Annotated in this window: 45 protein-coding genes and 1 pseudogene; 25 read left to right on the top strand and 21 right to left on the bottom strand. The window is 62.3% G+C overall.

The window, feature by feature from the left end:
* Positions 1-156 precede the first annotated feature (156 nt).
* Positions 157-1,517, bottom strand: a protein-coding gene (locus ACEK02_RS24430; protein WP_145206737.1) for an IS3 family transposase whose coding sequence is annotated in 2 segments (ribosomal slippage) — positions 157-1,170 and positions 1,173-1,517 — 1,359 coding nt in all. Because the reading frame shifts where the segments join, the coding sequence is not laid out codon by codon here.
* 338 nt (positions 1,518-1,855) lie between these two features.
* Between ACEK02_RS24430 and ACEK02_RS24425 the strand changes: the two genes are divergently transcribed.
* On the top strand, positions 1,856-2,206 hold the full coding sequence (locus ACEK02_RS24425; RefSeq protein ID WP_371424088.1) for a hypothetical protein: 351 nt from the start codon (positions 1,856-1,858) through the stop codon (positions 2,204-2,206).
* Positions 2,207-2,734: 528 nt separating this feature from the next.
* Here ACEK02_RS24425 and ACEK02_RS24420 read toward each other — a convergent pair.
* The gene (locus ACEK02_RS24420; protein WP_371424087.1) at positions 2,735-2,989 is read right to left on the bottom strand and encodes a hypothetical protein; all 255 of its coding nucleotides are present in this window, start codon (positions 2,987-2,989) and stop codon (positions 2,735-2,737) included.
* Positions 2,990-3,569: 580 nt separating this feature from the next.
* Between ACEK02_RS24420 and ACEK02_RS24415 the strand changes: the two genes are divergently transcribed.
* Entirely contained in the window at positions 3,570-3,698 is a 129-nt protein-coding gene (locus ACEK02_RS24415; protein WP_371424086.1) for a hypothetical protein, read from the top strand.
* Between the two features lie 665 nt (positions 3,699-4,363).
* Here the strand turns inward: ACEK02_RS24415 and corA are convergent.
* On the bottom strand, positions 4,364-5,332 hold the full coding sequence (gene corA, locus ACEK02_RS24410; protein WP_371424085.1) for a magnesium/cobalt transporter CorA: 969 nt from the start codon (positions 5,330-5,332) through the stop codon (positions 4,364-4,366).
* A gap of 437 nt (positions 5,333-5,769) precedes the next feature.
* Between corA and ACEK02_RS24405 the strand changes: the two genes are divergently transcribed.
* The 5 genes from ACEK02_RS24405 to ACEK02_RS24385 all read left to right on the top strand — a co-directional run bounded on the left by ACEK02_RS24405 (position 5,770) and on the right by ACEK02_RS24385 (position 10,031).
* Positions 5,770-6,369: a hypothetical protein gene (locus ACEK02_RS24405; RefSeq protein ID WP_371424084.1), complete on the top strand. Its 600-nt coding sequence runs from the start codon at positions 5,770-5,772 to the stop codon at positions 6,367-6,369.
* 71 nt (positions 6,370-6,440) lie between these two features.
* Positions 6,441-7,850: a dihydrolipoyl dehydrogenase gene (gene lpdA / locus ACEK02_RS24400; RefSeq protein ID WP_371424083.1), complete on the top strand. Its 1,410-nt coding sequence runs from the start codon at positions 6,441-6,443 to the stop codon at positions 7,848-7,850.
* A gap of 1,002 nt (positions 7,851-8,852) precedes the next feature.
* A complete protein-coding gene (locus ACEK02_RS24395) occupies positions 8,853-9,176 on the top strand; it encodes a hypothetical protein (protein ID WP_300883980.1) in 324 nt (107 codons plus the stop codon).
* A gap of 63 nt (positions 9,177-9,239) precedes the next feature.
* Entirely contained in the window at positions 9,240-9,620 is a 381-nt protein-coding gene (locus tag ACEK02_RS24390) for a zf-TFIIB domain-containing protein (protein WP_300883981.1), read from the top strand.
* 78 nt (positions 9,621-9,698) lie between these two features.
* On the top strand, positions 9,699-10,031 hold the full coding sequence (locus ACEK02_RS24385) for a hypothetical protein (protein ID WP_300883983.1): 333 nt from the start codon (positions 9,699-9,701) through the stop codon (positions 10,029-10,031).
* A gap of 82 nt (positions 10,032-10,113) precedes the next feature.
* On the opposite strand, the gene fliE is transcribed toward ACEK02_RS24385, so the two are convergent.
* The 4 genes from fliE to ACEK02_RS24365 form a co-directional block, all read right to left on the bottom strand.
* Positions 10,114-10,464 (bottom strand): flagellar hook-basal body complex protein FliE, encoded by a 351-nt coding sequence (gene fliE / locus ACEK02_RS24380; RefSeq protein WP_300883985.1) that lies wholly within the window; start codon positions 10,462-10,464, stop codon positions 10,114-10,116.
* Positions 10,465-10,638: 174 nt separating this feature from the next.
* Entirely contained in the window at positions 10,639-12,129 is a 1,491-nt protein-coding gene (locus ACEK02_RS24375; protein WP_300883986.1) for a phospholipase D-like domain-containing protein, read from the bottom strand.
* Entirely contained in the window at positions 12,126-12,839 is a 714-nt protein-coding gene (locus tag ACEK02_RS24370; protein ID WP_371424082.1) for a DedA family protein, read from the bottom strand. The genes ACEK02_RS24375 and ACEK02_RS24370 overlap by 4 nt, the downstream gene beginning before the upstream one ends.
* Positions 12,840-12,929: 90 nt before the next feature.
* The gene (locus ACEK02_RS24365; RefSeq protein WP_300883990.1) at positions 12,930-13,538 is read right to left on the bottom strand and encodes a cation transporter; all 609 of its coding nucleotides are present in this window, start codon (positions 13,536-13,538) and stop codon (positions 12,930-12,932) included.
* Positions 13,539-13,908: 370 nt separating this feature from the next.
* Here ACEK02_RS24365 and ACEK02_RS24360 point away from each other — a divergent pair, with 370 nt between their 5' ends.
* Positions 13,909-14,544, top strand: coding sequence for a peroxiredoxin (locus ACEK02_RS24360; RefSeq protein WP_300883992.1), 636 nt, complete (start codon positions 13,909-13,911; stop codon positions 14,542-14,544).
* 38 nt (positions 14,545-14,582) lie between these two features.
* Here ACEK02_RS24360 and ACEK02_RS24355 read toward each other — a convergent pair whose 3' ends face one another.
* The gene (locus ACEK02_RS24355) at positions 14,583-15,005 is read right to left on the bottom strand and encodes a helix-turn-helix domain-containing protein (RefSeq protein WP_300883994.1); all 423 of its coding nucleotides are present in this window, start codon (positions 15,003-15,005) and stop codon (positions 14,583-14,585) included.
* 36 nt (positions 15,006-15,041) lie between these two features.
* Positions 15,042-15,793, bottom strand: a protein-coding gene (locus ACEK02_RS24350) for an IS5 family transposase (protein WP_371424081.1) whose coding sequence is annotated in 2 segments (ribosomal slippage) — positions 15,042-15,473 and positions 15,476-15,793 — 750 coding nt in all. Because the reading frame shifts where the segments join, the coding sequence is not laid out codon by codon here.
* A 132-nt stretch (positions 15,794-15,925) separates the two neighbouring features.
* On the opposite strand from ACEK02_RS24350, the gene ACEK02_RS24345 reads away from it, so the two are divergent.
* The 5 genes from ACEK02_RS24345 to ACEK02_RS24325 are packed head-to-tail and all read left to right on the top strand — an operon-like array spanning position 15,926 to position 19,420.
* The gene (locus ACEK02_RS24345; protein ID WP_300883998.1) at positions 15,926-16,798 is read left to right on the top strand and encodes a cation transporter; all 873 of its coding nucleotides are present in this window, start codon (positions 15,926-15,928) and stop codon (positions 16,796-16,798) included.
* 31 nt (positions 16,799-16,829) lie between these two features.
* Positions 16,830-17,270 carry a DUF411 domain-containing protein gene (locus tag ACEK02_RS24340; RefSeq protein WP_300884001.1) on the top strand — a complete coding sequence of 147 codons (441 nt, stop codon included), beginning with the start codon at positions 16,830-16,832 and terminating at the stop codon, positions 17,268-17,270.
* Between the two features lie 38 nt (positions 17,271-17,308).
* Complete coding sequence (locus ACEK02_RS24335; protein ID WP_300884004.1) at positions 17,309-17,572, top strand: hypothetical protein; 264 nt, start codon at positions 17,309-17,311, stop codon at positions 17,570-17,572.
* Entirely contained in the window at positions 17,569-18,321 is a 753-nt protein-coding gene (locus tag ACEK02_RS24330) for an MBL fold metallo-hydrolase (RefSeq protein WP_300884005.1), read from the top strand. Before ACEK02_RS24335 ends, ACEK02_RS24330 begins: the two co-directional genes overlap by 4 nt.
* A gap of 58 nt (positions 18,322-18,379) precedes the next feature.
* Positions 18,380-19,420, top strand: coding sequence for a cysteine synthase A (locus tag ACEK02_RS24325; protein ID WP_371424089.1), 1,041 nt, complete (start codon positions 18,380-18,382; stop codon positions 19,418-19,420).
* A gap of 275 nt (positions 19,421-19,695) precedes the next feature.
* Here ACEK02_RS24325 and ACEK02_RS24320 read toward each other — a convergent pair whose 3' ends face one another.
* From ACEK02_RS24320 to ACEK02_RS24310, 3 genes are all read right to left on the bottom strand, one after another.
* Positions 19,696-20,361: an SCO family protein gene (locus ACEK02_RS24320; protein WP_300884008.1), complete on the bottom strand. Its 666-nt coding sequence runs from the start codon at positions 20,359-20,361 to the stop codon at positions 19,696-19,698.
* A gap of 154 nt (positions 20,362-20,515) precedes the next feature.
* Positions 20,516-21,832 (bottom strand): family 1 glycosylhydrolase, encoded by a 1,317-nt coding sequence (locus ACEK02_RS24315; RefSeq protein ID WP_300884010.1) that lies wholly within the window; start codon positions 21,830-21,832, stop codon positions 20,516-20,518.
* 270 nt (positions 21,833-22,102) lie between these two features.
* Positions 22,103-22,468, bottom strand: a complete 366-nt coding sequence (locus tag ACEK02_RS24310) for a hypothetical protein (protein WP_300884011.1) — start codon at positions 22,466-22,468, stop codon at positions 22,103-22,105.
* Positions 22,469-22,695: 227 nt separating this feature from the next.
* On the opposite strand from ACEK02_RS24310, the gene ACEK02_RS24305 reads away from it, so the two are divergent.
* Positions 22,696-23,151, top strand: coding sequence for a hypothetical protein (locus tag ACEK02_RS24305; RefSeq protein WP_300884013.1), 456 nt, complete (start codon positions 22,696-22,698; stop codon positions 23,149-23,151).
* A gap of 97 nt (positions 23,152-23,248) precedes the next feature.
* Here ACEK02_RS24305 and ACEK02_RS24300 read toward each other — a convergent pair whose 3' ends face one another.
* Positions 23,249-24,124: a sigma-70 family RNA polymerase sigma factor gene (locus ACEK02_RS24300; protein WP_371424080.1), complete on the bottom strand. Its 876-nt coding sequence runs from the start codon at positions 24,122-24,124 to the stop codon at positions 23,249-23,251.
* Positions 24,125-24,273: 149 nt separating this feature from the next.
* Here ACEK02_RS24300 and ACEK02_RS24295 point away from each other — a divergent pair, with 149 nt between their 5' ends.
* On the top strand, positions 24,274-24,501 hold the full coding sequence (locus ACEK02_RS24295) for a hypothetical protein (protein WP_371424079.1): 228 nt from the start codon (positions 24,274-24,276) through the stop codon (positions 24,499-24,501).
* Positions 24,502-24,504: 3 nt separating this feature from the next.
* Here ACEK02_RS24295 and ACEK02_RS24290 read toward each other — a convergent pair whose 3' ends face one another.
* The 6 genes from ACEK02_RS24290 to ACEK02_RS24265 form a co-directional block, all read right to left on the bottom strand.
* The gene (locus ACEK02_RS24290; protein ID WP_371424078.1) at positions 24,505-25,101 is read right to left on the bottom strand and encodes an outer membrane protein; all 597 of its coding nucleotides are present in this window, start codon (positions 25,099-25,101) and stop codon (positions 24,505-24,507) included.
* A 718-nt stretch (positions 25,102-25,819) separates the two neighbouring features.
* Positions 25,820-25,954, bottom strand: a complete 135-nt coding sequence (locus tag ACEK02_RS24285; RefSeq protein ID WP_371424077.1) for a hypothetical protein — start codon at positions 25,952-25,954, stop codon at positions 25,820-25,822.
* Positions 25,955-26,793: 839 nt separating this feature from the next.
* Positions 26,794-28,173 carry a sensor histidine kinase gene (locus tag ACEK02_RS24280; RefSeq protein WP_371424076.1) on the bottom strand — a complete coding sequence of 460 codons (1,380 nt, stop codon included), beginning with the start codon at positions 28,171-28,173 and terminating at the stop codon, positions 26,794-26,796.
* Entirely contained in the window at positions 28,163-28,840 is a 678-nt protein-coding gene (locus tag ACEK02_RS24275) for a winged helix-turn-helix domain-containing protein (RefSeq protein WP_371424075.1), read from the bottom strand. The genes ACEK02_RS24280 and ACEK02_RS24275 overlap by 11 nt, the downstream gene beginning before the upstream one ends.
* Before the next feature lie 1,559 nt (positions 28,841-30,399).
* A complete protein-coding gene (locus ACEK02_RS24270) occupies positions 30,400-31,050 on the bottom strand; it encodes a carbonic anhydrase (RefSeq protein WP_371424074.1) in 651 nt (216 codons plus the stop codon).
* Positions 31,047-32,624: a SulP family inorganic anion transporter gene (locus tag ACEK02_RS24265; RefSeq protein ID WP_371424073.1), complete on the bottom strand. Its 1,578-nt coding sequence runs from the start codon at positions 32,622-32,624 to the stop codon at positions 31,047-31,049. Before ACEK02_RS24265 ends, ACEK02_RS24270 begins: the two co-directional genes overlap by 4 nt.
* Before the next feature lie 879 nt (positions 32,625-33,503).
* On the opposite strand from ACEK02_RS24265, the gene ACEK02_RS24260 reads away from it, so the two are divergent.
* Genes ACEK02_RS24260 through lgt form a run of 7 tightly spaced genes read left to right on the top strand, consistent with a single transcriptional unit; the run spans position 33,504 to position 37,576 of the window.
* Positions 33,504-33,845: an ArsR/SmtB family transcription factor gene (locus ACEK02_RS24260; protein WP_371424072.1), complete on the top strand. Its 342-nt coding sequence runs from the start codon at positions 33,504-33,506 to the stop codon at positions 33,843-33,845.
* Positions 33,846-33,847: 2 nt separating this feature from the next.
* Entirely contained in the window at positions 33,848-34,273 is a 426-nt protein-coding gene (locus ACEK02_RS24255) for a YeeE/YedE family protein (protein WP_371424071.1), read from the top strand.
* 4 nt (positions 34,274-34,277) lie between these two features.
* On the top strand, positions 34,278-34,721 hold the full coding sequence (locus ACEK02_RS24250) for a DUF6691 family protein (RefSeq protein ID WP_371424070.1): 444 nt from the start codon (positions 34,278-34,280) through the stop codon (positions 34,719-34,721).
* Entirely contained in the window at positions 34,718-35,497 is a 780-nt protein-coding gene (locus ACEK02_RS24245; RefSeq protein ID WP_371424069.1) for a sulfite exporter TauE/SafE family protein, read from the top strand. The genes ACEK02_RS24250 and ACEK02_RS24245 overlap by 4 nt, the downstream gene beginning before the upstream one ends.
* A 19-nt stretch (positions 35,498-35,516) precedes the next feature.
* On the top strand, positions 35,517-36,266 hold the full coding sequence (locus ACEK02_RS24240) for an MBL fold metallo-hydrolase (protein WP_137405582.1): 750 nt from the start codon (positions 35,517-35,519) through the stop codon (positions 36,264-36,266).
* A 36-nt stretch (positions 36,267-36,302) separates the two neighbouring features.
* Positions 36,303-36,689 (top strand): rhodanese-like domain-containing protein, encoded by a 387-nt coding sequence (locus ACEK02_RS24235; RefSeq protein ID WP_371424068.1) that lies wholly within the window; start codon positions 36,303-36,305, stop codon positions 36,687-36,689.
* A gap of 47 nt (positions 36,690-36,736) precedes the next feature.
* Positions 36,737-37,576, top strand: a complete 840-nt coding sequence (lgt, locus tag ACEK02_RS24230) for a prolipoprotein diacylglyceryl transferase (RefSeq protein ID WP_371424067.1) — start codon at positions 36,737-36,739, stop codon at positions 37,574-37,576.
* Positions 37,577-37,944: 368 nt separating this feature from the next.
* Here lgt and ACEK02_RS24225 read toward each other — a convergent pair.
* A pseudogene (locus ACEK02_RS24225) lies at positions 37,945-38,702 on the bottom strand (IS5 family transposase).
* A 132-nt stretch (positions 38,703-38,834) separates the two neighbouring features.
* Between ACEK02_RS24225 and ACEK02_RS24220 the strand changes: the two are divergent.
* Positions 38,835-40,067 carry an aspartyl protease family protein gene (locus tag ACEK02_RS24220; protein ID WP_371424066.1) on the top strand — a complete coding sequence of 411 codons (1,233 nt, stop codon included), beginning with the start codon at positions 38,835-38,837 and terminating at the stop codon, positions 40,065-40,067.
* Here ACEK02_RS24220 and ACEK02_RS24215 read toward each other — a convergent pair.
* Positions 40,061-40,483 (bottom strand): helix-turn-helix domain-containing protein, encoded by a 423-nt coding sequence (locus tag ACEK02_RS24215; protein WP_371424065.1) that lies wholly within the window; start codon positions 40,481-40,483, stop codon positions 40,061-40,063. The two genes, ACEK02_RS24220 and ACEK02_RS24215, sit on opposite strands and share 7 nt — an antisense overlap.
* A 75-nt stretch (positions 40,484-40,558) precedes the next feature.
* Between ACEK02_RS24215 and ACEK02_RS24210 the strand changes: the two genes are divergently transcribed.
* Together ACEK02_RS24210 and ACEK02_RS24205 are read left to right on the top strand one after the other, a co-directional pair.
* The gene (locus ACEK02_RS24210; RefSeq protein WP_371424064.1) at positions 40,559-41,203 is read left to right on the top strand and encodes a cation diffusion facilitator family transporter; all 645 of its coding nucleotides are present in this window, start codon (positions 40,559-40,561) and stop codon (positions 41,201-41,203) included.
* The coding region (locus ACEK02_RS24205) for a c-type cytochrome (protein ID WP_371424063.1) at positions 41,200-42,600 on the top strand (1,401 nt) is incomplete at its 3' end. The genes ACEK02_RS24210 and ACEK02_RS24205, both read left to right, overlap by 4 nt.

Raw genomic sequence — 42,600 nt, 5'->3', positions numbered from 1 at the left:
CGTTCAAGTCGTTTACATTTTCCAACTACAAGGTCAGCGTCCGCTTCGAGGGCCCCGTCGCTCTCGCTACCGAGACCTACCGTGTCCGTCGTCAGAACATTTGGCACAACTCGCGGCGTAAATTAGCGGAGTGCGGGCCTCGTCCTGGGGTTGATATTAAGCGGCGATCTTGCGGTGGAGCAAGCGGCGATGTTCGATGGTCTTCCGTTTGATCCTTTCGCGCTGTTTGATGATGGCATCGGCCCTGCCGAAGTAGGCGTCGGCGGGCGTCACGTTGTTCAGGCTCTCGTGGTAACGTCGGTGGTTATAATGCTCGACGAAGGCTTCGATCTGGGCCTCAAGGTCACCGGGCAGGAAGTAATTTTCGAGCAGGATGCGATTCTTGAGGGTCTGATGCCAGCGCTCGATCTTGCCCTGGGTCTGGGGATGCATCGGAGCGCCGCGCACATGGCTCATTTTCCGGGCCTCGATATATTCCGCCAGTTCACCCGCGATGTAGCTCGGGCCATTATCCGACAGCAGCCGAGGCTTGTGCAGCACCGTTGCGCTGTCGCAACCCGAGGCCTCGAGCGCGAGGTCCAGCGTGTCGGTGACATCCTCGGCTCGCATGTTGGTGCACAGCTTCCAGGCGATGATGTAGCGCGAGAAGTCGTCGAGCACGGTCGACAGATAGACCCAGCCCCAGCCAATGATCTTGAAGTAGGTGAAGTCGGTCTGCCACATTTCGTTCGGCCGCGTCGTCTTGGTGTGGAACGCATCGGCTGCCCTGATCACGACGAAGGCCGGGCTGGTAATCAGATCATGGGCCTTGAGCAGGCGATAAACCGTGGCCTCCGACACGAAGTAGCGCTTCTCGTCGGTGAAGCGCACCGCCAGTTCGCGGGGCGACAGATCGGTTGTATCCAGCGCCATGTCGATGATCTGCTGCTGGATATCGTCGCCGATGCGGTTCCACACCCGGCGCGGGGCCGATGGCCGATCCTCCAACGCCTCCGGGCCGCCTTCGAGATAGCGGTCGTACCAGCGATAGAAGGTCCGGCGCGGGATGCCCAACTGCTCCAGCGTGCGCCAGGCCGGGAGGTGCGACTGTTCGACGATCCGGATGATCTCCAGCTTCTCGGATGCAGGGTATCTCATTCGTCGTCGCCCCCATCCGCGATCATGCTTTTTTTAAGCAGGCGGTTCTCGAGGGTCAGGTCGGCCACGCATTCCTTCAGCGCACGGGCTTCCCGGCGCAGATCCTGGACCTCGCCGGTGGTTGCGGCACGGGCGGTATCGCCGGCGAGCCGGCGCTTGCCCGCTTCCATGAACTCCTTCGACCAGGTGTAGTACAGGCTCTGGGCGATCCCTTCCTTGCGGCACAGTTCAGCAATGCTGTCATCGCCGCGCAGGCCTTCAAGCACGATCCGGATTTTATCCTCGGCAGAGAAGTGCCGGCGTGTCGCCCGCCGGATGTCCTTCACCACCTGCTCCGCAGGAGCCTTCACCGATTTTTTCAAGGAGGATTTGGGCTTCATCTTCGTTCCTTCGTCACTACGACGAAGCCCAAATCCTCCTTAATTCACAACCTCAAATCTGTGCCATTGGCGCTGACGCCGGACACGTTTGCCTGTGGCCAGCAGGCCGCCCATCACAAGAACAAGTACATGCTCCCAACTGGGGGCAGTAAAGCAGGAACGCCATGCCTGCAGCCATTGGCGCAGCATGTGGGGGACGGGATCGCCGATAACGGCCTTGTTCTGGTCCAACATCCCATGCTTCGAATCCTGAATGAAGCACGTTGCAACGCCTGGGCTGTTGCCATGCGGCGAGTTGACTCGGATATGCTGTGACCTGACGGCAGCCAGGACGCACCATGAAAAACGAGGAAATTGTTCTGCGCATCGAAACGTTCGACGCCGTTAATGGAGGTGGCGTCGGATGGTACGAAGACAAAGGCGCTTACCACCTCTACCTGCTGGCAACCGAGGCACCGATCGCCCGCCTCAAGCCCATCGGCACGCGCGACGAAGTCAGGATCGGCTACTGGTCACACCGGCGTAAATGGGAAGATATCGACGATATGGGCGGATGCGTCTTGCCCCTCGATCAGGCCCTCGACCACATCGCTGAAAACGGCATCTTCTGGACCTGGACCTGGCCAATAACGTACAAAGTCCAGCTTAGTTCCCAGTGGAAAACGGACACCTTAGCGGCGCCGCGATAAAAGCTCGCTTAGAGGCTTGCCGGAAAAAAGCTCAACGTAGTGCGCACCTAGCGATCATAGGGTAGCCGCTCACCCCTCGTACTGGCGCCCTCTGAACGTGTCTCGCAGCTCCCGAGTTATGATCCCTTCTTCCGCGCCGTTTCGGGGTCGTTGCAGCGGTAAGACCTGCAATGCAATCAGCTCCGTGAGGCCGAGGGTTTTATCAAGCGCCAGTCGATCCTCAGCGCCCAGCGCCGAGTACCTTGATAGACGGCCCTGTCAGGCGATCGTGGACCGTGCTGCATGCCAAGGTGACCTTAAACTTCCTCATTTCAACGAAATAGGACGAAGCAGGATTCGGTCCAAGTAGGCGGTATGTCGCACCGCGGCTGAGCCGCACAGGCTCCTTATTGGATGCGACCCGCTGCGCGACCGAATTAAGGTCCGCAAAAGCACGAAGCGGCCCATCCGAAGATTGTTCGCCAGACGCCGCTCCCGGCGTTCGCACAGGCTCAGTTTGGCGGTAAAAGCGCACCACCGAGCCGTCGCCTAGCCGTCAGCTGGCTTTATCGGTGGTGGATAAAATCCTCTGATGACCTCGACCACGGCTGCGGGGGAAATACCTTCTTCAAGCATCATGGCAAACAGCGCGTCGTCCTCAGACGTTGGGCGCAATCCTTCGATCGTGAGGTTGGCGCGGGACTCCCGTAGGTCCTCGCGCCAAATTGCGGTCTGCTCTGGCGTGGCACGAAGAGAACCCGCGGCGCGGATGCGATGTCGCAATGTTTCAGGATCAGGCGTCATATGACGTCCCCCTCCCCGGGGTTCGGCTTGCACTGCGAGAACACGGTTACCCCGCATAGAGTAAAATAACCGGTTTTACCCTTTTTGCCCGCTACCGCGAGATCCACATGGCAAAAAGTGCGATGGCAGCTTCCACACGATCTCGATCCGATCGGGCCCGCAATGAACGCGTGTTTTCGCGCTAGACTAGGTGGCATATTGTCCGGGCAGGCTTTTCTTGAACACCATCCTTGGCCCCCATGTGCGGTCGAATGCTGGGTCCCCGACTTCCATCGGGCGGGCCGCGCAATACGAGACCTTGTTGTCGCTCGTCGTGCGGAGAGCTTGTGGGGCGTGGTTACCAGTGTTCCTGCGTGTTCAACCGTCCCGGCCTCGGCGGTTGATGGAACGCGCGTCATGTCCATGATGAAAAAGTGGCTCATGATGCTGGGGTATCCGGCGCAAACGGGCTGAGACAGCGGCTGGCGGCCTTTCAACTTGTTCTTGGATCTTTAGCGTTTCGGACCTAAGTAGGGTGCAACATGGCCGTCCCCGCTGGTGCCTCTGGCATCAAGGGGCGGCCTTCTTCATATGAGAGCCAATGCTTCCGCCCTACACTAAACGCCATCTCCAGCGGATCGGCGACGCGCGCATGACCCCCTATTGGCAGCCGTTCCACCAGATTGTCCTCGATCCTGCCGATGCGACGCACACCATCCGCACCGATTAGTTCTGATCAGGCGCCGAATTCCATCATGCCGTCGATCTCTTCCGTCCGACAAGCATCTTCGCTTTCTGTTTCGTGATGCGATCGCACGCATCGAGGTCGCGCTGCGCGTGGATATCGCGCCCGCGTTCGGCAGCGCGGCCCGTGGGCACTCGCCCCCGGCCGTTCTCGACATAAACCGCGCCGCCAGCAATTCCGGGACGGCACCCGCATCAACGCTGGCTGATCAAGGCGGATAAGTCGATTATCCGTTCAAAGGACTACTGAGTGAAGGAGTTCTTCGCAACCAAAGTCCATAGCCGCGCCCGGCAGCCGCGGCCCGGATCAACGACGCTCGCTTCCGTGACCGCCGCCTCTGTGGTTATCCCCTGTACAGTTGATCGTTTGCCGACAGTTCGCCCGCGTCGAGTTGTAGTCGATCATCGCCATTTGCCACCGCGGTGACGCCAGACATTAAATCCTGCGTTGGATATCCGACTCGACAGGCGGACCAATCGAAAGACTATTCGGACTCGCCGGGCAAGTGGGATGAAGAGCAAGCATTTCGTAACGAGGTTCACTGTTTTCGCTGCCAGGAGCCAAAGGCCCGCCGGCAAGATCGGTTCCCACCAGTGTACGTTACGTCGACGTGTCAATGAAACGAGCTCCCGAACGCAATCTCCGCCAACTCAAAGCCAACGCGCGCGCTTGAACCGCAGGTAAAGTGTCGTGCACACGATCGCGATAACGCCGAGCACGACGAAGTAGCCGTAACGGCTTTGAAGTTCAGGCATATACTCGAAATTCATCCCGTAAATGCCCGCGATTGCCGTTGGCACCGCCAGGATCGCCGCCCACCCGGCCAGTTGCCTGGTAATGGCGCCCGTGCGCTGCTGCTCCATCAGATGGCTGAACTCGACCACGGAACTCAACACCTCGCGCAGGCCGTCCACCATGACCTGCACGCGCCGCACATGATCGAGAACATCGCTGAAGTAGGGTTTTGCATCGTCGTCGATGGACGGAAGATCGAGCCTCACCAGCTTGCCCGCCACCTCGCTCATCGGACCGAGAACGCGCTGAAAACGGATCAGTTCGCGCCGCAGCGTGAAGATGCGGTTGACCTCGTCGCGGTTAAGGAAGTTGTCGAGCGCTCTCTGCTCCATGGACAACACCTCGTCCTCGATTGTCTCGACCAGCGGCAGATATCCGTCAACGACGAAGTCGAGGATGGAGTGAAGGACATAATCGACCCCATGCATCAGCAGGGCAGGAGCTGCCTCCAGGTGCTCACGCAGTTCGCTGTGACCTCGCGCCGAACCATGGCGGACGCTGATCAGGTGGCTGTGTCCGACAAAAATCGCGGTTTCGCCGTAGGTCAGCGTGTCGGCATCCAACCGTGCGGTTCTCGCGACCACGAAAAGTTGGTCGCCGTAAACGTCGATCTTTGGCAACTGATCACCCTTGCGCGCGTCCTCGACGGCCAAGGGGTGGAGATCATAAGTGTTTTGGAGGGTTTGAAGCTCTTCATCGGTCGGGTCCGCGATACCGATCCACATGAACTCGGACTTGTCCTGCGGACAGTCGATCTTCTCACCGATCGCCACAGGACGGACCCGTGCGCCGTGACGATACAGATATGCAGCAACGACGGTCATAGGAACCTCATGAGCATTGTCATGCGCGTTTTGACAGCCCAAAAGCGGTCAGGGAACCGGAAATGTCGTAAGCCCAGCGTAATCGTGCGTTCCCTCGGGTGCCATGGTGCGACGATCATCGGCCGGATGGCACCGTCGGCAGCGCCCCGAAGGGCGGCCAGGACCTGTGGCAAAGCGCGTCGAGCAACGTGTAGCCGGCGGACGAAGACAGCGCGATACTGAGCGCGATGCCCGTCCAAAGCGTAAAGGTATAGGTTGCGGTCTTGCCTTCTTTGCGTACGCCCGGCGAGATCGATAGGTCCTCGGGGAGGTCGCAGGAACACTGTGGCCACCGCGACCCAGCCGACCGCTCCGCCAGCAAGCAGGCTGGTGCCGACAATGATCGATGCAGGAATTCTGGCGGTGGGGGGGGGCGGCGGGCGCGCAACCTGGGCGGCGTGGCCAGGGAAGACAGTGCGCGCGGCACCTGGAGCGTCGCGCCGGCATTGGCAGACTGCTCGCAGCGGATCGATGTCGAACTCACGCTCACGCCCGATTGCGGCGTCACACTCAAACCGTGGTCGCCACTGCACGTGCACCTGGGCGCCGCCCACCACACGGCCAACGTGGTGCTGCTCGACGACGAGGCGCTGGCGCCGGGCCACTCGGGCCGCGTGCAGCTGGTGCTCGACGCGCCGGTGCACGCGGCGCCGATCAGCAGCGCGTCTCCTCCGGCCAGCGCCACGTTGACGGCCGTGTACACCGCCGCGCCAGCAAGGAAGCCGATCGCGACCGCCAAGTATCCCCCCTGCCTCCAAGGCTCGTCCATGAGTTCGCACGACTGCGCCGAGATCAGCGCGCCCCAACCGAATGCCATGATCGGCGCGACGACTTTGCGCGGCGTGACCACGAACCAGGCTATCGGCCGCCCCGATCAGGAGCGCGGACCCGCTAAGCAGGCCCCACAAACCAGCTTGGACGGACAAGGGAATCACGGAGCCCCCGGTGCGCACGTTTTCGGACGGACGCGGGATGCTCGGCATGCTGGAACGCAATAAGGCTGATGACGGTACTTGGCTATCAGAGCTAGATTGCCCGTGAGCTACCGGTGCAAAACTGAGGAATTGAGATGAACGACGCCTATGATGTTATCGTGATCGGGGGTGGAACGGGCGGTTATCCGGCAGCGATCCGCGCAGCGCAACTCGGCATGACGGTCGCATGCGTCGAGCAGCGCGCCACATTAGGCGGAACGTGCCTCAACGTCGGCTGCATCCCGTCCAAGGCGCTGTTGCACTCATCCGAGGTTCTGACCGAGACGCAGGAGGGCTTGGCGCAACACGGCATCGCCGCAACAGGGGTGAGCTTCGATCTGTCGAAGATGCTTGCCCGAAAAGAGAAGGTTGTTGCCGATCTGACCAAGGGCGTCGCGTATCTCTTCAAAAAGAACAAGGTGGACTGGATTCAAGGCTCTGCCCGGTTCGAGACCGCCAGCCGGCTCAGCATCGTTTCCGAAGCCGGATCGGTCCGCGTGGTCGAAGCACGGAAAGCTGTCATCATCGCGACCGGCTCCGAGGTCGCGACCATCCCTGGAGTAGTCATCGACGAGCAAAGGATCGTCTCATCGACCGGCGCTCTGTCGCTTTCGAAGGTACCGAAGAAGCTCGTCGTGATCGGCGGCGGCTATATCGGTCTGGAACTGGGCTCGGTCTGGCGACGGCTCGGCGCGGACGTAACTGTTATCGAGTTCCTCGACCGCATCGTTCCAGGCATGGACGGGCAAATTGCAAAGCAGCTTCACCGTATGCTTGAACAACAAGGCATCGAGTTCCGCTTGCAGAGGCGCGTGACAAGCGCCGAAGCCACTCAGGATGGAGTCCGCCTCGCGATCGAGCCGGCGGCTGGCGGTGAGCCTGAGTCGTTGGAGGCGGATGTGATCCTGGTCGCGGTAGGACGGAAACCCTTCACCGCCTCGTTGGGCATCGAGGCGATCGGCCTTGAGCTTGACGCCAAGGGACGAATCCCCGTGGGGCAAGGTTTCAAGACGAATGTTGCAGGGGTCTTTGCAGTCGGCGACGTGATCCCCGGACCCATGTTGGCGCACAAATCGACACTCGATGGCGTCACGTGCGCGGAAGGGCTGGCTGGCCGGTACGCCGGCGTCGATTATGCTCGCGTGCCGGGCGTCATCTACACCTCCCCAGAGGTGGCGACCGTGGGACAAACGCAGGAGGAACTCGACGCCGCAGGCATCGCATACAAGCAGGGCATGTTTCCCTTTACGGCGAATAGCAGAGCACGATGCAATGGCGACACCCGCGGAATGGTCAAGATCCTCGCCGACGCACGCACCGACGCCCTACTCGGGGTTCACATCATCGGCCCGGATGCCGGCACCATGATTTCTGAGGCTGTTCTCGCCATGGAGTTCGGCGGGTCGTCGGAGGACCTGGCCCTTGTCGTGCATCCCCATCCGACACTTTCCGAGTCGCTGAAGGAAGCAGCGTTGGTGCTGCAAGGAAAAGGGATGCATATTTAGTCTGGGCGATAGTGCCGTGCCGCGTCGCGACCGAAGTTGCGCCGGCGAGCTGACACCGGCTCCCGGCTGGCGGCGCGGACGCTCGATCTGCCCCGTCGGGAGGCAGGTCAGCACATGATCCAGAACGTTAGCCCGACCCGTTCCGCGCGATCGTCGCGGCCGACAGGATCGTGACGGCCAATCGTCAAGCGATTGAGGGGCGCAGCAGGGCACGGTTGCGATGCACGATCGGGATCGGGCCAAGGGCACCGCCGTCGGCGGGATCGGGGGGAGGTCCGGTAATGACGCTGGTTGCGGCTAATGAACGAGGCCAGACTGTGGCATGGCGTAACAAAAATGATGTTGAGCAAGTCGAACGGAAGTATTTCGGCGCCTTGGCGTGGGGGGCTCCATGGTGTAGTATAGATATAACAAAATAGGCTGGTGGCGATGCGCACCGGCAAGGAGAGAGTGATGCCGTTCCGGACACTGAGGCTGATTGGCTTCGCCGCGGGGTCGGCCGCGCTGTTGGCAGGATGCACGACCGCGCAATATGCGCCCCGTTATTCCTATTACCGGGTTCCCTGCACCACACCGGGCGCGGTCCTTGCCGAGCCCATCGGCCTTCAAGCCGGTCCGACAACTCCTGGCGCATCTCCTGCTCCGTCCAGCACGCCTGCTGCCAGTCCCGCAGGCGCTATGCCGACCTGTGTGGTTGCGGTTTCGGCGGCCGACTACCGTCGCGCATATTATCCAGGAGGCTATTACAGCCGCCCCTATTACGGGTCGTTCGGGCTGGGGATCGGTTTCGGCGGCGGCCACTTCGGCCGCGGCCACGGTGGGGGCGGCCAAGGTGGGGGTCACGGCGGGGGTCACGGCGGGGGTCACGGCGGGGGCCATCACTAGTCCTGTAAACTGAAGATGAATGACGCCTGCCAGCTCGGTACCCGCCGCATTCATCCCGCCAAGTTCATAGCGTTCTCAAGGCGTGGCGATCGGCCACTCCGCATTGAGGAGATGATCATGAAACGCTTTCTGATCGCCGCGGTAGCTGCGCTCACGTTCGGCGCGCCGGCAATGGCTCAGTCCTATGGTGGATATGGTGGGCAGCCCTATCAGGGCGAGGCCCATGCGCGCGGCTTCGATGGCTCTGCCTATGAGCAATACGGCAGGTCCTACAATCGCGGGCCTGGCAATGGCTTCGACGACCGCGGTTACAACGACCGCCGCTATAACGATCGCGGCCACAACGCCCGGGCCGAACGCCGGGAGTGGCGGGAAGAACGGCAGCACGAACGTCGTGAACGCCGCGAACGAGGGGGCGGCAATCGCTACTACGGCTACTGAAGGCATTAGGATACGAAGGCACCCCTCTCGCCTGCGGGGTGCCTTCCGCACGAGGAGTTCATCATGGCTGATTTAGTACCTATCCAGAACCCGGCACCCTCGCGGGCGCAGGGCATGCTGTGTCCCGTGTGCCGGGTGGACCTTGTGCTGGCCGACCGGCAAGGAATCGAGGTCGACTATTGCCCGCAGTGCCGGGGCATCTGGCTCGATCGCGGCGAGCTCGACAAGATCATCGAACGCAACGCAGCCTATGAGGCGGCCGTAGCTGCCCCCCAGCCCGGACCGGCAATTTCGTCCCCCGCTCCCGGCTACGCCCAGCAGGGTCCGTGGAGCGGTGGCTATGGCGACGAGCACCGCGGCGGGCATCATGGGGGTCATCACGGCGGGGGAGATCATGGCGGCTACCGGCGCGGCGGATTCCTCGGCGGTCTGTTCCGGCACTGACTGGCACTGACCGGATGAGATGAGCCGATCGGTGAAGGTCAGTCGTCAAGCCTTTGCATGTGCGCGAGGAGAGCAACCGTGATCAGAACAATCTTCCTGGGTCTGAGCACGGTGGTCGTCGCAAGTCTGGTAATCTCGCCCGCGAGTGCACAGCGCAAGACCCATGGCGCCGGCGTCAGTTGGAGCGGCGGGCACGGCGGGGTTAGCTGGGACGGCGGCCACGCCTATGAGGGCGGAAGCTACGGCGGCTACCCTGCTGCCTCGCCCCCGTCTCCTGCGTACAAGCCACCACCTCCCGCGTACAGGATGCCGCAGCCTTCACCCGACCCGATTGCCCGTTCTTATCCAGAGCACGATTGGCGCGGCGGCCATCGCTATCCGGACCACGCCGGCAGAGCCGAACGGCGGTAAGAAGAAAGTTCACCGGCGTTGCACGATGACGCCACGAACCTTGTTGTCATTCGCTGCTCCGAGCCGGGCGCGCCTTGGCGGCTCACACCGCCATGTTCATGACGTCCTTGTAAGCGGAAAGAAGCTTGTTGCGGACCTGCAGCGTCGCCTCGAACGATATCGAGGCACGCTGCTGCATCAGCGCAACGGTGGCGATATCGGTGGTCTCGCCGCGCTCATAGGCCTCCGTAACGACGTCCTCCTGTTCCTGGAGCGCGTTCACCTTGTTGAGCGCGGTTTGCAACGTTGCCGCGAAGCTCGGCGTTGCCGCCGCGCCCTCCGGCTGGCCAGTCGTGTTGGCGCCCTGGGTCGAAACGGCTTCGCGTAGTACCGCATTGCGCTGGAGGATGGTGTTGCGCAACGCCATCACCTCCGCCACCCTGTTCACATTCATCGCGCTACCCGTCCGGCCTATAAGGAAGTTCCGGTCACCGTTGAGTAAAGGTGATTATAATTCGTTAAGCATATGCTCGGGCGACCGACGCGTGCAAGTGTATCCAGTAGCGCGCGTCCGCTGAGCGCCGCTACGAAGGTCTTTAGGTGTCCACCGCTATGGTCTGGAGGCGACTTAGGCGATCGGCCGTCGCAAAAGTCTTCCATGCCGGTGGCGCAAGTGGAACAGCAGGCTCCTGCGCCGGGAGAGCGGCTCGAACATCTCGTCGGGACCCTCGGGGTCGAGCAGCTTGCTGTCCGCGAGCCATTCCCCAAGCGCGGACAGGTCCGGCAGGACATAATCGCGCAGCGACCGTCCTGAGGTTTGGAGTGCGGTAAGGGTCTCTATCAGCGACCCGGTTTGCGCGAGCTTCGCGCTGACGACGGCGCGGCTTACGCCAAGGTGCTCGGCGACGAGCCCGTCACGGATGCCGGCGATTGCCAGCGCCGCGTCGGCCGATCTATCAGATGCGGCGGCGTCGATCGTGACGTCGCATTCGGTATCGAGGCGCAGCGAGCGATTGTTGAAGTTGGAAGAGCCGACCCTGATTATCTGATCGTCGATGATCGTCACCTTGGCATGAACGTAGATGGGCTCACCGGCCGCAGTGAAGGGATGGTAGAGCCGGAAGCGTCCGTGAACGTCGCGCTCGCGCAGAGCTCCGACCAGCCGCGCACGCGCTGTATCCATCGCGATTGGCTCGAGCCATCCGTTCGCGGTGGTCGGGTTCACAAGGACGATCTCGGGCCCGTCTGGCTCTTCCAGGCGGCGCGCGATCGCTTCGGCGACACGGCGGGAGGCGAAATACTGGCTCTCGGCGTAAATCAGCCGACGAGCACGCGCGATCAGCGCCACGTACAGCGCTTCGATCTCATGGACCGGCTCCTGATCTTCCATCTTGGGCAACGTACGTGAGATGCCTACAGGCAGATCGGCGAAGTCGGCGCGCAGCCCTTCGGGCCAACAATCCCCGCCACCTTCAACGGGCTCGAGCGGCCGCCCGCCGGCAGCGCGCCAGCGGTCGTGGCAGGCATCGCCCAGGGCGCGCGCCGCCGGACCCTCCAGCGCCATTGCAGCATCGTGCCAGGGGCCGTAGGGTTTGCCGTCGGGTTCCACCCGGCGAGGCTCCTGGTCATCGTGCGCGCGCGTGTCCCAGCGGTCGCGGGTCATGTCGATTCCACCGCAGAAAGCGACGCAATCGTCGATCACAATGACCTTCTGGTGGTGGGACGCCGCGACCGGGTGATGACCATCGAGCTTGAGATGGATCTGCGGATCGCGGATCCAGCGCAGGATCGTCAGCAATGTACGGCCGTGAAACAGCGTCTTCAGCGCGCCTACATCCCAACGAAGGATATGGACGTGGAGTCCGGGACGACGCCTCACCAGCCAGCTGATGAATGCGCCTACGGTCGGCGGCCCCCCATCATCCCCCTCGCCGAAGCGGATGCGGGCGTCGAAATCCCAGCCGACCAGGAAGATGCGCCGCTCGGCTTTCAGCATCGCTGACCGTGCTGCGGTGAAATAGGCATCGGCATCGACGATCACCGCCGCGCGCGTTGCCTGTGCGGTCCGCCAAAAGGCGCGGCGAGTAGTTGCTCCCTTTGCCTCCGCTCGTTCAGTCATGCTTGGCGCTTCCACGTGGCCACCCGCCAAGCGTACCAGAGCACGAGGATTACGATGACAGCGGTGGAGACCGGGCCGAGGTAGCGGTCAACCGCCGTGTAGCGCTGGCCGAGCATGTAACCGGCGTACGAAAGCGCTGCCGTCCACGCCGTCGTTCCGAGCGACGACCATAACAGGAAGCGCGCGAGCGGCATCCACAACAGGCCGGCGGGGATCGAGACCACGGAGCGGACCGTGGGCACCATCCGTCCGAGGCACACAAACGCCGCTCCATGGCGGCGGAACCAGCCTTGAGCGCGCTCCACTTCATCCCAGTCGAGCGTCAGCCACCGCCCATGCCGGTCAACCAGACCGTGCAGCCGGTCGAACCCGATCGCGCGGGCAGCGAGGTACCATGCCAGGTTGCCAGCCATCGCGCCGCATGCACCGGCAGCGATCACGCCGGGAAGCGACAGCGCCCCGCGCGAGGCACGCAGCCCGGCGAGCGGCATGATCACTTCAGAGGGAAGCGGCGGGAACACCGTCTCGGCGAACATCAGTACCGCAATGCCGAAGTAACCGAGCTGATCGATGAGCTGCTGAATCCATTGCCCCAAAAGGTCTCTCCTACGTTCGGGCTTTGAAACTGTGGCAGCCTTGCCGAAGGAAGCCACCGTCCAATCCTCGCCTGCGTTCGAGGCGAGCGGACGAGTGCCGCTGGAGAACGGCACGGACTTCCAAGCTTGGCACGGATTGCCAACGCACGCACCCGCCGCGTCCGACACTTCGGGGATCAAGACTGTCGAGTTCGAGTTTGTCGGTCATGACGGGTTGGCGTCATCTTTTTTGGTCTCGGCGCGAGCATCGCGGAGGATCTCGATGCCACCCTTGATCGCGATGACGGCGGTCGCGAGCCCGACCAGCAGGTCGGGCCAGTTGCTGCCGAGCCACAGCACCAGAAACCCAGCGATCAGGATGCCGCCGTTGGATATGAAATCATTGTAACTGAAGGTGGTGGCGGCGCGCAGATTGACGTCCGGCTCCTTCAATCGTTGGAGCAGCCGCAGGCAGGTATAATTCACCACGCCGGCAACCGCTGACATGATCATCATCGTTGGCCCAATCGGCTCGCTGCCCTGAATGTAGCGCCGCCCGACATCGAGCATGATGCCGCCGGCAAAGATCAGCAGCATCACGCCGGACGCGGTCGCAGCGCGGGTTTTCCAGGCGTTTCCACGGGTCATCGCGATAATGCTGAGCGCATAGACAGCCGTGTCCGACAGGTTGTCTACGCCGTTGGCGATCAGCGCGCTGGAGTCCGCAAACAGCCCGGAGACGAAGAAGCCCGCCGCGATCGCGGCATTCAGCAGCAGCACGATCCAGAGCGTGCGTCGCTCGTCTGGAGCTGTGGGATCGGTAGCGGCCGTCATGCCATATTCTCCTTGAGCGTCAGCAACGCGAAGGAGCCGACAAAAACGTTGGGGCTGATAGTGTCCACTACACGAAAAGTAGATTCTTACGTACGCTTAAACCGGAGACCGGTGACCCTCGATAAGGTGGGCGCCGTCTCGACCGGCGCTGCAACTCACACCCGAGGCCGCCTAACCCCATGCGTCCCGGGCCCAAACCCTGTCGATGGGCCCAACCAATTGCAACTCTACCGCTTGCCGCCCGCCGCATGGCCTGCTCGGCTCGACGTTCCGCCTCTTGAAGCTATAGTGGGTATAGCACCTACATCATGTCTGTTAGCAGCAATGGCGTCCTGCCCACTTGCCTGCTCTCACAAGAGGAGAAAAGCGCATGACGTTGCAGCTAGGCGATACCGCGCCGGACTTTGAGGCCGACACGACCGAAGGCCCGATCCGTTTTCATGAGTGGATGGGAGATGGCTGGGCGGTGCTGTTCTCGCACCCGAAGGACTTCACACCCGTCTGCACGACCGAGCTCGGGGAGGTCGCCCGCCTCAAACCCGAATTCGACAAGCGCAATACCAAGGTAATCGGGCTGAGCGTTGATCCCATTGAGGATCATCACGCCTGGGCGGGCGACATAGCCGAGACGCAGGGCCACGCGCTCAATTTTCCGATGATCGCCGATCCTGACCGCCGGATCGCCGAACTTTACGGGATGATCCACCCCAAAGCGAGCGACACGCTCACCGTCCGCTCCGTATTTGTGATCGGGCCCGACAAGAAGCTGAAGCTCAGCATCACCTATCCGGCGAGCACCGGCCGCAACTTTGAAGAGATCCTGCGCGTCATCGACTCTCTGCAACTGACCTCCAAACACAGCGTCGCGACGCCGGTGAACTGGCGGCAGGGCGAGGACGTCATCATCGTCCCTTCACTCAGCGATGAGCAGGCCCGCGAGAAGTTCCCGGGCGGCTGGCGGACCCTGAAGCCCTATTTACGTGTTACGCCGCAGCCGCAGGATTAAGTGCAGGCGATCGTCGCGACATTGAAGCCAATAGCTAGTCAAACCCCCGCGATCGGGGGCTCGCCTCGGAATGCGTCGAGGATGCGGCATTCGTCGAGGGTGGTGTGCCCGCATTGCTTCAGGAGACGCTCGAGCGTGGCTTCAAGTGCCCTGAGGTCCGCGATCTTGGCTCGGACCTCGCGGAGACGTGTGGCGGCCATCCTGTCCACCTCCTCACAGGGCGCGTCGTCCGATCGCTCCGAAAGGGCAAGAAGCCCCCGCACGGTCTCGAGCGGAAAGCCGAGCTCGCGCGCCTTCCGGATGAACCTGAGGCGCTCGAGATGATGGCGGTCATAGACCCGGTGTCCACCCGCGCTGCGGCCAGGCTCGAGCAGCATCCCGATCTGCTCATAATAGCGGATGGTCACCACCTTGCACCCTGTGAGAGTGGCCAACGCTCCAATCGAGAGGATTTTACCCATGCCCTTGAACCTATAGCAGCTAGGCTCCAGACTCATTCACAGCCAGAACGCGAGAGCGGTTGCGAGCGCCACGCCTGAGAGGAAGTTGGCGGCGAGCTTGTCGTAGCGGGTGGCGACGCGGCGGAAGTCCTTGAGGCGGCAGAAGGCGTTTTCGACCAGGTGGCGGTCCTTGTAGCGCTCGCGGTCATAGCGGACTTTGCGCTTGCGGCTGGAGCGGCCCGGGATGACCGGCACGGCTCCGGCTTGCCGAAGCGCGCGACGGAGCGGATCGGCGTCATACCCCTTGTCGGCGAGCACATACCGCGCCCGGCCCATGCGGGCGAGCAGCTCGGGTGCGGCGGTCACGTCGGCGACGTTACCGGGCGTCAGCATCAGCGCGAACGGGCGACCGACGACGTCCGTGAGGGCGTGGATCTTGGTCGTCCAGCCACCGCGCGAGCGGCCGATCGCCTGCGCTTTAGCCCCCTTTTACCTCCGAACGCGGCACGCTGCGCCTTCACGTACGTGCTGTCGATCGCGGTGCTCTTCGTGACCGCGCCCGCATCAACCAAGGCATCAAGCAGCTTCAGCCAGAAGCCGCGCGCCGACCAGCGGTTGAACCGATTGTAGACGGTGGTCGCCGGGCCGTAGTCGGCTGGGCAGTCGCACCAGCGGCCCCCGCTCTTGAGCACGTGCAGGATACCAGAGATCACCCGACGATCGTCCACCCTGCGCGCTCCGGGCTGGTTCTTGGGCAGATGCGGCTCGATCGCTGCCCACGCGTCGTCCGACAACCAGAATAACGCCATGCACACCTCCGTCGCCCCCGCATCCGTGGTGAATCAGAAAACCATGCCTGCCTCAACCCGCTGATTGGGTTTGGGCCCTAGAGGCCCTATAGATAGGGACGAGCATGTGTTTGTGAATGCGGAGAGCTGGCTATGGAGGACTGCTGCGGAGATGCTGGCGGCCCGAAGCGCGAGAAAAGCGATGCGGCGCTGATGATATCGTCAGAGCGCTCCACGGCCCCTCTTGCGCCGGCGACGGCACGCGTTGCGGCGCCGCACGACGGCGACGCCTGCTGCTCAGGCAGCTCTTCCGACCCGAGCAACGATACCGTGTCTCACGAGCCTCACCCCGGCCCTGCCGGAGGTGCGCACCTGACGGGTGACGACTGCTGCTCGGCCAAGGAGCAGGAGATCGCCGCCTTGAGCGCTCATTTGGGCGTCAAGCGCGTGCTTCAAGTGGTTCTTGCGATCAACCTCGCCATGTTTGTTGCTGAGTTCACGGCCGGGATGCTGGCGAACTCCACCGCGCTCATGGCGGACTCGGTCGACATGCTGGGGGATGCGCTGGTCTACATACTGAGCCTCTACGCACTTCAACGCAGCCTGCGCTGGCGTGCCGGCGCTGCGGTCGCGAAGGGCGGGATCATCGCTGCCTTCGGCATCTGGGTCATGATCGAAGCGGCGTTGAAGCTGGTCAACGGCGGGACCCCCGCCGCCGGCACGATGGTTCTGTTCGGGCTGATCGCGCTGGTTGCCAACCTCTCTTGCCTCGCGCTGCTCTACCGATTCCGCCACCGCGACGTGAACCTGTCCAGCACGTTCGAGTGTTCGCGCAACGACGTCATCGCCAACACCGGAGTCCTTCTCGCCGCCGGCGGCGTCTACGCAACTGGGGCGGCCTGGCCCGACATCCTCGTGGGCGCCGTCATCGCGGTGTTGTTCTTCCGTTCCGCGATCCGGGTGCTTCGCCAGGCCTGGCCACAGTTCAGGTCCGGCAGTCCCGCCGTGGCGGTGGCGTTGGATTGAAACATAGTCTGCAAACAAAGGAGCTTTATCGATGTTGAAGCAAGTAACCGCGCTGGTCCTGCTCGGCGCTGCCTTCACCTCCCCGGCTACGGCAGGGGCAGCCGGTCGGGCGAATGCCGTGATGTACAAGAATCCCGGTTGCGAGTGCTGCGACGGCCACGCCGCGGCGCTACGGAGTGCAGGGCTGAACGTGAAAGTGGTTTCGATCGAGGATCTCGCCGCTTTCAAAGCGCGCGCTGGAGTGCCCGACGCGCTTCAAGGCTGCCATACCACGATGGTGGGCGGCTATGCCGTGGAAGGGCATGTGCCGGTAGCAGCGGTGCAGCGGATGCTGAAGGAGAAGCCCGCCATCCGCGGGATCGCTCTGCCCGGCATGCCGTCGGGGTCCCCTGGTATGTCCGGGCCGAAGACCGCGCCGTTCAAGGTGCTGAGCTTCGGCGCCGGGGGCACGAAGGCTTATGCTGTCGAGTAGCTGGCTCGGTGAGCCGATCAATCCCGAGGGAGGTGGACATGTCTGATGATGATGATCTCGATTACCTTCAACGCCGCGCCGAGAAGGAGCTCGAGATGGCGCAACGCTCCGAGACGCCCGAGGTCACGGCCGCGCACTACAAGCTGGCGGAAGCCTATCTTGAGCGCGTCGAAGTCCTCCGGGCGTCAGCAGCGGCCGAGCCGGGTGAACCCGGCGGAGAAGCCGCTGCCGACGCAGAAGCTGCCGCTGCCGGGTTGCCCGAAGGGCGAGAAGCAGTGCCCGGCGCACGAGCAGAGCAATGATCTTTCGGCAGCTCTTCGAGCCGGAGTCCTCGACCTATACGTACCTGATCGGCTGCCGCGACACAGGAAAAGCGGTGCTGCTCGATCCGGTTCTCGAGACCGTCGATCGCGATCTTGCCGTCCTGCAGGAGCTGGGGCTGACGCTCGAATATACGCTGGAAACCCACATTCACGCGGACCATGTAACGTCCGCGTGCCGGCTACGCAGCCTGACCGGCTCAAGGGTCGCATATCCGGGAATGGATGGCCTTCCATGTGCGGACGTTGGCGTCAGTGAGGCCAACCCGCTTGGCGTCGGCAGCCTCACCTTCCAGCCCCTTTTCACGCCGGGCCACAACGACGCGCACCACAGCTACCTTATCGATCTGCCCGGCTCGCGCCGCGTGTTCACCGGTGATGCCCTCCTGATCGACGGCTGTGGCCGCACGGACTTCCAGAACGGTGATGCGGGGGCGCTTTACCGGTCGATCCACGAGAAAATATTCACGCTTCCTTGCGACACGCTCGTCTACCCGGCGCACGACTACCAGCACCGCCATGTCACGACGGTGGCTCAGGAGCGCGAGCGTAACCCGCGGTTGGGTGGCGGCAAGACGCTCGAACAGTTTATCGAGATCATGGCCGCGCTAGACCTGCCCTATCCAAAGCGGATCGACATCGCGGTGCCGGCCAACCGTCTGTGCGGCGACTGTCCCGAGATGGGGAATGCGGAGGCCATGGAGCCCCCCGGCCCTTCGGTTCAAGGCTAGCACGAATCGCTCTTACAACCGCGCGGCAACGGCCACGAGAGGATATAACGCTTTGACCATTCACCGCGACGTCATCGACGCGATCGGCAACACGCCGCTGATCAGGCTCCGGCGAGCCTCGGAGCAGACCGGCTGCGAGATCCTCGGCAAGGCCGAGTTCATGAACCCCGGCCAGTCGGTGAAGGACAGGGCCGCCCTCTTCATCATCCGGGACGCCGAGCGCAGCGGAATGCTCCGGCCGGGTGGCGTCATCGTCGAGGGAACCGCGGGCAATACCGGGATAGGCCTCACCCTAGTCGCAAACGCGCTCGGCTACCGCACCGTGATCGTCATCCCGGAGACGCAGAGCCGCGAGAAGAAGGACATGCTTCGGCTGGCGGGCGCCGAGCTCGTCGAAGTACCGGCCGTCCCTTACGCCGACGAGAATAATTATGTGAAGCTGTCCGGGCGTCTCGCGCTGGAGCTGGCCGACCGCGAACCCAATGGCGCCGTCTGGGCAAACCAGTTCGACAATGTCGCCAACCGACAGGCCCATATAGAAACCACAGGTCCGGAAATCTGGGAGCAGACCAGCGGTAAGGTGGACGGCTTCGTAAGCGCGGTCGGCACCGGCGGCACCCTGGCAGGTGTCAGCATCGCTCTCAGGGAGCGGAACCCAGGCATAGCGATCGCGCTTGCGGACCCGCCGGGCGCTGCCCTCTTCAGCTATTATACGAGCGGCGAGCTCAGCTCGGAGGGCACTTCGATCACCGAAGGCATCGGCCAGGGGCGGATCACCTCTAACCTCGAAGGCTTCACCCCCGACTTCTCCTTCCGCATACCCGACGATGAATCCATCCCCACGGTCTTCGATCTTCTCGAGCATGAGGGTCTTTGCCTCGGCCCCTCATCGGGAGTGAACTTGGCCGGTGCGGTTCGCCTGGCCGCGCAGCTCGGTCCCGGCCGCACGATCGTGACCATGCTCTGCGATTATGGAACCCGCTATCAGTCAAAGCTCTTCAATCCGGAGTTCCTCCGATCGCAGAATCTCTCCGTTCCTCGGTGGCTCGGGGGCGGCAACCCGCTGGTGCAACAAGCTTTGAAACGATCGTGGAAATGATCGCTGCCGCTGGGAGATTCGCCTGATAGAGAGCGTCGGCAGTTCGTTCCGACCCCTTCACGTCGCTCAAAAGCCAAGCGACAGCCCAACAGAAGTGTTGCGTCGCGATTGACCGAGCCGTCCGACCAGACTCGCGAGGGCGACCACCCTTTCCGCCAACCGGGAGCACCGCCCCCGCGCCGAGCTGCCAGCCACCCACTGCTTCGAACCGAGCCTGCGCTGCATCTTATTGGATTCCGCGGCACTAAGCAGGGCGTAAATGCCTCGGCCGCCCTTTACCGCACGTACTTCGCGAGGTCGGCGGCGATCTGGTCCGGGGTGGCGTCGCGTGCGAAGAAAGTAATCGGCTCGCCGTCGGGACCCATCAGATACATGATCGCGCTGTGATCCATCAGGTAATCGGTAGCAGCCGGAGGCCCGGCGCGGCGCGCATAGATGGCGAAGGTGGAGAGCGCGGCCTTCACCTGCGCCGGGCTACCGGTCAACCCGATCAGCCGCGGGTGAAAGGCACGGACGAACTGCTTCATTACCGCGGGGGTATCGCGCTCGGGGTCAATGGTGACCATGATCGGTTGCACCGTGGCCGCCCGCTTGGAGTCTTGCGCTTCAAATGCACGCAGGCCTTGGCTCATCTTCTGAACGTCTGTCGGACAGATGTCAGGACAGTAGGTGTAGCCGAAATACATCAGCCGATATCGCCCCTTGAGACTTTCGCTGCTGAGCACCTTCCCATCCTGGTCGATCAGCCGGAACGGGCCACCGATCTTAGCGCCGGCCAAGGGCGCGTCGATCGCTTCGACTTGTCTCCCAGCGGTGAGCTTCCATGCGGTCACGCCGACTCCAAGGCTTATCAGGGCGACGGCAAAGAGGATGAGCATCAGGCGCTTGGATTGTATTCGGATCATGGCCGAGGTCATAGCAGCACCGTCGAATCGCGACATGGATAATCTGCCGTTCGGCGGGCTGCACAAACCCTGCGCCGCGGGCTATCGCTGCCTTGCTTCAGCAGGTTCGCTGAAGGGCGAGCGGCAAGGATCCAACCGGCGCCAACCACGCACCTGCGGAAGGAGGCGGGCCACATCATCATGCCCTTGATCAAACCTGTACCGCCTCCTCAGCGCCGGACTGGGGGCGTCGCTCATGATATTGCCGCATCCACTCCATGCGGCGCTTTACGAACGGCTCCTCGAACTCGCTCGGAAGCACGAGCGGCACGGTAAGGCAGACGCTCTGCGTAGGCAGGACGTTCTGCCAGTCCTCGATCAGCTTCTTGTAGGCCCGCCCGACCGGCCTGATGTTGCGGTCAAGATCGTAGAGGCCGACCGGATTGACGCGGCCATTGTCCTCGCGCAGCGCGGTGTCCCAGTCCACCTGATCGGTGAGCGAATACCAGGTGAACCCGACCGTCGGCACGCCTGAGTTGCGCACCCGCAGCACGTTCGCCCACTGCTTCCAGAGCCATTGCACGGCTTCATCGCCATTCGGTCCTTGGCTGAGGTTCGTCTCAGTGTGCATTACAGGGAGCCGGTAGCGGTCATGATACTGCCGGGTGATCTCGTCATAGCCGAACACATCGCCCGCTGCCCAGGTGCGCCCGTCAGCCGCGACGCGATGCTCGTTGGTGATGTAATAGTCGTTGCCCATGATGCAGTGATGTCGCGGGCTGTTGCGCAGGAAAAACGCATACTCCTCCGCGGTCATTCCGTTGGCGAGCAGATAATTGTGCATCTCGGAGTCGACCCGCCGACCATAGTTCAGGTCCAGGCTGAGGAAGCGCCGGGCGTTCATGACCTCTGCAGGACCGATCGCCTCAGCGCTGTCGGCGTGGAAATATTCGGAGCTTTCGGACTGGATGAAGATCGCGTCGGGCCGAACGTCCAAAATGGCTCCCATCGCCAAAATGTTCGCCTTGACGAGATGCTTGAGCGCGGTGACGAATGTGCGATCGGTCGTTCCCTGCTCATTCCACCATCCGTAGAGACCGGAAAAGGTGGCGCAGACGAACATCTCGTTGACGGGGGTGTAGAGCTGAACCCAGGGGTAGCGCTGCGCAAATGCTCTGGCGTATCGCTCGAAGAGACTGGGAAAGTCCGGGTTTTGAAAGTTGCCGATCCAGTCGGGCACGCCGAAATGACAGAGGTCGACGATCGGCACGATATCGAGCTGCTTCAACCGGTTCATCGTCAGATCGGCAAACTCCCAGTCGAACCGTTCCGCCGCTAGGAACGTCCGGTGCAGTGGCGGCCCGTACCGGAGAAAGCGGATACCGATCTCCTCAAGAAGGTCGAAATCTGTGCGCCAATTCGTATAGAATCCGCACTTCTCCATCTCATCAACGCGCACCCTGCCGTTGTCGACCGTCGGAATGCTGTTCTCGATACCGGTCGCAAACATGAAAAACGGATTGATCATCTGACTGAAACCTCTAGCTGACGGCCCGTTGCAGCACTGGCGCCTTGCCGCGCGGAGGCATGTGCCGATTTTCTCCCCCGGGCGTCCATTGCACCTTTGGCGCGTCGCCCCAAGTTCCAGCCTCGAGCATAACAAGGATGTAATCGTCGCTGCACGCTGGCTTCAGGCTTCTCGATCATACTCCCCGAGGGCCGGGATGATAACGATCCCTCTCAGACCGGAGATGGATTGTCGCCGGACTTCACCTCGATGGCGAGGAAGGCAAGGCCCTCACAAGGGAGAGTCATTCTTTGAGCTGTCGACGAAGCACTCGAAAGGCGGGCCGTGATCCAGATATCCGTATGCGGCCGCCGCGGCCTCCACAAACTCGGTGCAGCCGAGAAGCTCGTTCTCGACACTCTGCGACGGTGGAAAATGTGTCGCGCGGAGAGACTGGCGACCCTTCCCGAACTTCACGAGCGGCTTGCTCCTCTCGGAGGCGCCATGCTGGCGGTTCCGCTCGACGATTTCTTCCAGCAGATCACGCCGTGGCGCAATTGCCCTCACAGGTCGAATATCCGATATTCGGATCAGATCAGATGCGACGAAGTTGCCACCCTCGAGCTGCTTCAAACGGCGGAAGATCGCTTCGCTCAATCATGCCGAATGAGCTCGGCTTGGGATGCCGCCCGGCTGCTGATACTCTCAGCGTGGATTCTGCGCAGACAGTTCACAACGGAACTTGAGTTTCGTTTTGGTTCTTTGCCGACCCTTCAAACTCGTCACGGTTCCAATAAGCCCCAAGAAATTCTTTCATAAGCCATTCGGCCTCATATCAGGGCAACCTGAGGTGAGGGATGTTAGCCACCAAAACGGAGACAGACATGGGCGGACACAGGCGCTATGGTCGCCCGCAAAGGGTTGATCCCGGCGAGCATGGCTTCCCCTACGAGGAACGAACGGGCAGGCCACCAGGCCAGTACCACGAAGAGAAAGTTTCCAGGTCGATCTCGTCAATGGTTGTGCTCGCCGGCATCGTGATCTGGTCACTGCTCGCCTGGACCGCTTACGCGCTTGTCGATCCGGTACTCGGATGGATGGCGGCCAATGCCGGTCTCGTGCTTGATAGCGGCAAGGGCCTCGCGACTGGAGTCGGCAAGGAGGCGGCCAGCGTGGCGCAGAGCATCAACGCCGGCGGCTTTCTCGGCCAGGCCGCGGTCTTCCTGAAAGCGGTCCTGAAGCCGCTTATCATAGTCGTCTGGGCGATCGGCTTCCTCGGTCTCCTCGCCGCCCCCCGCATTCTGCCAAAGCTCATCGGACGCTTCGCGCGCGGGCGCTGATCGCCCTTAGGCTGGGATCCGCCGACGGCGTCAGGCGGGGCACGGCACAGCGCGGATGACGCGTCGCGGCTCTTCGCGCAGTTTCGGCGCGAACTCGTCAGCCGATCAAGGTCATGCCCAAAGCGCGGCGGGCGTGCAGATTTCGTCGCCGCTTGACCCGGGCTGCGGCAGAGCGCTGCAACGCGATGGCCTCGCATTTGTCCGACAACGATGACGTCCCAGCCTGCGCGGCAGCTATCCGGGTACCAAGCGCGCTTTCGTGAGCCAACAGACTCTTTATCGCCGCACGCCCTCGCCCGATCCTGCTCTTCACGGTCCCGGTCGCGACGGCGGTGGCAACCGCGATTTCCTCTATCGACAGCCCCTCTACGCCGAACAGCAAGACCGCCTCCCGCTGTTCTTCTGGCAGCCGGTCCAGCGCGCGCGCCACATCGGTCAATTCGATCTGCTCCAGCTGCGTTGCTGCCGAAATGAGTTTGCGATCGGCGATCCGATCGTCCCATTCGCCGACGAACCGGCTGCGCCGCCTGCCGCTTAGAAACACGTTACGCAGGATCACGCGCGTCCAGGCTTGCAGATTGCTGCCCGGCTCAAAAGATGCCCGTGCCTTCCACGCCCTCAGCATCGTTTCCTGCACGAGGTCCTCGGCGAGGTCCTGACCACCCGATAGGGACCGGCCATACGCACGCAAGCCGGGTCCGCATTCGACCAGCTGGTGCCCGAATCTCCGCTCCGCTGCCGAAAGCGCCGTCAGAGAGTGGCCAGAGGGCGCGACAGGCCCGACGCTTGCCAAACCCACAGGTTCTGCCCGTCGCGGCATCGCGCCGAGGCTTTCATCATGCGAAGCGACTAGCGCCTGCTGGTCGACAGCGGCCCCGTCTTCCAACTCCTCCGCACGGCTTTTGTGAAGTTCCAAATCTGCTCCTGGTGCGCTCGGTGCGGGGTATGGATGCGGGCGCCTCGAAATCGCCACCCACGTTCCGGCGTGATCGCGAAGCCGTTGCCATGCGCCTCCGTCGTTCCGCCGGAAGAAGATCTCGGCGAGGAGTCTGCGTTAAATGTGGAGTCTGCCCCGATGTGGGTTATGCTGGCATCCTCGAGATCAGGAAGGGACCTCACCTAATGTCCGCGCCTGTCGTAAAGAACCCCCGAGCTGGTGGGTCGCTCCTCGCGCTGTCGGTCATCGCCGGCGCGTTCGCCGGTGCGCTGCTTAAACAGCCCTCGATGGGCGTGGTCGCAGGGACAGCTATCGGCATCGCAATCTGCCTGGCGGTCTGGCTTGCCGACATCAGGCAGGGAGCAAGGCGGCCCCGCAGAGAGGAAGTCGCCACTTCGATACCCGCCGACTGACGCTCAGGGATTGAATCGTACTCCGAACCCCATCATCGCGCGCTGTCGGGCGGTGTGATCGGAATATTGAGAATATTTGTATGCCGCGTTGACGTAGTATTTGTCAGTGAGCGAGTATTCGACGCCTCCGCCGAGCTGGTAACCGTCCGTGCGGTAACGGTCGGAGAAGGATGTCTGACCGCGCGGTGCCGAGAACCGCATGCGCTGCTCATTGTTGACGTATCCTCCGGAGACATAGGCCAGCATGTTGGGCCTCACCAAGACGCCCGCGCGCACGGCAGCCCCCAGCTCCTCGAAGGACTTGGTGCAGATCGTGCCACCACCGATTGTGCCCGGTGTGCAATTCTCGCTCCACTTGTTTCCTCGCCAATAGCTTCCTTCGGCACCAACGACGAACCGGTCGTTGATGACTCCGTCGAACCCGCCGGCGCCGCCATAACCGAGCTTGTTCCGATGAGCGCCCTGAGACTGGAAGCGATCCAGGCCCACCTGCCCTTCGGCCCGGAACCCTCGGAAGCTGGTTGTCACCTGCGCTTGCGCAGGCTGAACGGCCAACATCAGGAATGCAGCCGTCATCGAGCCGAACAGGGTTTTTCTCACAACCAATCTCCAATATGTCACCATGAGACCCGCATCTGCGGGCAAAGCAGTCGTTCCGTCCGCGAGTTATCGCGAGATCGGCGGCCACCAGTGTTCATCGGCAAGTCCATGCTCCGCCCGCCGATGGTAGGCCGCCGCCGACGCGGCCGGTCTACTTCAATCGCTTGCCGCTCCCTCGGGCGGAGGTTGACTCTGTATGCGCGGCGGACGAGTGCCCGTGCGCCTCTTCGGCATGCTTCGCAGCCTCTGCGTGATCACCGCGCTTCTGGTGCTCGGCAGCGGCGCGATGAGACTTTGCCGCCCGGTCGTGGTGATCGGCGGCGCCTGTATGGCTGTTGGTACCCATTCTATTTTCCTTGTTCCAGAGGAGGCACTTCGCAAGCATGCACGAAGGCTGCTGCTTCCCGTGCCGCGGAGGCAGAAGGAGAGGAACACTGATGTCCCCACCCTTCCGCTTGAACCGCTCCACTCAACTACCGCGCGATTGATGCATCCTCATGCCCCGCCAGTTACAAATGCGTAATCTACCGGGCTCCCTTCGCGTCGGACGCTTGCAGCCAATGCGCCGGCACCGATGTCAGATGCATCGGGCCTCGATCAGTCGAACGGTCGTCCAGATCGAGATACCCGCGTCGGCCAGTCCAACGATTATGAGCTCGGCCAAGATGGCCGGCGCGGTGTCTCTTCGCCTGAGCACGACCGAGCAGGAGACTGCCGTTCACGCGATCATGTATGACGCGACCAGTTCGAGACCCGCGGCGATCATCGTTGCACCGCCTCGCGAGAGGCAGGAATAGGCACCGTCCGATCCCGGACTCAGCAGCGCAAGCAGCGCAGCGACGCCGATCGTCATCAATAGGCACCATCTGAACTGAACAGCACGGCGTGCCAGGACTCGCCGCCGCCAGCGGGCGGATGCGCCCTCCGTCAGCTCTCGCGCCCGCATGCTGGGTGACGGCCGTCGCTGCCGGGGGCTCGGTCGCACAGGACGACGATCTGGTTGCACCATCATCGCATCTGCAAGGTGCGGCGCCGACCGGACAGCGAGAAGGACAGCATGCTCCCGTGGGGCACTCGCGAAAGCGCGGTGGCCGATACGAGTTCCCCCTCAACCAAGCGAAACTTGACGCGCAGGTGAGGAGCGTTCGTAATCGGAACCAGGAGCAAGGGGTCAAGGAAATTCCTGCCGCAGCGTTCGGGCGCGCACCGGAACCGCAGGACTGCTCGGGTGCTTCCGGCAACGGGCTTGAAGCCGATCTCTATCGTCCCGCCGTTGAATTCAACTATCGTACCGTCACCAGTCCGATGCCTTGACAGCGGGTCCCGGTCCGTCCCAGCCGACGTCGCGGTGGGAACAGCGTCCACGCCTGCCTCCAGGCTCCCTTCGGCGGAGAGCAACAAGACGAGCAGGATGATCAGAGTCGACATCGAACGCCCCATGACCATGGACTATGCCCCACCTGCTCAGGAGAGGCACCCAGTGAGAGGCGGGAAACGGATTTGTAATCGCCGAGTCAGGTGGAGCTTAAACGACGCTTTGGCCACGTTGGCTGCGGCAGCCAGTCCTGACGATGCGAACTCCTCAGCCGCTATACGTACCAGCGGTGATCAAGCCGAGTGACCGTCGCGTCGGTGGCCAGGAAGCAGCGCTCGCGGCGCGGAGCGGCAAATGGCGGGAACTGCTGCGGCTGATCATGGCAGCTTTGTCAGCCCCGCTCCCGACGGCAGGCGAATCGACACGATCAATCCAGGATCGTTGTCATCGAGCGTGAGCACACCGCCATGGGCTCGCGCGATGGCAGCCACGATCGACAGCCCGAGCCCACTGCCTTCGGTGGATCGACTTGCATCCAACCGGACGAGCCGCTCAGTGGCGCGGGTGCGATCGTCGGCGGCAATGCCGGGCCCTTGATCGGCAACCTTTATCTCCGCTTTTGCCCTGGTGCTACCGGTCATGACCGTGATCGAGGCGCTGCCCCCATATTTCATCGCATTGTCGATCAGGTTGCAGACCGCTTGCACAAGCAACGACCGCGCGCCGCGCGTCGCCGCCGGCCGGAGGTCGGCAATCAGGTGTCGGCCGGCGGCTTCGACAACCGGCTCGTAGAGCTCGATCGCTTCACGTGCCACATCGGCGAGGTCGAGCGGCTCAAGCATATTCGTCGTGAGTGCGTCAACGCGCGCCAGGACAAGGAGGTCGTTGATGAGCTTGAGCAGTGCGTCGATATCGCCTGTGGTGGCGAGGAGGAACTGCTCGTCTGCCGAGACCTGCCGCAGCAACGCGAGCTCCGCGCGGACCTTCATCCGCGTAAGCGGTGTCTTCAGATCGTGCGCCAGCCCATCCGTTGCCGCGCGCAAGCTGCCGATCATTCGTTCCACTTCCCCGAAACAGGCGTTCACCACCTCCGCGAGATAATCATATTGATCGCCGCGTCCTGTCACCGGAAGGCGTTCGTCCAGCCGTCCGGCCAGGAAGCGCGCTCCCGTCTCGGCAGCACGTTCGACAAACCGCAGTGCACGTCGGCTGATCCACCAGCCAAGGCCAAGTCCGATCAGTGCCGTCGCGGCGATCGACCACCCAAGCGTTTCGAGATAACGGACGCCAAGCTGATCGCGGCCATCGGCAAGGTGCCCGACCAGCAGTCGGTTGCCTGACCCCAACGACACCACTTCTGCCTCGACGCGCCTCACGCGCAGCGTAGGACCACTGCGAAACGGGATATTGAGGATTTGCCAGCCTTCGCGCTGCGCGGCGTTCGGCCACCGGTCGAGATCGCCCGCAACCACTCGGCCGTTCGCCGTTCCAACCAGATAAATATAGTCGCGCGCATCAGCTGAAGGCTGGGGCCGGGCTATGAACCGCGCGAGCTCCTGCAGTCCTCCCGAGCGGTAGCGTTCCATCAAGCCGGCAACCTCGGCCTTCACCATATGTCTGGACTCGGCTTCGAGGACACTGAAGGTTCGGACATATTGCAGCGTAAGAGCGGCGACGGTGGCCAGCAGCACAGCGAGCGTCACCCACAGCGCACCACGCATCGTTGCCGCTGATGTGCGCGGCGGCCTAGCGAGCATCAAGCCGATAGCCGGCGCCCCGAACCGTGTGCAGCAAGGGAGCCTCACCTTCCGCTTCGAGCTTCGCACGCAAGCGGCTGATATGGACATCGACAAGGTTGGTGCCGGGATCGAAGCTGTAGTCCCAGGCGGCTTCGATCAGCATGGTCCGTGTGATGACCTGCCCGACATGCCGAAGGAAATAGTCGAGGAGTTGAAATTCCTTGTTAGAAAGCTCGATGCGTCGATCGCCGCGGTGGCCGACGCGCGTGAGCAGATCGAGTTCGAGGTCGGCGACCCGTCGCACGCGTGGTGTGGTGGTTGATCCCTCAGCCCGCCGAATGATCGCGCTCAGCCGGGCGATCAGTTCGTGGAACGAGAACGGCTTTGTCAGATAGTCGTCTCCGCCGGCGTTCAACCCGCAGATCCTATCATCCACCTGGCCGAGCGCACTGAGGATCAGGACGGGCGTTCGCAGCGACTGTGCGCGCAAGGCGCGCAGAACGGAGAGACCATCGAGAAGAGGGAGATTGCGATCCAGGATGATCGCGTCGTACTCCTTGGTCAACCCGGCCGTAAGGCCGTCGATGCCATTGTCCGCAAGATCGCAGGCGTGCCCAAGCTCTGCCAAGCCTTGGCAAACGTAGCCGGCGGTCGCCTGATCGTCTTCAACAAGGAGTAGCTTCATAGGCACCGGATCCATACTGAACTTGCTCCGGCCGCTGGAGGGGGGACTGCCAGCGGCCGGAGCGTCAACTTGTGGCAAGGTGTCTGCTCCAAGGCCAGGAATGATTGGTCCACCCAGGGGTAAGCGAACCGCCCATCCGCCGTTTTGAAGCATGGGATTTGCCGTTACCGAGCGCCCGTGGTTCGTATAATCACCTCCTCAAGGCTGACGCGCACCAAACTGGCCCGCTGAAGCAGCTATCGCACCGCTACCTGCCATTTCTTTGAAGCAGCCATGACAATTGCTTAATGAAGTGACCGGGCTTCATTTACGCATGCTGAGCCTGATATTTATGTAGATTCGGACGTCATGTGAACGGTTTCGCCACTTCGACTATTGTTATGCGTGGGTTCACTCCGCTCCGTAGGCTTTCAGCCCCTTCGGTGTTCCCGTGGCGTTTACCCTCGTGCTTCAGTATGGCCCCATCACCGACAAAGCCCAAACCTGTAATCACGGCCTTCTATGATGCGAGCCTGCCCCATCGACTCGCGATCGAGCACCGCGGTTCGGATCAACACGAAGCCGCAGGTTCTTAAGCGCGATGGCCGGATGCGAAGTCGAATAAGTTCGGCGTTGGTCAGGACGCGGCTTGCCACCGTCTCCATCAGTCGAGCGTCTCATTCAACCTCACCCCCAAGGGTCGCGGGCATTGCCCTGAAATGCTCAAAAGTGCCAGTTCCCTTAACGGTGAGGGTCACACGATTGCGCGAGATGTTCCGGAAAACGATGCCGTATAGTGTACCGTGATCCGCGATGAAGCGATCTTGCCCAGCGTTCGAGAGCCCAGACGCGAGCACGCCAAATCTGCGGTGCCCTGTTTCCAACTGGTGCTGAAACTTAAGTTCTGCACCGCCGGAGGCCCACGAGAGGTTCAGCCGATCGCCCGCTTCCAGATAGGCGTTGATCGCTTGAGATCCCCCGGGTGCGATCACTAGCGATAGGACTACTGGACTGCGTCGCGGATGCCCCGCGGGCATCTTAATGGCTCCTATCAAGAACAGCATGACCAAGGCTACAGCGGCAGTTATCATCCCCGCGATAAGTCCGATGTTCCTTGCAGTTGACCTCACGCATTGGCCGATCGTAGCAATCACCATCTCACCCGCTTCCGCTGTGGCAGCAGAAGGCCTGTTGCCGGGCACTAGGTTGTCCCGTGCTTCCTCGGTGTCGCCGCCGAGCTTCTACGCGTTTCATTACAAGCGTACTGAGGACTTCGAGCCCACCCGTGATCGCGATGACGGCGGCTGCGAGCGCGACCAGCACGGCGGACCGGTTGCGGGACCCTGTATAGCGAGCCTGAAAGTCTTCAGGTTGGTGCCCCTTCATCGTCATCATCTCTTTCGTGACGAGAGGTCGATGATCCGTCTTGAAGGATCGATGATGATTTTGAAGATGCATCGGCAGGGAGTCCCGATATCCGCCGTGGCCCGGAGAGAGCAAAACCCCCGCCCGGCGCTTAGGGGATTTCCTAATCGTACGCCGGACCTGCTTCGTCGAGGATGGGCGAGATTTGTCGCTGTCTAACTGCGGGTTGGTAACAAGACGCGATGAGGACGCCCAACACCCTCAAGCGGTGTCTGGGCATCGAGCTCCATCATTGGCTTGATGTGGCCATCTCGAATATCATAAACCCAGCCGTGCAGCCAAAGCGGCTGTCCGAGCCGCCATGCTTCTTCGACAGCGCTCGTCCTGGCAAGAATGAGCAGCTGATCCCGGACGTTCATTTCGACGAGGCGATTAACCTTCGCTTCGTCCCCTTCGGCTGCCGCCAACTCGTCGGCATGATCGCGAACTACGTTTCGCGCGCGATCGAGCCAGCGGTCCAGATGGCCAGAGACTCCGCCTCCAAGCGCCGCCTTGATGCCCCCGCAGCCGTAGTGACCGCATACAATGATGTGCGGAACCTTGAGGACCTGGATTGCAAACTGCAATGCCGCCATGAGGTTAAGATCGTCGGGATTGACGAGGTTAGCGACATTGCGATGAATGAACATCCCGCCGGGCGGAGTCATGGTCATCTGCTCGGGACTGACGCGGCTGTCCGAACACCCTATCCAAAGAAACTTCGGCTTTTGCCCATCCGCTTGCCGTGAAAAGAAGTCTGCTCGCTCATCGACGAGTTCTTCCGCCCAAGCTCTGTTTGCGAGCAGCAGTTGTTTATAGTCTCTCATGCGAACGCAACTCCAACGACGGGCGCATCGATCAACGGGGCGGTCCGTTCTCCAAGATCTCCACGAACGACGACGCTGATTGATCGAAACTGGGAAGCCTTTATAAAGGCATTGATGATCTCGACATTGTCGAGATCGACATAGTTTGTAGCAGACAGGTCTATTAGCAGACTGCTGTTGTCTGGAACGCGGTTCAACTGCTTCAGAAGCTCGTATTTGTGAATGAAATACAGATTGCGCCGCGCGCGCACCAGGCAGTCGTCCCCCTCACAAGCGAACGTAACAGCAGTCCGGAAGTTTCTGGCTATCACAAAGACAAAACCGACGGCCAAGCCGACGAGAATACCTTCCAAGAGGTTGCTGAATACAATCGCGATGACTGTCACCAGAAACGGGATGAACTGAGTCCAGCCTTGGCGGAAGCGCGCGATGAACAGCTTGGGCGTGCAGAGCTTGTAGCCGGTCGCAATCAGTACGGCAGCGAGCGCAGCCAGAGGAATGAGGTTGAGCAACGAAGGAATAAGCGCGACCCACAGCAACAGCCATAACCCGTGGAGCATCGTCGATGTCTTGCTCTGGGCGCCCCCGTCGACGTTGGCCGAGGAGCGCACGATCACCGACGTGACCGGTAGACCCCCAAGCAGCCCCGAGACGATATTGCCGCCCCCCTGTGCCATAAGTTCCCAGTTCTTGTCCGTGGTGCGGCGGCGAGGATCGATGTCGTCGATCGCCTTGATGCTCAGCATCGACTCAAGGCTCGCGACAATCGCGATAGTAGCCGCTGCCGCCCATACGGCACCGCTCAGAACACCTGAGAAATCTGGAAGTGCGAACAGGCCGGCAAAATCGCTCACGTTGCCCGCGATGGGAACTTGAACGAGATGTTCCTTCCCAATCTGCCAAGACGGTAGCAAAGCACCGAACAGCGCATTGCCAATGATGCCAATTAGGACCACGACCAGCGGGCCAGGTAGGAAGCGCAACGGGCCGTTCTGCGGCTTTGCAGCGGCCCACCAGAACAGAAACGCTAGGCCGACAACACTGATCGCCAGTGCTCCCGGCTCGAACGTTTTTCTTAATACGAGCAAGAGGTTCGACAGGGTATTCCCATCCGCCGATGAAAACTGGAAGCTACCTGCGGCTTCAACTTCATATCCGACTGCGAATGGGATCTGTTTCAGGATAAGGATCAGGCCGATGGCGGCGAGCATGCCGGTTATAACTGAGGAAGGAATGAACTCGCTGAGAACCCCAGCACGGGTGAGCGAGAAGATCAGCTGGAGCAGCCCTGCGAGCACGACGACGCTCAGAAACACCGGGTAGCTCGGTAGCGAGTTGATCGTGTCGAGGACGATCACGGTGAGGCCGGCGGCTGGCCCACTTACCGATAACGGTGACTTCGACAAACCACCGACTACGAGTCCTCCGACTATACCGGCGATCAGGCCGGAGAATAAAGGTGCTCCCGACGCGAGGGCAACGCCAAGGCACAATGGCAGCGCTACCAGCGCCACCACGATTGAAGCAGGCACATCGGTCCGCCAGGTTGCAAGTGATGGAATCGGAAAGGGCACGAAGGTGCTCCCATACATAAATTGGATCGGGAAGCTCCTGCGCGCGTCGATGCTACGACTGTTCGCTGCACACGAGGAGGTGAGATCATGCTGCGGAGCGTATTTTGGACCGTCGTGAGTTCGGTTCACAAAACCTCACCCTGGGACGACAAATCTAATAGCAAGCATGATAGGCGCGATTATCGAGTGGCTCGGACGTTGAACCTATCACGGCCGCGCGCCGCCGCTATGCGTTGGGCGGACGCAACCCGGGAGCGGTGGTTACCCCTACTCCAAACCTTGAACACCCCGAAACCGGCGGCCCTTGTTCAATTGCGACTTGAAATGCGATCGTCTCATCTCGCACGTTAACATGATCACCGTGGGTTTCACCGTGATGATGCGCTAAACCCGACTGATCGCCAGACAGCAACTTGCCGCGGGATGACTCTGAGTCGCTACTCGCAACGGATGCTGTAGGCTGTTCCGCCACAATGCTAACAGCTCTCGGACGCTCTTCGCTTGCGTGTGCTATCGAGCTTATGCCCAGCAACGAGGCGAGCAGAATACCGGCAACGAGGAGGAAAATGCGGGTCATCTGCGATGCACCATAGCGACATCCCAGGGCCTCGGATACAAACTTCGACTCCTGCGGCGATAATATCACAGTTCATTCGTCTTACAGTCGCCATGGCTACTCTCATGCCGTGGTGGGGACCGCCTTGTCGATCAGCATGGGGTTTTCCGCACTCCGGCACTTCAAAGGTTCCAAGGCCGCTTCCTGCGAAAGGAGCCTCGATAGCTCGGGGAAACAGTAGCCAACGGGAAACCCTCCTAAGCTGGCGCTTGATCGAACGCCGTTCTATCATATATGTTGCATATAAGATGTTTGGAGCAGCCGTGCCACCTTCTCTCGTTGAAATGTCCCCGGAGCTTCTGGAGGAAAAGGCCGGCGAAGCCGAAGCGTTCCTCCGTTCGCTTGCGAGCCGGCACCGTCTAATGATCCTGTGCAGCCTGCTCGGCGGGGAGTTGTCGGTAAGCGACCTGGGCGAGCGCCTCGGACTGACACAGTCCAATTTGTCCCGCCATCTGGCCACCCTGCGCGACGAGGGCCTGGTGGGCACGCGGCGGGAGAAAACGACGATATTTTACCGCATCACGTCCGAACGCGTGCTGCCGATCCTGACGGAACTCTACGCACTCTTCTGCGCCGGTGGCGAAGCCGAGAGGGGAGAATCCTGACGATGGAGGGTTTCACCCCATTTTCGGCCATCGTGGGCGGCGCGCTTATCGGCCTCTCGGCTTCCCTCCTGTGGATCGCGAACGGGCGCATTGCCGGTATCAGTGGCATAATCGGCGGCGTGCTTGCCCCTGTCCGCGACGATGTGGCGTGGCGCGCAACGTTCCTGGTCGGCCTGCTCGCTGCGCCCTTTCTCTATCGCGCGGCGGGCGGCGTGCTGCCGGACCTCACGTCGCCGGCCCCAGTCGCCGTCGTGATCGCAGCCGGCCTGCTGGTAGGATTTGGGACTCGGCTCGGGAGTGGTTGCACCAGCGGGCATGGCGTCTGCGGGATAGCGAGGCTCTCGCCCCGTTCGCTCGCCGCGACAGGCGTCTTCCTCATCACAGCGGCTGCGACCGTGTACGTCGCGCGGCACGTCGTGGAGTTCTGAGGCAATGAGGAAGCTGCTCATCGCGCTGGCCTCGGGGCTCATCTTCGGCTTCGGCCTGATCGTCTCCGCCATGATCAGCCCAAGCAAGGTGCTGGCGTTTCTTGATGTCGCCGCGCCGTCGTGGGACCCGAGCCTGGCCCTGGTGCTGGCCTCGGCCGTCATGGTTTCCGCATTGGGATTTGCACTTGGCCGAAGGCGCGATGCTCCGCTTTTCGCAACCACATTCAATGGGCCATCGTCCCGGTCTCTGGACAAGAAGCTTCTCTCAGGCGCGGCTTTGTTCGGCGTCGGATGGGGCCTCGTCGGCTACTGCCCTGGTCCGGCCCTCGTCGCCCTGAGCCTCGGGGCGCCGACGGCGCTGGTGTTCGTCATCGCGATGCTGGTGGGCATGGGCGTCTTCGCCGTTCAGGAACGCTATCGCGCGGCCAGGGCGGGGGCCAACCCATGACACCGGTCGACATCTTCACGCTCATATCCGGTGTCCTCGTCGGCTTCACCCTCGGGGTGATCGGCGGCGGCGGCTCGATCCTGGCCCTGCCGTTGCTGCTGTATGTCGTCGGCATGAAGGACCCGCACGTCGCGATCGGCACGAGCGCGCTGGCGGTGGCCGCCAATGCGTTCGCCAACCTGGTCCAGCACGCCCGGGCCGGAACCGTGAAGTGGCCCTGTGCCCTCGTTTTTGGGGCGTCCGGCGTCATCGGCGCCCTGATCGGCTCCACCCTGGGCAAGATGGTGGCGGGTCAGCATCTCCTGGTGCTGTTTGCAGGCGTGATGATCGTCGTCGGCGTTTCCATGCTGCGCGGCAAATCCGGGGGCGGCGATCCGGGCGTGCGGATCACGCGGCCGATCGCTGTCCGGCTCGTGGTGATCGGCCTTCTCGCCGGCCTCTTGTCCGGGTTCTTCGGCATCGGCGGCGGCTTCCTGATTGTGCCCGGCATCATGCTCGGCAGCGGCATGCCCATCCTCAACGCGGTCGGATCGTCGCTGTTTTCGGTGGGAGCGTTCGGCTCGGCGACAGCCTTCAACTATGCCCTGTCAGGGCTCGTGGACTGGCGCGTGGCCGGCTTCTTCATCGCTGGCGGGGTCGTTGGCGGCGTCGCCGGCATGCAAACCGCCATCCGGCTCGCCGATCATAAGGGCCTGCTCACCCGCATTTTCGCTTTCGTCCTGCTCGCCGTGGCCGCCTACATGCTGTTCCGCAGCCTGGGCGGGATCGGCAGCTAAGCACCATTGGAGACCGATCATGATCTTTCGTCAGTTGTTCGAACCTGAGTCCTCGACCTACACCTACCTCCTCGGCTGCCCGGAGACGCGCAAAGCCGTCCTGATCGATCCTGTCCTTGAAACGATCGAACGCGACCTTGCCGCGCTTCAGGAACTGGATCTTGAACTGGCCTATACGTTGGAGACCCATGTGCATGCGGACCACGTCACATCGGCCTGCTATCTGCGCAGCCTGACCGGCTCCAAGATCGCGTACCCCGCCATGGACGGCCTCCCCTGTGCTGACGTGGGGGTCGCCGAGGATCAGCCTCTGACTGTCGGCGCCCTCAAGCTTCAGCCGCTGTTTACGCCGGGACACACCGATGCCCACCATACCTACCTGGTCGATCAGCCCGATGGTCTTCGCGCCTTCACCGGCGACGCCCTGCTGATCGACGGCTGTGGGCGGACCGATTTCCAGAACGGTGACGCCGCCACGCTCTATCACTCGGTCACGCAGAAGATTTTCACGCTGCCCGGCGACGGTCTGATCTTCCCGGCCCACGACTACAATCATCGCCACATCACGACAGTGGCGCAGGAGCGTGAGCGGAACCCGCGCCTTGCCGGCAAAACCGTTCAGGAATTTGTCGCGATCATGGCCGCGCTCGATCTTCCCTACCCGAAGAAGATCGACGTTGCCGTTCCGGCAAACAAGCTTTGCGGTGATTGCCCAACAGATTTGCCCGAGCGGCTACGCCAGATAGGCGGCAAGTCCGAGCAGGGTTAAGCGATCCGATACAGGTTCAACTACAGGAGAAAGTCGATGCCAACACGCACCTCGAAACAGCTGGTTTCCGAAGCGAATGCCCTTGTCGAAGCTATCGCGCCTGACGATGCAGCCAAGCTCGTCGGCCATCCCGAGGTCCAGTTCGTTGACATCCGCGAGCCAGGGGAAGTCGCGAAATCGGGGCTGGTCGCTGGTGCGGTACACGTCCCGCGCGGCCTTCTCGAATTTCAGGTCGATCCTGAAAGCCCCACTCACAATGCCAAACTCGCCGCCGGATCGCGGTTGGTGCTCTACTGTGGATCCGGTGCCCGCTCAGCTCTTGCCGCAAAATCACTCAAGGAGATGGGCGTGGAAAATGTCGCCCACGTGCCCGGCGGGTTTGCAGCGCTCAAGGATGCCGGCGCTTCAATCGCACCGGAATAGCCCCATGGCACGCTCGATCACTCGTTCTCGCTGTCAGGATATAATACTTGGATAGCCATATCGCATTCGCCAGCCTCGGGTTGAGCCCGATTGCCATCTCCATAGGCCCACTCGACATCCGCTGGTACTCGCTGGCCTATATCGCCGGCATCATAGCCGGATGGTGGTATCTGCTGCGGCTGCTGGCCCAACCCGCCGCCCCGATGAACCGCGCGCAAGCTGACGATCTCGTGCTCTACGCGACGTTGGGCGTCATCCTGGGCGGCCGGCTCGGCTATGTGATCTTCTACGGTCCCGAGATGATCCTTCACCCCCTGCAAATTTTCAAACTGTGGGATGGCGGCATGTCGTTCCACGGGGGTGCGGCGGGCGTCTCGTTCGCGCTGATCCTGTTCGCGCGACGACACGGCCTCAGATGGCTGCGGGTCCATGATTATGTCGCCTGCACCGTACCGATCGGCCTGTTCTTCGGTCGCCTCGCCAATTTCGTGAATGGTGAGCTTTGGGGAAAGCCCACCGATGTGCCCTGGGCGATTGTGTTCCCCGGAAGTGGCGATGGCCTCGCGCGTCACCCGAGCCAGCTTTACGAGGCCGGGCTGGAAGGGCTGGTCTTGTTTGCCGTGCTCGCGTCCCTCTTCTGGTTTACCAACGCCCGACGCCGCCCTGGTATGCTCGTCGGCGTGTTCCTTCTTGGCTATGGGCTCGCTCGCTTTACTGTCGAATTCTTCCGAGAGCCCGATGCCCAGCTTGTCGGCTTCACAGCCAGAACAGGGCTTCACATGGGCCAGTGGCTCACGCTGCCTATGATTGCGGCGGGTATCTACCTGATAGTCGCAGCTTGGCGCCGGCTCGCGCAACCAGCAGGGCAAATCAGCGACCCGCATTGATGCGCTTTGTACCTGCGCCTTTTCAAAGTGAACCAGCAATCGATGCCAAAATCGAGTTGCAGTGATTAGGAACTACCGGTCGCTATCCTGGTGCTCCTCAAGGTCTAGCGCCAACTCTGATCGTGCATCGCACCGTCTCGCGCGCTCGGGCTGCGGTTTGCTGCATTCCTCAATCGTTTCGTGGTTGGCCGTCACGAACCTATCGGCCCGACGGTCGCACAGAACGCGGTCGGGCGGGCGCTCTGCATCATCCGCTGCCCGGCCGCCCAACGGGGCATGTCGGAAGGGTTCGTGGGAGAGGCTAACCGGTCCGGTCTGGCGCGAGTGCAACGCCCCTTGCTCCTCTAGTAGCTAGGGTCCAGACTCGTTCAGAGCCAGAAGGCGATGGCAGCGGCAAGAGCAACGGCTGACTGGTAGTTGCGGGCAAGCTTGTCGTAGCGCGTAGCGACGCGGCGGAAGTCTTTGAGGCGGCAGAACATGGCCTCGACACGCCAGCGGTCCTTGTAGCGGCGCTCGTCGTACTGGATCGGCCGCTTGCGATTGCGCCTGCCAGGGATGACTGGGATCGTGCCCTGTTCTCGCAGCGTGGCACGCAGGCTGTTGGCATCGTAGCCGCGGTCAGCGATGAGCCGCTTCATGCCGACAGTCTCGGGAACGAGCAGGTCGGCACCCTTGATGTCGGAGGTGTTGCCCGGCGTCAGCGCAAGGCGGAGCGGTCTTCCAAGGACGTCGACGAGCGCATGGATCTTCGTCGTCCGGCCACCGCGAGAGACGCCAATGGCTTGGGCGCGAGCCCCCCTTTTGCGCCGCCGGAACACCGGTGCGCCTTGACGTAGCTGCTGTCGATCTGGGCGGTCTCGGCGATCCAGCCCTCCTCGGTGAGAGCCGCAAGGATACGGCTCCAGATGCCGCGCCTGCTCCACCTGTTCCAGCGGTTGTAGACCGTGGTCGAAGGGCCATAGTCGCTCGGGCAGTCTTGCCAGCGACCGCCGCACTTGAGCATATGCACGATGCCCGAGATCACCCGCCGATCATCGACCCGGCGTGCCCCTGGCTGGTTCTTTGGCAAATGCGGCTCAATCGCCGCCCATGCTGAATCCGACAACCAAAACAACGCTCCTGCCATGTCCGAGCCTCCTTCAACCGGAGACTCCCTGAATCAGCACTCGTGCACGGAATCAAGATGCTGATTGGGTTTGGACCCTAGAGCATGTAACGGAGCTCCGTCCGCAAGGGCTGGGGTGTTGGAGACAGCTATTTGACAACGGCTCATTTGAAAGCGATCGGCATGTCGCGACGTTTACTATTTACCCGCATTTTGGCCTGTGGGACGGGTCTGCTTATCGGCCCGGCTGCGCTTGCCCGAGCGGCTTCCCAATCTGCGCCCTCGTGGAACTTTGGTGCGACTCACCTGGATTGGGAGCCGCTGGAAATCGGGACGGGAGATACCCTCCTGGTTTCGGCGCAAGTGGGCGGCCTGCCGGTGCGGGCGGTGCTCGACAGCGGAAGCGGCGCGTCGATCATAAGCACGACTCTCGCGGCAAAGCTCGGTCTGAACAACGGCGAGCGGCGCATGATTAGCGGGCTGAGCGCCAAGGCCTCTGTGCAACTGGTGCGCGATATTGACGTGCTGCTCGCCCGCGAAACGCGCCGATTGCCCTTCGCCGTGGTAGCTGACCTGAGTGCGGTTTCAGCGGCGTTCGGCCGCCCAATCGATATCCTCCTCGGCGCGGATATGTTCACGGGAAGCTGTATCGCGCTTGATTTCGGGAACAGGCGGCTGGCGGTCGTCAAGTCGGGGGCGTTCCTGGCCGGCCCTGGCTGGAAAGCGGTGGCGCTTGGGCGCGGAAGCAAGCAAGAGCTTTTCATTCGAGCATCCGTCGCGGGCCTGGCTCCCGTGCCTCTGATGCTCGATCTTGGCAGCTCGGCCGCGCTGATGCTCTCGTCGGCCTACGCCCGCGATCAGGGGCTGCTAAACGGGAAGCCCCTCTCAACTGCGGCGCTTGGCGGCGTCGATGGCGTGAAAACCAACGACATTTTCACGATTCCCAACATCAACATCGAAGGGCTCAACGTCTCGAACATCCCCACTCTTGGGATGCGAGATTGGCTCGGGACTAGCACGGTCGGCAACATCGGATTGCCGCTGATCGCCCAATTCGACGTGGTGTTCGATGTGACGGCCGGGTTTGTGTGGTTTCGTCCGCTCGATCCTCGAAACCGCCTGCCGATGCTGAAGGATCGCAGTGGCCTTGGACTCGCGGCCTCGCCAACGGCGCTCACCGTTGTCCATGTGGCGGCAAACAGCCCGGCGGAAAAGGCTGGCTGGGCAGTCGGGCAGCGGATCATAGCAGTGAACGGGCATCCCGTTGACGCGAACTATACTCATGGGGAGCTTTGGCGCGCCCGCTATCGGCCTGCTGGAACCCTCGTCAAACTTACCATGGAAACCGGGGACGTGCGCGAGCTCAGGCTCGCCGACTATTATTGACGTTCCGGCTGGGGATGGCGCCTGCCGATCGCCCTCATGATCCGACAATCCGCCATGCGCGCCTTGGTGCAGCTCTGGCTGAGCATCGCCAGCTCGTCCCGCAATACTGCGAGTTGCGCCAGTCTCGCTTCCACGTCCTTGAGGTGCTGAGTAGCGATAGCTGACGCGGCACCGCAATCCTGATCCGGGTTCTCGGCCAACCCCATCAACGATCGTATCTCGTCAACGGAGAAGCCGAGCCGGCGGCCATTGCGGATGAAATGCAAACGCTCGATGTCGCTGGCGTCGTAGGTTCTGCGGCCCGACGCCGTGCGCGGCGGGGGTCGCAGCAGTCCGATCGACTCATAAAAGCGAACGGTCGTCACCTTCGTTAAGGTCTCGCAGGCGAGTTGCCCGATCATCACCGGCTTCATCATGCCATCCTTGCTAATGCGAACGTGTCGCATATTTCGCTTGCTTCTACAGCGACTAGAGGTGGTAGGGAAGGCCGCATGACTGCTTCTACCGAAAGCTGCGGGTGCCACGGCGAACCGATCCGCGCTCAACATGATCCGGCCTACCGTCGCGCGCTGCTGATCGTCGTGGTGCTCAACCTTGGGTTCGGCGTGGCCGAGCTGTTCGGCGGGTTCATCGCCGATAGCCAAGCGCTCAAAGCCGACTCGCTCGACTTTCTCGGCGATGGGTCGATCACCCTCTTGGGGCTGCTGGCGCTCGCCTGGTCCGCGCGCGCGCGCGCGCGCGTGGCTCTCTCGCAAGGGCTGTTCCTAGGCGCGCTCGGGGTAGGCGTGATCGCGTTCGCCGTCTGGCGCGCCCTGAATGCGACCGCGCCCGATGCCGAGCTCATGGGCGCGATCGGCGTCGTCGCGCTGGCGATCAACGTCGGCTCGGCACTGGTGCTCGGCCGGTTCCGCGAAGGCGACGCCAATGTCCGCGCGATCTGGCTGTTCAGTCGTAACGATGCCCTCGCGAACGTCGCGGTGATCGCCGCGGCAGGCCTGGTGGCATGGACCGGCCAAGCCTGGCCGGACCTCGCGGTCGCCGGCGTGATCGCCCTTCTTTTCCTCCACTCCGCTTATGAAATCATCCGAAACGCGCGGCGCGAACTCGCGCCGACGATCTTGGCGAACGCATCGTGATCCAGGCTTTGTCCGTTTTCCCCCGCGCGCTGGTGCGGGCGCTCGCCGTCATGCTCTGCCTGCTCACGCTGCCGACCGTGCTGCACGCCGCCCCCGCAGCCAATCAGAATGATGTGCAAACCGCATGGCGGCTGCTCGACTACATAGCGGTCGATTATAGGGGCGCGGTCGCCAACGGGCGGGTCAAGAGCGCGCCCGAATATGCCGAGATGAAAGAGTTCGCCGCATCCGTGTTATCACGGCTCAAAGTCCTGCCGGCGAAGCCGGAGCGGCACGCTCTCGTCCAGGGAGCTGCGAACCTGCAAGCGGTGATCGCCCGCAAGGGAGCCCCTGAACAGGCCGCCACGCTAGCGCACGGGCTCGCTGCCGATCTGCTGCGCGCCTATCCGGTGCCGCTCGCGCCCGGCAAGGCCCCGGACCTCGCCTCGGCCGATGCGCTATTCCGACAATCCTGCGCATCCTGCCACGGCATGACGGGCGACGGGCGCGGGGCCGACGCCGCCAAGCTCGACCCGCCGCCGATCGCGTTCACATATGCCGAGCGCGCCCGCCAGCGCAGTGTGTTCGCGCTCTATCAAGTGGTGACGCAAGGCATCGACGGGACGGGGATGCAGAGCTTCGCCGATCTACCGAACGACCGACGCTGGGCGCTGGCCTTTCGCGCCGGGAGCTTCGCCTCAACCGACGAACAGGCGCGCGAAGGCGAGCGACTGTGGAAGTCGGACTCCGTGCTACGCCAGCGGATACCCGACCTGAAAACCCTGGTCGCACTTACCCCCGCCGCTCTCGCCAGCTCGATTGGCGAAGCCAAAGCCGATGCCGTGCTTGCGTTCCTGCGCCGCCATCCCGATCAGGTGATGCAACAGACACCGGGCTCGCTTGCGGTTGCGCGTGCCAAGCTGGCCGCAAGCGTCGCCGCAGCGCGACGCGGCGATGCGCGCGGGGCCAAGGAGCTGGCGCTGTCAGCTTATCTCGACGGGTTTGAGCCGGTCGAACCGACGCTTACCGCGCGCGACGCGACGCTGATGGGCCGGATCGAAGGTGCGATGGGGGAGTTCCGCGCGGCACTCGATCGCGGCGCTTCGCCCGAGGATCTCGCGGAAAAGGTGTCGGTGCTCGACAGCCTGTTCAACGATGCGGAAGCGGCGCTCGCTCCTGATGCTGCTACAGAAGCATCCACGTTCTTGGGCGCATTCACGATTCTGCTGCGCGAAGGGCTTGAAGCCCTGCTCATCGTTGTCGCCATGATCGCTTTTCTTCGAAAGGCGGAGCGCGGAGAGGCACTGCGCTACGTTCATGGCGGATGGATCAGCGCGCTCGTTGTCGGCGCGATTACCTGGGCGGTCGCCACCTATGCGATCGGGATCAGCGGCGCGAGCCGGGAGCTGACGGAAGGG

Origin of the sequence: Tardiphaga sp., from assembly GCF_041424195.1 — a bacterium.
In the GTDB taxonomy this organism is placed as follows: Bacteria; Pseudomonadota; Alphaproteobacteria; order Rhizobiales; family Xanthobacteraceae; genus Tardiphaga.
Note: the sequence above shows the minus strand (reverse complement) of the source record. Positions and strands in the feature narration are given on the sequence as shown.

Excerpts from the sequence above, each read along its gene's own strand:
- ACEK02_RS24425 (WP_371424088.1), top strand. The coding sequence starts at position 1,856 with ATGAAAAACGAGGAAATTGTTCTGCGCATCGAAACGTTCGACGCCGTT.
- ACEK02_RS24420 (WP_371424087.1), bottom strand. The coding sequence starts at position 2,989 with ATGACGCCTGATCCTGAAACATTGCGACATCGCATCCGCGCCGCGGGT.
- ACEK02_RS24415 (WP_371424086.1), top strand. The coding sequence starts at position 3,570 with ATGCTTCCGCCCTACACTAAACGCCATCTCCAGCGGATCGGCGACGCG.
- corA (WP_371424085.1), bottom strand. The coding sequence starts at position 5,332 with ATGACCGTCGTTGCTGCATATCTGTATCGTCACGGCGCACGGGTCCGT.
- lpdA (WP_371424083.1), top strand. The coding sequence starts at position 6,441 with ATGAACGACGCCTATGATGTTATCGTGATCGGGGGTGGAACGGGCGGT.
- ACEK02_RS24395 (WP_300883980.1), top strand. The coding sequence starts at position 8,853 with ATGAAACGCTTTCTGATCGCCGCGGTAGCTGCGCTCACGTTCGGCGCG.
- ACEK02_RS24390 (WP_300883981.1), top strand. The coding sequence starts at position 9,240 with ATGGCTGATTTAGTACCTATCCAGAACCCGGCACCCTCGCGGGCGCAG.
- fliE (WP_300883985.1), bottom strand. The coding sequence starts at position 10,464 with ATGAATGTGAACAGGGTGGCGGAGGTGATGGCGTTGCGCAACACCATC.
- ACEK02_RS24375 (WP_300883986.1), bottom strand. The coding sequence starts at position 12,129 with ATGACTGAACGAGCGGAGGCAAAGGGAGCAACTACTCGCCGCGCCTTT.
- ACEK02_RS24365 (WP_300883990.1), bottom strand. The coding sequence starts at position 13,538 with ATGACGGCCGCTACCGATCCCACAGCTCCAGACGAGCGACGCACGCTC.
- ACEK02_RS24360 (WP_300883992.1), top strand. The coding sequence starts at position 13,909 with ATGACGTTGCAGCTAGGCGATACCGCGCCGGACTTTGAGGCCGACACG.
- ACEK02_RS24355 (WP_300883994.1), bottom strand. The coding sequence starts at position 15,005 with ATGGGTAAAATCCTCTCGATTGGAGCGTTGGCCACTCTCACAGGGTGC.
- ACEK02_RS24345 (WP_300883998.1), top strand. The coding sequence starts at position 15,926 with ATGGAGGACTGCTGCGGAGATGCTGGCGGCCCGAAGCGCGAGAAAAGC.
- ACEK02_RS24340 (WP_300884001.1), top strand. The coding sequence starts at position 16,830 with ATGTTGAAGCAAGTAACCGCGCTGGTCCTGCTCGGCGCTGCCTTCACC.
- ACEK02_RS24335 (WP_300884004.1), top strand. The coding sequence starts at position 17,309 with ATGTCTGATGATGATGATCTCGATTACCTTCAACGCCGCGCCGAGAAG.
- ACEK02_RS24330 (WP_300884005.1), top strand. The coding sequence starts at position 17,569 with ATGATCTTTCGGCAGCTCTTCGAGCCGGAGTCCTCGACCTATACGTAC.
- ACEK02_RS24320 (WP_300884008.1), bottom strand. The coding sequence starts at position 20,361 with ATGTCGCGATTCGACGGTGCTGCTATGACCTCGGCCATGATCCGAATA.
- ACEK02_RS24315 (WP_300884010.1), bottom strand. The coding sequence starts at position 21,832 with ATGATCAATCCGTTTTTCATGTTTGCGACCGGTATCGAGAACAGCATT.
- ACEK02_RS24305 (WP_300884013.1), top strand. The coding sequence starts at position 22,696 with ATGGGCGGACACAGGCGCTATGGTCGCCCGCAAAGGGTTGATCCCGGC.
- ACEK02_RS24295 (WP_371424079.1), top strand. The coding sequence starts at position 24,274 with ATGTCCGCGCCTGTCGTAAAGAACCCCCGAGCTGGTGGGTCGCTCCTC.
- ACEK02_RS24285 (WP_371424077.1), bottom strand. The coding sequence starts at position 25,954 with ATGACGATCGGCGTCGCTGCGCTGCTTGCGCTGCTGAGTCCGGGATCG.
- ACEK02_RS24280 (WP_371424076.1), bottom strand. The coding sequence starts at position 28,173 with ATGCTCGCTAGGCCGCCGCGCACATCAGCGGCAACGATGCGTGGTGCG.
- ACEK02_RS24275 (WP_371424075.1), bottom strand. The coding sequence starts at position 28,840 with ATGAAGCTACTCCTTGTTGAAGACGATCAGGCGACCGCCGGCTACGTT.
- ACEK02_RS24270 (WP_371424074.1), bottom strand. The coding sequence starts at position 31,050 with ATGAGAGACTATAAACAACTGCTGCTCGCAAACAGAGCTTGGGCGGAA.
- ACEK02_RS24255 (WP_371424071.1), top strand. The coding sequence starts at position 33,848 with ATGGAGGGTTTCACCCCATTTTCGGCCATCGTGGGCGGCGCGCTTATC.
- ACEK02_RS24250 (WP_371424070.1), top strand. The coding sequence starts at position 34,278 with ATGAGGAAGCTGCTCATCGCGCTGGCCTCGGGGCTCATCTTCGGCTTC.
- ACEK02_RS24245 (WP_371424069.1), top strand. The coding sequence starts at position 34,718 with ATGACACCGGTCGACATCTTCACGCTCATATCCGGTGTCCTCGTCGGC.
- ACEK02_RS24240 (WP_137405582.1), top strand. The coding sequence starts at position 35,517 with ATGATCTTTCGTCAGTTGTTCGAACCTGAGTCCTCGACCTACACCTAC.
- ACEK02_RS24235 (WP_371424068.1), top strand. The coding sequence starts at position 36,303 with ATGCCAACACGCACCTCGAAACAGCTGGTTTCCGAAGCGAATGCCCTT.
- ACEK02_RS24215 (WP_371424065.1), bottom strand. The coding sequence starts at position 40,483 with ATGATGAAGCCGGTGATGATCGGGCAACTCGCCTGCGAGACCTTAACG.
- ACEK02_RS24210 (WP_371424064.1), top strand. The coding sequence starts at position 40,559 with ATGACTGCTTCTACCGAAAGCTGCGGGTGCCACGGCGAACCGATCCGC.